This window comes from Agrobacterium sp. GD03872 (genome assembly GCF_029840625.1).
GTDB classification, from domain to species: Bacteria; Pseudomonadota; Alphaproteobacteria; order Rhizobiales; family Rhizobiaceae; genus Agrobacterium; species Agrobacterium fabrum_A.
On record NZ_JAOCCY010000003.1, the window covers coordinates 56485 to 113377 of the forward strand.

Consider the following 56893-nt stretch of genomic DNA (forward strand, 5'->3'; position numbering starts at 1 on the left):
TCGGCCTCACCTGTCTCACCGAACTCGCGGCACTTCAGGACACGGGCAAGCGAGGTGTTTTTATTCTCGCCCTGCTGGTCGCGTTCCAGAGCAACGATGTTGTCGCTGAGCTGCTTGAGCGCACCGGAGCCACGAAGCTGGCTAAGAGTGACGCGACCGCCCTCCTCGTGAGGCTTCCCTTCAGGCTGCTTGAGGTGGACGATTGCGATGATGCCTAGTCCGGTCTCTTCGATCAGAGAACGCAGCTTCGTCATGAGCTTGTCGATATCTCGACGCTCGCCTTCGCCACTGCCTTCAGCCCCCGAGACCACGATTGAGATGTGGTCGAGAACAACGAAGTTGCAGCCGAGAGCCACCCTCAGATACCTGATCTTCGCCAGAAGACTGTCAGCCTCAAGCGAACCAAAGTGGTCGTAGAAGAACATCCGCTGATCAATCACGTCAGCCTTGGATGATGCCCAAGCCTCGGGTGTGATGATCGAGGGGTCTTTCCGAAGGTTACCCAAAGGGACGCTGTTATGGATGGCGATGTAGCCCTGAGCTGTCTTCTTCAGGTTCTCTTCGAGATAGATGTTTCCGATGGTCAGCTCGTGGTCCTGATGAAGACCGTAGGCGACCTCGCGGGCCAGCGTTGATTTACCAACACCAGAACCGGCAGTGAGCAACGTCAGCTCGCCTTCGCGAATGCCGCCGATCATCTCATTGAGTTTCGGGTACCTGATCGAATAGCCGGAAATAGGTTCCTGCATCATGTCGATTGTGATGGCTGAACCATCTACAATACCATCAGGGCGGAAGTCTCGGGCCTGCCAAATGGCGCTGATGATCTCCTCACCTTTCCCCGCCAAGAGCAACTCGTTGGGGTCTTTCATTGTGAGGTGCGCGATCTTGCATTTTCCCGGGGGGAAGAGCGGGGCGCACTCAGCTACGGCGTCTCGCCCTGGCTGATCCATATCGAACATGAGGATGACTTCCTCGAACGAACAAAGCCATTCGAGAACTGCGGTCAAAGCTTTCTTGGCGGATTGCGCACCATTCTGGATGGAAACCACAGGCCACTTGTTGCCCTGCACCTGACTGACCGACATAGCGTCAATCTCGCCTTCGGTGATGATGACCTTGCGACCACCGGCCCGCCAGAGATTCTGCCCGAACAAAAGTGCGGGCTTCATGTTGCCGGTTACCGTGAAGGTCTTATCCTGAAACCGTATCTTCTGAGCGGTGAGGTTTCCTTCAGCATCGTGGTACGGTGCGATGTGGACAAGTTGATCTTTGAAGTGGCCGATTTGGTAGCCAAATTTCCGGCAGGTTTCTTCGGTGATGCCGCGCTTCGAAATGGCGCGGTATTCCCCGCCCGAGATGAGGTCTCGCGACATCTTAGATTTCCTTGAGAGTTGAGGGTCGGAGCCATCTCCCGGCTCGTAATAGTGACAGCCATAGCAATGAGCATGACCGTCCGAGTAGCGGCCAAGGTTGTCCCTTGAACCGCATTTCGGGCATGGCTCCTTACGGACGAAGGAGCTGTCGTTTTCCATGATTACCGATAGTAGAGAGGTAGCCTTTGAAGCTTCCTAATGTGGTCTTCCGCTTCTCCAAGACTGTAGGTCTTGTAGACACGGCCCCAATATTTGATGCCGAGGAATGACCTTCGCTCGTAGACCACGAACCTGCCCCAACCATCGGAAGAGGTATCAATCTTGAAGCGCGGAGGAATGCAGGAGTTGTCCATTTCCATGGTTACTTCTCCACGCATACCGAATAGGTACGGCTCATGCCCATACCGTCCATCGCATTGGCGGCAGACTTAAGGGCTGCCTCACAGGTTGCCTGAGAGGTAAACTCTGCGGTGGTCATAGCGGAGCGGCCATCACTGCCCCAGTACATAATCAGCAGAATGAACGCGACGGTCTTCATTCGGTTACCTTTACGAGGTTGTGGGAAGGGACACAGGAGGTAAACTCGGCGGTCGAGCCTACCCGCTTGATGCGAACCATCTTCGGGGTGAAGCTGTGGATCGTGTAAGGGCCTGAGAGACCGGCGTACCGGCCTCCCACTCCATGAACCACGAGGTCACCGACGCTCAGTTCTTTCTTCATGAAGTCCTTCATGCTGCCACCCGACCGACATTGCGGAGGGAGTATTCAGCGTAGACCTTGCCGTTAAGATCAGTCTTGATGACCGTCTTCACCTTGTGGCCTGCCTTCTTGATTTCCAGAATACGGGCTGCGAGGCGCTCAGCACCGAACAGCGAACGGGCCTTGATCGGGGTAACCGAGTTACCGCTGAGCATGTACTTGACGAGGCGGTCGCACTGGCTGCCCTTCTTGAAGGTGATCGTCTTGGCCTTCGGGGTGGCCGCCTTGACGGCTTCGACAACCGGCTGTTCGAGCAGGGTCATGTCTTCAGCAGAGGTCCAAGCGCCGTGCTGACTCTTCGTCTTCCCGTCGCAAGAATGCCCCCAGTAGGGGCGATCAAGCTCAACGGCGAAGAGGTTGAAAGAGGGCGTTGGTAGTGCCTTGACCGTGCCGACGCCATACGGACTGCTGACTCGATCACCGACCTTGAAGTCAGAGGTGAGGAACTCGTATTTGTATTCGAAACCGAACGCCGTGGTCCAAGGCTTCACGCGATGAGTGAACTTAATCTCTACCCAACCTTCACGGTTCTTCAGGCTGACGACAACGCCTTCGCCTAAGGACGGCTCTTCACGATGGCGAACGCGGTCGCCCACTTTGAAAGTGTTCATGTGTTTCTCTCAGATGTTGAGGACGTAAAAACGAAAAGACCCCCACGGCACGGGGCCATGAGGGTCGCTGGAGGTTTGCTTAAGGGTGGGGTAATCAGCCCGGGAGGCGGATGAGCTGGCCGACTTTAAGCTGCGTCGGGTCAACCAAAGGGTTCGCCTTCTGGAGTTCAGCCGCCGTGTAGCCGAAGCGTTTGGCGAGGCTGAAAAGCGTGGGGTTCGCTGAGGTCACTTCGACGGCGCGGATGATGAGGCCGTCATTGTCGAGCTTGATGGGCGGGGCGGTCTCGGCAAACACGCCAGTCTCGCTGATCCACTTGCGGGTATCGAACGAGGGGCAGTCCTTCTTGACGCCTGCAAAGTCTCGATGTCCCTGAACGGTGACGCCGGGGTACTTCGCCTTCAGCTCCCGAAGCTTGGCTGCGAGGGCCGCGAACTGGGCAGGCGTGAAGTTGTTCTCAGCCTTGCCCTTGGCATCGATACCGCCGACGAGGCAGATACCGATGGAGTTGGAATTGTGGTTCTCTACGTGAGCGCCGACCGTATTCTCGGGCCGACCGATTTCAACGGTGCCATCACGACGAATGACGAAGTGATAGCCGATATCGATCCAGCCCTTTTCGCGGTGCCACTGACGGATTTCTTTCGCGCCAATGTTCATCGTCGAAGTGGTGGCCGAGCAATGCACGACGAGGTAGTTGGTCTGCTTACGCAGCGTGAACATGCTACTCATCGATCCATTCTTGGGGGATGGTTTTGGCCGCGTACTTGAAGCCGTGCTTCAGGCACCAGTCGGCGTAAGTTGTCTTGGAGGTTTTGGAGATGCGGGCGTTGGGGTTCGAGAACACGAACCGGATATCGAGCGAGGGATGCTGAGCCTTGATGAGGATGTGCTTCTGCCTGTCCTCGGTTACAAAGCGTCCCTTCGTCTCAATGTAGATGCCATTCGGCAGCCGGAAATCGGGGGTGTATTTGGCCTTCCGTTCAGGCTTGACGTAAGGGATAACCTCTTGCTCGTAGCGGGGGTCGATGCCCCTCGCCTTAAGCTGATCTGCTACCTTGTCTTCAAGCCCTGAACGGAAGCCTTCTCGAATGCCCACCGCACGCAGTTGAGATGCGCCTGTGCGGTAGGTCATGTATTCCTTAGAACGGGATATCGTCGTCGATGGTCTTGGACGAGTTGTCCTCGCCGCTGTCCTCACCGAACTCACCCGCGTTGTCTTCTGCGGTCGGCTCTTCGTACTCGTAGCCGTCCTCAGCACCGAAGCCGTAGCTCGATGCGGAGCGCTGACCACCAGAGACCAGCTCGATAACCTGCACAGCCTTCAGCTTGAGCTTGAGACCAGCAGCGCCAGTGCCTGGAATGAAGTACGGCTGGCACTCGAACGAAACCTTCGCCTCGGTACCGGACCAGATTTCGGGAACCTTGGTCATCGGCTTACCCTTGGCGTCGAAGATCGCGGGCTTGGCCGACCACTTCGTCTTGTCCTTGCGCTCGCCGCTGGCCGCCATCGCGAACTTGAACTCGATGTAGCCGGTCGGCTGCTCCGTGTCCTGATCGTAGAGCGTGGTGAAGAGATCGTTTTCCGTCACCTTACCGAGCTTCTTGCGGGTCTCGACCTTCAGCTCTTTGAACTTGGCTGCGGCCTCGGCCATCGCCTCCTGATAGTGAGGCATGAGCGATGCGATGAAGCGCTTGGTCTCGGGAGCGTCAGCTTCCAGAACCAGCTTTGTGGAATACTCGCCGTTCGGCTTCGGGTAGTCCTTCGTGCCGTAGTCAACCTTGTCGATCTTCGGGAACTTCAGGGGGCCGCGAGGGGAAATGAGCGACGGGTTCTTCTTGCGTTCTGCCATTTAAAAGTCCTGCTTGGAGAAATGAAAAAGCCCCCTCACCGGCAGGGCAAAGGGGCTTGGGAAACATCCACGAGTGGATGCAATTAGTTAAAGCTTGGCCGTCTTAACCGGGGGCTGAACGACGACCGGACGGCTGGCCTCGAAGGAAGCACGAAGCACATGGAAGGTGCCGCCGTGGTCATTCGCGAGGCGGGTAGCCTCATCATTCGCCGACTTGGCCGAGGTGTGGACACGTGGCTTGGTGCCGGGGAGATAGTTTCCGTTGTCCATCTTGGCGACGATGAAGCGGCCCAGTTCGGTGTTGATCGCCGGTTCAGCGGGGGTCGTGGAGGCAACCGGGGTCACTAACTCCAGTGTGGAAGTACGTGCGTGGGTGCCGGTCTCCTTAAACCACCAGCGATCGGTGCCGTGGGGTCGGTCGAGGGTCACAACAGAGAAGCCGCGAGCGAAGGTGTCGCCGTCCTTGTATCGAACTCGGTCACCGGCTTGGAATGCACGCTGTTCGACCGGCTGAGCCACAAGGTAATCTTCATGGACCTTGATCACATTGTCGAAGACGCCGCCCGTGAAGGTGACATTGTACCAGCCCTTTTCCAGAACCTCTTTGATCGAACCTTTCCGACCGGCCATGCCACGAGCGCCATAACCGACGATGCTCTGATAGGCGACCTTATCACCCACCTTGAACTTGCTCGGCTTCGCGACCTCAAGCGGATAGATTTCGAGAAGCTGATCGCGGAGTTGTTTGGCTTCGCTCGGAGAGATCGTTAGCGACCGCTCGGAGGTGATCAGGTTGACGTAGCTGTCGGAGCTGAGGGTCGCCAGCTCAACACTTCCGTACCTGCCGGAGTTATGGACAGACGGACGTACAGAAACTTTCTTGATGATTTGCGGCATGTTCTTCTCTCAGTTGTTGAGTGCTGATAAGCAGCGAGAAACAAAGCTGGCCGGAGGCTCAGGCTTGATGAGGGGGATGAGTGACCGGCCCCGAGTGAGGTACCGGACGTGCTTGCCAAGTCCCTGACAGGACATACAGCGGACACCAGTGGCGAAGACACCAGTGCCAAACATCTTCCTACCCATGCCATCACAGGTGCGGCAGCGGAGGAAGATAGGGACCGTGTTCGGTCGGTGGTGGTAGATCATGCCCCTCCTTGTGGGCAGTTGCGCTCAGCCTGACGCTCCAGTGAAGGGCGTGGATGTTCAGGCAGAAGGTGGTTGATGGAGTTGCCAAGTTGGACGTAAGGCTTGTCGGAAACCGAGACCTTCACGAACGCCCGCTTGCCGCTGTCAACGTTCAGTGACACCCGATGGATGACGGTCTGATCGAGGCGGTAGAGGTGGTTGACCTTGGCGTGTTCGCGGCGGTCACCGGCTGAGGGCAGAGCGAAGGTTGCCATTCGGTGGAAGACTTGCATCGATTCCTTATGGTCCTCGACCACCTTGAAGGGCCGGTCCGTGATGAAGAACTCAGTCGGGTTACGGTCGGCCCAAATGTAGTTCAGGTCACCTGTAAGGAAGCCATCACTGTGCCAGCCAGGACGATTGCCGGGGGCATCGGGCGTGACATGCAGAACCTTGACCGAAAGGTAGACGTAGCTGTCCTTCCAGCGCTGCCGCCCGTAGGTCTTGATCACGTCCATATAAACGCGGTCGATGACTTCCGTGTAAGGGTCGAGCTGCTTGGGTAACTGTTCGGCCACCGTGCCGGGCATCTTGATTGGCAGGTAAAGCCAGAACATCATCTCGGAAGTGTCGAGCTTCAGTTCGCCCAAGTCCTTCGGGGCTGCGCCGTAAATGGTAGGTGTGAGTTTCGTCATCGGGCTACGTCCTCGAAGATGTAAAGGCCCAACTCCTGCTGCACATGGATTTTGCAGAAGCCGATGTACTTGCCATCGAAGCTGTCAGGGATTGGAGCGCCGGTTTTGAATGCGCGGAACTTGCGGGTTTCATCGGGGGCGCGGGTATCGACCACCGCCCAAAGCCAGAACATGCCGCCCTGATCTTCCATGCGGATGATGTAAGCGCCTTGAGGAAGCTTCATCTCGAACTGTTCGAGGACTGGCATCTGGTATTTGAAGATGACCTTGCCCGTGGGGTTCGCCATCTTGGGACCGCGTGTTGAGGCGTCCCATTGGTCGGCCTGCTGAGGCTCAGGTACAACGACCCAGTTCTCTTTATACGCGGTGATACGATCACCATCATCGTCGATGATCTTGTAGTTACCTTCATCATCATAGCCGACAACCTCATACGGCTTGCCAAAGGTATGCCAAGGCGGGCAGAGATCGCGTTCTTTAAGTGTGACCTTCACGATGATCTCCTCAGTAAGCGAGCTTGAAATGGAAGCGACGAAGGGCAGCTACATCGTAGCCTTCTTCGCGGAGTTCTTGGGCGTGCTGGAAGGAGATGTTCCGTCCCTGATTCCAGAGTTGAATGGCGCGACCGAGCGCGCTCTGAGCCTTGGAGGCATCGGAGTTCGTCATGATATGAGACCTGCTGTTGAGCTATTTGCGGGGAGCGATGCCCACACATTGACGCTGCGAGAGGAGGCCCGCCGAAGGTGAAAGGAGGAAAGCCCTTCGGAGGCTCGCAGCGTCAATGTGTAGGCATCGACGATTGATTTGCTTAAGGGTGGGGTAATTGGCCGGGAGGTCCCGAGGACAGCCCGCGCCGTGATTTGCTTAAGGGTGGGGTAATCCCCCGAAGAGGGACTACCGATGGCGACATTCAATTCACTAGTGGATATTTTTAGGCAAAGAAAAACGGGCTATCGAGAACCTGATTGAGGTCCAAGTTGCCCTTCGGCGGGAGATCGGGGAGCGTGTCCCCTGTCTGAGCTTCGAGTTCCTCCTTGAACCTGCCCAAAACATCCACCTGTGAGTACATCAGGACAAACTCTTCGCGCAGATAGCGGGCCATGCTGGCTGCGTTGCCTGCGTGAGTGCCGTAGCTGTCGTGGATCATCGAGAAAGACCTAATCCCCTCGAAGTGGCACCGCATGATGGTCTTCATGAGATGCGCCGCATCGAGAGAGTGGACCCAGTTCGGGCTAATCCCGGACGCCTGACGGCGGCTGTCGATCTTCCCTACCCCATGTTGATACCGGAGTACGATGCGCTGAGAATTGAAGGTCGTGTCTACCTTCTTCACGGTCGGGACGCGGTAGGCTTGTTGGACGAGGAACCCTACGGGCGTTGTCCAGTTGATCGGAAGACCCTCAGACGAAGCAACCTTCGAAGCTTCCTGAAGCCAGTCCATAGCCTGCCGTGCCTTCACCACGACCTCGCCCACGCTATCCCAGATGAGACCGCCCATATATTGAGCCGCCTTGTAACCGAAGTCGTAAGGCTTGCCCTCCTCGTTGGTGGTGATGAAGGGGTACTCGACGGGGTTCTCCGTGCGCCACGGCTTGATGGTGTCCTCTTCGACCTGAGAGACGAAGCCGAACCGACGAGCGCCATAAGCGAGCGTCATCACGGGGCGCTTGGTCACCTTGCGGTTTACCTTCCCTGCCCATCCTTGTGCGATCAGCGCCACCTCTGCCATATCGCTCGTGACATCACGCTCGACCAGCTCAGCGACCAGATCAGCCACCCGCTGATAGATATCCTGAGGCTTCTCAGCCGGGATAAGGTTCACAGCGGCCCCGCCAATCTCGTCGAGGAGCATTGCGGAGAAGTTCTGGAGGCCATTGCAGGTGCCGTCCATCTGAACCGGCAGGCTGCTCTCGAAGCCGTACCCTTCGCGCTTGAACGCGGCCCACTCAAAGCAGAACGCGAGGAACTGCCATTGCTTGTCGGCGGTGGTCCAGAAGCGGAAGTCGTAGGGGTTCTCTGCACATGCGAGGATTTCAGCCTCGTGATCTCGAACCCACTGAACGCGGTCCTCAAGGCTGACCTTATCGTAGCCGAACATCCCTGCCCCGTGGATCGCCAGCCAATCGGCTGCCTCCTCGTTCAAGATCGGGACAACGTTAGCGAACGTTAGGAGACCACGCTGAATGTCCGAACCCTGAGGGGTCAGATAGAGAGGAAGCGGGTACGCACGGCCACGCCAGTCGAGGGTATGAGGGTAGTAGAACGCCTCCTCATCCTTGAACTTCTCGGCCACCCCAAGGGTACGCAGGAAGGCAGCTCGCTTGCCGCTCATCTCAGCGTTCTTGCGGTGTGTCTCGTGCGTCCTGGCCTTCCACTCCTTGAACTCCTCAAGCTGCTCCTCGGTCATGTCCTCAACAGACATGCGCTCCTTCCCATCAGGCAGCCAGTAAGGCCGCTGAGGAAGTGCCAGCTTGTCGTTCGTCGGCAACTCAGCCACGCCAGCGCCGCTCTCGTAGAGCGTCCGCATCACGTCCAGAACTGGGGTGTTGATCGCCCATGCGGTTTCCTGAAGCGCGTTGATGGCACCATAGACCTCGGTAAGGTCGCGGTTAGCCAGCTCTTCAAGATACTGGTGATTGTGCGTCTTCACCAACCGAAGGCGACGGAAGGCCGTGTAGTAGCCACCGTCGAAGGGCGAGGTCCACGGCTTCGGGGGAACGATAGTCGGCATGAAGATGGGGAACAGATGCTCAAGGCGTCTATTCTCCTCCTCGATCCATTGCATCGTCCGTTCGTTGCCGTCGAGGATTTGGAGGGTACCAAATCGGGAGGACAAGATATCCTTTTTTTCGACCAGCCCAGTTGCCGAGATGAACAAGTCCACCAGCTTCAGACCAACGAGGAGACGGTCCTTCTCAGGCCAGTCTTCAAGTTCGACGCCGAGGAGACGAGCCGGGAATAAGAGGTGAGACCAGCGACGCTTTTCGAGGGTCTCCTGATTTGCCTTCTTGAGGAACTTCTTATGCGCCCGGGGCATCTCCTCTTCGAACTTCCGGCTGTTGAATTCATTCTCCAGCATCGAGCCGATGGCGAGGCACGTTTTCGTAAGGTTCGACTTGCGGGTCAGCTCATCGAGAATGACGCGAGCTGTGATGTTCGCCACCGTGTCAACGTCGAACTTCGAGATGTAGGCGACCGCTGCGTGGCGACGACCGGCTTTCCCGCTCTGCGCTTCAGCGATGAAGGCGTTGATTGCTGCGACGACTTTCTCGTGGGCCTCGATCACCAGACGGTTGACGGACATTACGGAAGTCATGACGCCTTTCTCAGACGCCTTCTCAACAGATTTACGGAACCTCTGAATACCTGAAGTTCTCATTTCCTGTTCGAGTTCAAGCTGACGTTCGAAGAGGGGGTTTTCAAGGATGGTGGTCTCGATGGTCATTTTACGGTCCTCGTCTTTGCGTGGGCCAAAGGTTCCCCATCAGGTTCCCCTTAGAGGGGGCTGTCTGGGGGCTTTGCTTAAGGGTGGGGTAATTGGCTGAGCGCCGGATGAGCGGGCCTCAAACGAGGAAGGCTTTGCCCTCCCCGGCTCGCTGAAAAATGACACACGATGTGGCACGTACAGCCGAGTAATCAGCTGTATAATTCACACGTGAATACATTGAGGAAAAAGAAAAGCCCCAGTGAATGAGGCTTCTCAGTCGAGAATGAGGAGATTTACTTACAGGTGAATAAGACGCTTAGGTTGAACCTAAAACCAATGCGTCTACCAATTCCGCCATACCCGCACGTTGGGCGGCGGTATGTCACAATGTTCAGAAAGGGTCAAGCACGCCTTATCGCCGCCTTTCGTTTCCTCCGGACTTTTCTCATCCCCCGCGCCGGCGGGGAGAGGCAGCCGCGCTCTCCGGCCACTTGCCGCGGACGCCGAGGGCTGGGCCCCCGCGGCCAAACAGAGGCTGTTCCAGGCCGGAAACGGGAAACCGCACAGCATCCGCCCCTCGCCTTGCCGGCCGGCCCTGCCCGATACATCCGCATGGAAGCAGACAGGAAAAGCAGGCAATATTTATGCGGCTACAGTGACATTATATATAGCATCTCCCGCAACCGATATTGGCGGATTGCCCTCGCCCCCCCCGATTCAAGTCCGAGGTTCAAAGCTTCGGCGCTCCGCTCCGTATCCGGCCATCCCTCGCGGATTCGCAATGCCGACATCTATTCGATCACCAAAAGCACACAAATTGGTCACAAATTATGCATGAATCGCCGCAATCGGCTCGTTTTTCCGGCTTGCATTGCAATGCGTGCATAGGTGACATCTTGCTTTGTCTGTTTTTGTTTTGATTAAACCGATTATATTGGTGGCCATACAGAGATCAGTTCAGCCCCGGACCAAAGCCTCCCAAGACTGGCCGCAGAGACTGAACAGCACGAAGAGGAAGATGAAAATGAACATTGCACGCTCGCTCACCAACTGGCGCAAGTATCGTCAGACCGTAACCGAACTCGGCCGCATGACCGACCGCGAACTGAGTGACCTCGGCATTGGCCGTCAGGACATCCGCCGCGTCGCCAAGACCGCCGTCGGCATCTGATTATACGCCCCGCCGCTGATTGCGGCGGATGCGAGACGACCTACCCAAAAAGGCCTGAGGCTCCCGCCTCCGGCCTTTTTTCGTTTTGGGCGGCTCTCCGGGTCGAAGCGGCATTGCCACAACCGCCCGCAGGGTCGGCAGATGAAAAATGCATCGATGGCCGACCATTCACGCAGCGCCCGGATAGCATCCGCTCCCTCCCGACGCGCCTTTTTACACCGGAAAGCCCCTTTAGCGCCGCCAAAGGCTGCGAAACCCGTCAAAACCGCCTGAAACACAGGCATTTCCGCTCATATTTTGCTCAGAAGATATTCAAAGCCGCAAATTTAGCCGACATAGTGCACAAATGCATGGCAGTAGCCTAAATTCTGCACTGCACAACATGGCTTAATGTCTATATATAAACCTCAACAGCCGAGAGCACAGGGAAACGCTGAGCCGGCAGACGAAATCAACAGAGATAGATTGAGGAAACGACCATGAACCCCATCCGCATCGCAAAGAACTGGATCTCCTACCGCCGCACGATCAACGAACTTGGCAGCCTTTCCAACCAGGCTCTGAGCGACATCGGCCTGACCCGTTACGACATCCGTAACGTAGCAGCCCGTTCGTTCCGCTAAGGCGTAAACGATCGTCCCGCTGCCCGACCTCCAGGGCGCGACGATTGAGCGACAGGTAAAAGAAAGCGGCGCCTCTGGCGCCGTTTTTGATTCTCGGGGCACTCGGATCGCTGCAAACATATCAGAGATTCGCCCCTGCCCTGCGTGTCGCCTGCAAAAGCACTTCCCGCAACAGCGCCGCTTGTTTCTTCTCCCCGCCGGGGAGAAGGTGGCCCGAAGGGTCGGATGAGGGGGCAACGCCAGCGATAGACCGCACCCTCGCCCCCTCATCCCGCTGCCGCGACCTTCTCCCCGGCGGGGAGAAGAAACAAGCGGCACCCGCCCGTTCCACATCCCCTCACATCCCCCACCCGCAAAAACATTTGGCTGCCCCGGCCATGCATGCTAGTGCATCCGCAAACAATGCCGCGTCCTTCGGGACCCGTGCGCAACAATCACTCGAAAGACAGCCGCCGGACGGGAGCCTTTGCCCCGCGGCCGCCCATGGACGCCAGCATGCAAGACAAGACCACTTCTCCCATTCACGTCGTGGGCGGCGGACTGGCCGGTTCGGAAGCCGCATGGCAGATCGCTGAAAGCGGTGTGCCCGTCATCCTGCATGAAATGCGCGGCGTGCGCGGCACGGATGCGCATAAGGGCGATACGCTGGCGGAGCTGGTCTGCTCCAACTCCTTCCGCTCCGACGATGCGACGGCCAATGCGGTCGGCGTCATCCATGCGGAAATGCGGCTTGCCGGTTCTCTGATCATGGCCTGCGCCGACAGGCACCAGGTGCCGGCCGGCGGCGCGCTCGCCGTCGATCGTGACGGGTTCTCCGAGGCCGTGACGAAAGAGCTGGAAAGTCACCCGCTGGTGACGATTGTGCGCGAAGAGGTGAACGGCCTGCCGCCGAAGGAATGGGGCAACTCGATCATCGCAACCGGCCCGCTCACCTCGCCGGATCTCGCCGCCGCCATCCAGGCCGAGACGGGTGAGGATGCGCTCGCCTTTTTCGACGCCATCGCCCCCATCGTGCACCGCGACAGCATCAATATGGATATCTGCTGGTATCAGTCGCGTTACGACAAGGTCGGCCCCGGCGGCACGGGCAAGGATTACATCAACTGCCCGCTGAACGAGGAGCAGTACAACGCCTTCATCGACGCGCTGATCGCCGGTGACACGGTGGGTTTCAAGGAGTGGGAAGGCACGCCCTATTTCGATGGCTGCCTGCCGATCGAGATCATGGCCGAGCGCGGCCGCGAGACGCTGCGCCATGGCCCGATGAAGCCGATGGGACTGACCAACGCCCATAACCCCACGGTCAAGGCCTATGCCGTCGTGCAGCTGCGACAGGACAACGCGCTCGGCACGCTCTACAACATGGTCGGTTTCCAGACCAAGCTGAAATACGGTGTGCAGGCGGATGTATTCCGCATGATACCCGGCCTCGAAAATGCGGAATTCGCGCGCCTCGGCGGCCTGCACCGCAACACCTATATCGATTCCCCCATCCTGCTCGACCGCTCGCTGAAGCTGAAATCCCGGCCGGATCTGCGTTTCGCCGGCCAGATCACCGGCTGCGAAGGTTATGTGGAAAGCGCCTCCGTCGGCCTCCTCGCCGGCCGCTTCGCCGCCGCCGAACAGAAGGGCGAGGCCCCGAGCCTGCCGCCGGCCACCACCGCGCTCGGCTCGCTCCTCAACCACATCACCGGCGGCCACCTCTCTTCCGATGATGAGCCGGGCAAACGCTCCTTCCAGCCGATGAACATCAATTTCGGCCTCTTCCCGGAACTGGCGCCGGGCTCCATCGTCAAGCCGGAAGGCGTGAAGCGTTTTCGCGGCAAGGACAAGACGATCATGAAACGCCAGCTGATCGCGGCGCGGGCATTGCGGGATTGTGCGGAATGGCTCGACGTTTCCAAATTCGCGGCTGGAATCTAATTGCGCTGGCGGCGGTATAGTCCGCAACGACCGCCGTTACATCACATTCCATTTCCCAAAATCTGATTTGCCAGTCTGATAGGGATAATGCCTTGAAAAGAACGGGTTGACCGCGGCGACATATTCGAAGCTGATTGTCGTTCCGAACAAAATTGAAAACAGCGGCCGGTAGCTGTAACGGCCTGAAATAACGATGATCGCTTCCTTGGGGCCAAATCTGCCGTCAGTCACGGCCTTTTTCCACGGCACGTCCTCGGCCGAACCAAAGAAATTGTGCGGCTTGAATTGCTCCTTCGGCGCGGTACCGACCAACTCGACGCTTCTCAAGGTGAGATTGAGCTTGTCCATTTCAAGGATGCTGTTTCCGGAAATGATCGCGAATTGGGAAATACCCGTTCTAACCCGTGTCTCGAACTCCGGAAATCTTGCCGACCATCTGGCGGCATTGTCGATCACGGTTACAAAACGATCATAACTGATCCAACCTCGCCCGACTTCGACAACTACCGCCAGAAAGAGGATGAGGAGCGGCGCCAGAAGCGCCATCTCGACAGCCGCAGCGCCGGATCGGCAAGAAAAGAGCCGGGAGACGCGATACGAACCAAGGCCGATCATTCCGTCACCCGTACAGCCGTGACGGCCAGCGAAACGTTCTGCAGCTGACGGATGCCCCCAGACTTGGGCACAAGGAGATGTGTCGTGGGCATGATGAAATCCCAGTTGTAGCCGACCGCGAGTATATATTGGCCAGCAGAACTGCTCGGAGCCTGAAAGCGGTTCACGATCGGAAAGGAAATCGGCGTCGCCGCAATATCCTCATCGGCTATTGGCGCAAGCGTTATCTTCAGAGTTTCAGTATCCGCCGCCCCGATGAAGTTGTCTGCGATCGCACGTCGAAGTGCGTCTGCGGTCACCTGCTCCCGCTGTGTCGACGCCTTACGAAGATAGGCTATGCCCGCATTCGAGGCCGTCGACAGGTAGAGATGATAAAGGAGCAATAGGCCGATTTCCAATATTCCGAAGATCAGAATGAGGAAGACCGGCATCAGTATCGCAACCTCAACAGCTGCCGCGGCCTGCCTGTCACCGACGAAACGCCGATAAAGACCAAGCCGTGACATTTTGAAACGGGGGAACGTTCGACGGTTTGCCTGTCGTTTATCTGCGACGCATTTACCGGCGCTCATCGCCGTACCTTCCGATATATCTCAGCTCGAAGCCGGTGATGATGCCGCCGACGCTGTCGCTCAGTCCCGATGCAGCGATGGTGAGCTTGTAGACGGAATAGGTATCCACAGCGAATGTCTTCTGGTAGTAGCGCCACTTAATGGCCTGATCGATGGCATTTTCCATGCCGGGACCCTGCCGCATGTTGAATACCTCTTTTACGACGCCCAATTGAGGTCGAAGCTGCTGAAGGGTGACGTCGATACCGTTCGTCTGCTCCGCCGTGATCGGCTTTTTGGCATCCGACGGATTTGGAAATTGGCTCTTTCGACCGTTGTACCAGACCGATATCTCATATTGACCGGGATGAAGCTCCACTGTTTTGAATATGGAGCTGTTTGCGTCCTTCCGCTTCTTCCCCCCCTGCGTGACCGTTCCCCAATCGCTGTCCAACTCAATCACATAGCGCGTAGGCAAGGAAGTATTGTTGCCCGTGGAGTAATCGATCAGATCTTTGCGAGTAGCCGCCGCCTTGTTTGAATCTTTAGTGCCGCATGCCTTGTCGTTGGCGGTTTCTTTGTCTTTCTCGATTTGTTGCGCGAATCCGTTCGGGTAACCTTCCCAGTCGTGAATTTTGCGGCAGCAGGGACTGCTCCAGTCCTGCAACTCGATGCCGGGACCTGTTCCACCGTGCCAACCCACCTCGGTATATGGGTAAATACCCCAACAACCGCCGGGTGTAGTCGTCGAAATACCGTTTTTGAGGACGCGCTCGTTATCGAGTGAGGTCTTTTCAAAATCATTATTGACCAGCACTTCTCCGTCATAAGGATAAGGCGGGATACCCTCACACGTGTAGTTCAAACGATACTTAAGTTCATCGAGATCGAACATCTTCGCGAAGGCCAGTTTATAGCCGAACTCGGCGCTGACATCCGTACGCAGCCAATCAATGACGACATCGCGACCGATCACCTTCTGCTTTGTAGACTGGATCATCGCATCGAAAGTCGAGAGCACGGCTTGACGACGATCCGCGTCTTCAGGCGTATCCGTTCGCGTCGGCTTGGTCGAGCGTTCACACGCAAGCGCCATGACACGCTTTGACTGGTTATAATAGGCGAGCGCCCGGCCGCCTTCGAAAAGCAACCCCAGCAGGATGATGAAGACCGGCAGCAGCAGCGCGGTCATGATGGCGAAGGCGCCCATGCGGTCTTTGAGGAGCGACGAAAACAGGCCCCTTTTACATGCTGTCTTTTTTAATCGCCTGCTCATCATCAAAACACCGTCTCATGTCGCTCGTCGCCACGGGAAAGACGCGCTGTGAAAAGCGGCGGACATGGCTTTATGCGACGCTAAAAATACCCGGCTGTCGCCGGTCGCTTGAAAATTGCTCGTTGATCGCCGGCGGGGCCGCTTTTCGGGCAACTTTGCCTGACCACTAAAAATGCAGGGGTCAAATAACACGGAAACCGTAAAGCAAAGCTCAACCGGACATCAAAAATATGAAGCAAATTCATATGCTTAGTTTATCAATAAGTAAATTAGAGGATTGACATCAGAGCATCTGGCCGAGCAATCGAAGCGTGGGATTTGCAGCCACGGCTTTCCCTGAAAACACAAACCGGGCTTTGCCCCTTGTCCCTCCAGCCAAGCTCGGGCAAAACAAGCCCTGTTCAATCACAAGACAATGCCAGGAGATAAGATATGGACGTTCGCGCCGCAGTTGCCATTCAGGCCGGAAAGCCGCTTGAGGTCATGACCGTTCAACTCGAAGGCCCGCGCGCCGGCGAAGTGCTGGTTGAGGTCAAGGCGACCGGCATCTGCCATACGGACGATTTCACCCTGTCGGGCGCCGATCCGGAAGGCCTGTTCCCGGCCATTCTCGGCCATGAGGGCGCGGGCGTCGTCGTCGATGTCGGACCGGGCGTCACCTCGGTCAGGAAGGGCGACCATGTCATTCCGCTCTACACGCCGGAATGCCGCGAATGTTATTCCTGCACCTCGCGCAAGACCAATCTGTGCACCTCCATCCGCACCACCCAGGGTCAGGGCGTGATGCCCGACGGCACCTCGCGCTTCTCGATCGGCAAGGACAAGATCCATCATTATATGGGCTGCTCGACCTTCTCGAACTATACGGTCCTGCCGGAGATCGCGCTCGCCAAGATCAATCCCGACGCACCCTTCGACAAGGTCTGCTACATCGGCTGCGGCGTGACGACCGGCATCGGTGCTGTCATCAACACCGCCAAGGTTGAGATCGGCTCCACCGCAATCGTCTTCGGCCTCGGCGGCATCGGCCTCAACGTGCTGCAGGGCCTGCGCCTTGCCGGCGCGGACATGATCATCGGCGTCGACATCAACCCCGACCGCAAGGCCTGGGGCGAGAAGTTCGGCATGACCCACTTCGTCAACCCGAAGGAAGTCGACGACGACATCGTGCCCTATCTCGTCAACATGACGAAGCGCAACGGCGACCTGATCGGCGGCGCGGACTATACCTTCGACTGCACCGGCAATACGAAGGTCATGCGTCAGGCGCTGGAAGCCTCGCATCGCGGCTGGGGCAAGTCGGTCATCATCGGCGTTGCCGGCGCCGGCCAGGAAATCTCCACGCGCCCCTTCCAGCTCGTCACCGGCCGCAACTGGATGGGCACCGCCTTTGGCGGCGCACGCGGCCGCACGGATGTGCCGAAGATCGTCGACTGGTACATGGAAGGCAAGATCCAGATCGACCCGATGATCACCCATACGATGCCGCTCGAAGACATCAACAAGGGTTTCGACCTGATGCATAAGGGCGAAAGCATTCGCGGCGTCGTGGTCTATTGATCGGATAAACATGGAGGCGGAGGCGCGCATAAGCGGACGCGTCCGCCTTTCATGCAAATGTGATCGCCGCCAACCTCCTGCAGCCATTGCGATTAACGGGACGGTAAATTTATCGGCGTAAGCCAATACTACGCGGTGGAGTTGAATGTCCCTCCCCGGCAGAAACGACGCCAGCCAGCGGAGAGCGACACTGAAAATCGTACCGATCGACAACGGAAACCGCGTCGCCGCTGTTGCCCTTTTGGCGAAAGGTTTCCCGGAAAAGAGCGAGGCCTTCTGGTCTCGCGGTTTGTCGCTCGTCAGCGAACATCACGCGCGGCGCGAACTGGGGCCGATCGGACAATTGCTGATGAAGGGCGACGATGCCGCAGGCGTGCTGCTGACGCTCAGAAGCCGCCTGCCCGGCACGGGCAGGATCGTCGTCAATCTGTCGAGCTGGTATGTCGAGCCCTCCTGTCGCTGGTTCGCACCGCGCATGCTGCAGATGGCCTCATCCAGCGACGACGAAATCTTCACCGATCTCACCCCCTCTCCCGAAGCCTGCAAGCTGAATGAGAGGCTGGGCTTTGCGACGGTGACCGACTGCACGCTTTTTTATCCGCTGCCCTTTGCAGCGCTTCGCCCGGCAAGCGCGCGGCTCCGCCCGCTTGCGGAAATAAACCCGGAAACAATCGCCGCCGACACGCGCGAGATGCTGGAAGACCATGCCCGGCTCGGCTGCATCGTGGCCGTGATGGAGGCGGAGAACCGGCACTACCCGCTGGTCTTCCTGAAAACCACCACCAAAAAACTGCCGTCGGCGCGCCTCATCCATTGCGACGACCGGAAGGTCGCGCAAAGGCACCTATCCGCAATTGCCCGTCACCTTCTTCGCCATGGCCGGCTTGCCCTGACCATGGCTGCACTTGGCGAAGAGCGAGAGATCGGCGGGTTTGCAGCACATAAATCTGCACCAATACAAGTAAAAGGCGCATGGAACCCACGATTTATTAACGAAGCATACTCAGAGTTGGTTTTATTGCCACCGTAGGTATTTTAGTGAACCCTGTGCTAACCGACGGAAGCTTGGCCGTTAAAGACAAGGCGCCAATCCGGACGGTCTTATGGGAAACACGAGGGAAATCGGAGAACAAGCATGATTGCAGCGAAAAAGAACGAAATCGACGTTGCCGATACGATCTATTCCTATCTCTCGAACCGGTTTCCCGCCTATGCCCCCTTTTCCGCCGATACGCTGCTTCTCGAAGGCGGCGTGATCGATTCGCTCGGTTTCCTCGAATTGATGATCTTCCTCGGCGAAGGTTTCGGCATCATGCTCGATGACGAACATTTCACGCCGGAAAATCTCGGCACGCCGGCCGATCTCATCACCTTCGTCCTCAGGGAACGGAGGAAATGACACCCCATTTCCTGCTGCACCACCTTCTTGCCGCCCGCGCGGCGAGCGACGATCAGGCCCTCGTCCACAAGGACCGATCACTGAATTATCGCGAATTCGCGCAGGCGACGGCGAATTGCGCGGCGGCATTGCAGGAAGCCGGAGTGGAGCGGGGAGACCGCGTCGTCATCTATCTGCCGCGCGGCATCGAGGAATGCTGGTCGATCTTCGGCGTGAGCATGGCATCCGGCGTCTTTGTGCCGGTCAATGCGCTGCTGAAAGCGCAGCAGATCCGCCATATCGTCAGGGATTGCGGCGCGAAAATCGTCATCAGCAACGCCGCGATGATGGATGAGCTGAAAGCGGCGCTGGAAGGCCTTCCAGATGTCACGGTGCTGCTGACGGAAGAGATCGAAATCCGTGCCGGCGCACCCGCCCGCCCCTCGGCGGCAATCGGCGAGGACCTGGCCGCCATTCTTTATACTTCCGGCTCCACCGGCTCGCCCAAGGGCGTGATGCTGTCGCACCGCAATCTTCTGGCCGGCGCGCGCATCGTGCGGACCTATCTGGAGATTACCGGAAAAGACCGCATTCTCTCTCTCCTGCCCTTCAGTTTCGATTATGGCCTGAACCAGCTGCTGACGGCGGTGGAACAGGGCGCAACCACTGTTATCTCCACTTTCCGGCTGGGCGACGAGATCGTCCGCGACCTGCGCGACCATGCCATCACGGGTCTCGCCGGCGTGCCGACGATCTGGGCGATCCTCACGAAAGCGGCCCCGTCGCTTGCAAAAACGCCGTTGCCGCATCTGCGCTACATCACCAATTCCGGCGGACGCGTGCCGCAGGAAACCGTAAAAGCGCTGCGCGAGAAGCTGCCGGATACAAAAATCTACCTGATGTACGGCCTCACCGAAGCCTTTCGCTCCACCTTCCTGCCGCCCGATGAAATCGACCGCCGCCCGACCTCCATCGGCAAGGCCATTCCCGAATGCGAAATCTTCATCGTCACCGCCGAGGGACAGAGGGCAAAACCGGGTGAACCCGGCATTCTCGTCCATCGCGGCCCGACCGTCTCGCTGGGTTACTGGAACCGGCCGGAAGACACGGCAAAGGTGCTGCGTCCCCACCCCTTCATTCCGGCGACGCTGGGCGGCGAAACCGTGTGTTATTCCGGCGATCTGGCCGTGGAGGACGAGGATGGTTTCTTCAGCTTCGTTGCCCGCAACGATGCGATGATCAAATCGTCGGGCTATCGCATCAGCCCGACCGAGGTCGAGGAAAGCCTGATGTCGACGGGGCTTTTCCAGCAGGTGGCCGTCATCGGCCTGCCGGACCCGTTTGCCGGCGAAAAGGTCCATGCGGTGGCAACCTCGGCCAATGAGAATATCGATGTTTCTGCCGCGCTGAAGAAGGCTGCCGAAATGCTCGCCCCCTTCATGATCCCCCGCGCCATCGAACTGGTCGAGCGACTGCCGGTAACGGCGAATGGCAAGGTCGATTACCGCGCGCTGGTGCGCGAACGGACGGACAATGGCGCCAACGGATAAACCCCAGAGCCACGGCCCGGCCTTTGCGGCAGGGCAATTCGATATCCACGGAAACGATCTGGTGATCGGCGGACTTCCCGTGCGCGATATCGTCGCCGAAACCGGAACGCCGTGCTTCATCTACGATGCCGGCGCCATGCGCCGCGCCTATCGTGATCTCGAAGCGACGCTCGCCGGTTTTGCCGACATCTATTATTCGGTGAAGGCCAATCCCCTGCCCGCCATCGTCTCGCTTTTCCGGCAGGAAGGCGCCGGTGCGGAAATTGCCTCCGTCGGCGAATATCGCGCCGCCCTCAAGGCGGGTGTCGCACCTGGCAACATCATCTTCGCCGGCCCCGGCAAGGGCATGGCCGAACTGCGCGAAGTGATCGAGGGCGGCATCGGCGAAATCCACATCGAAAGCGCCGAGGAAATCGACCGCATCGAGGCAGTCGGCAGGCCGGTAAAGGCTTCGATCCGCATCAATCCGGTGCCGGATGCGCAGGCGGGCGCCATGCGCATGGGCGGCAAGGCCACGGCCTTCGGTTTCGATGAGGAAGAGCTGGAAAACGTCCTGCCGCTCTTCAGGGATGCCCGCCATATCGATCTCGTCGGCGTCCATATTTACGGCGGCACGCAGATTCTCGATGCCGACATGCTTGTCTCCCAGTGGAGACACGGCATTTCCCTTGCCGCGCGCATGGCCGAGATGCTCGGCAGGCCGCTCGAAACCATCGATCTCGGCGGCGGTCTCGGCATTCCTTATTTCGCAGGCGAAACGCCGCTCGACCTTGAAAAAGTCAGTGCCGCCATTGCCGACCTCAAGGCGCTTGTGAAGGCGCATCCGCTGATAGCTGACGCCCATGTCATCGTCGAACCCGGCCGTTTCCTCGCCGGTCCCGGCGGCCTCTATGTGGCGGAGGTGAATTCGGTAAAGACCTCGCGCGGCACCACCTTCGTGGTGACGGATGGCGGCATGCACCACCATCTCGCCGCCTCGGGCAATCTCGGCCAGATCGTCAAGCGCAACTACCCCATCGTCGCACCTGCCATGATGCAGGCGGAGCATCAGGAGACGGCAACCATCGTCGGCCCGCTCTGCACGCCGCTCGATACGCTCGCCCGCAATGCGGCGCTGCCGAAACTCAAGGCCGGCGATCTCCTCGCCATCCTGCAATCGGGCGCCTATGGCGCCAGCGCCAGCCCTGCGGGTTTTCTCAGCCATGCAGCGGCGAAGGAAGTGCTGGTGGAGGATGGCGTGTTTGAGGTGATCGGGCGCTGAGGGCGCGAAAGCCGGAGTCCATTTTTCTACGGATACACATCTGGTTGCTTACGTCATAGCTTCCTCCCCCCTCATTCCTGTGCTTGTCACAGGAATCCAGTCGACGCACGTCCGTGCGGCGGGGAAAGTCTTTTCAGCCCAAGGACTTGGGCTGGCTGGATTCCTGTGACAAGCACAGGAATGAGGGAGGCGAGTATTGCGGCCGACAAGTGACAAGACCGACGTTAAGAATGCATACGCCAACGGTCAGGGCCTTCCCGATCATCCCCGCAACAACCTGTCCCCCACCGCGAATTTCGATTTCAGCAGACACTCATCATATTCCGCCTCGGCAACGGAATCGAACACGATACCGCCGCCGACATTGAAGACGGCGCGGCCGTCGTCAAACAGGCTGAGCGTGCGGATCGCCACGGAGAACCGCATGTCGCCATTGGGAGACATGAAGCCGATTGCGCCGCAATAGGCGTCGCGCGGCGTCGCTTCCAGCTCTCGCAGAATTTTCATCGCCCACATTTTCGGTGCGCCGGTAACGGAGCCGCAGGGAAACAGCGCGGCGAAGATGTCTTCCACCGCTATGTCAGGCAGAAGCTTGGCCCTGACGTGGCTGACCATCTGGTGCACGGTCGGATAGGTCTCGATATCGAACAGCCGTGGCACATGAAGGCTGCCGACCTCGGCGATGCGGGAAATATCGTTGCGCAGCAGATCGACGATCATGCGGTTTTCGGCCAGCGTCTTTTCGTCCGCCAGCATCGCCGCGATGATCGCCCTGTCCTCCTCCGCATCCGCCCCGCGCGGCGTCGTTCCCTTCATCGGATGGGTTTCGATGAAACCTTCCCCGTCAACCGAGAAGAACAGTTCCGGTGAGCGCGACAGGATGACCGGGCCGCCGAGATCGACCAGCGCACCATATTTCACCGGCTGCCGTTCGATCAGCGACCAGAAGGCGGTGAGCGGATCGCCGCTCCAGCGGGCATGGACCGGCATGGTCAGATTGCCCTGGTAACAGTCGCCGCGACGCAGATGGTCATGCAGCCGGTCGAAACGCCGGCAATAGTCTTGAAGGGTCCATGCGGGCACGGGATCGGACAGAAACGTATCCGCATCCGGCAGATTTGCCGGGCGCGCAAACCGCCCCTCATCCGGCTGCGGGCCGGAAAAGACGCCGAAATTGAGAAACGGCACGTTGCGAGGCTCGTCCGCGAAAGGCGCAAGCTTCGGCTCGAACAGGAAACCCGCCTCGTAGGACATATAGCCGGCGAGGTACTTCCCGGCCCGGCGCAGCTCTTCCAAGCGCTTGAGCGCAGCAAAAAACGACGCCGGCTCATCCGCGACGATGATCTCTTCCGGCTCGGTGAAGGCTGTCACCGTGCCGGTCGAATCATCCCGGAAAAGAACGTAAGGCGCGTGTGCCAAGGAAAGCGTCCGAAACAGGAGAAAGGGTCGGGAAGGATCAGACCGGGTCTATATCGCCCCGCGCCCACATCTCAATGGTTTCCGCGTAAAAATCGGCGAAACGGCCTTCCTCGATCGACTTGCGAATACCCTGCATCAGCTCCTGGTAATAGGCAAGATTGTGCCAGGAGAGCAGCATGCCGCCCAGCGCCTCGTTGGCGCGGGTGAGATGATGCAGATAGGCGCGGGAATAGTCGCGTGAGGCCGGGCAGTTGGACTGCTCGTCCAGCGGGCGCATATCCTCGGCATGGCGAGCATTGCGGATATTGACCTTGCCGCGACGGGTAAAGGCAAGCCCGTGGCGGCCGGAACGGGTCGGCATCACGCAGTCGAACATGTCGATGCCGCGCGCCACCGATTTCAGGATATCGTCAGGCGTGCCGACGCCCATCAGGTAACGCGGCTTTTCGGTGGGCAGCACCGGCAGGGTGATATCGAGCATGCCGAGCATCACATCCTGCGGCTCGCCGACGGCAAGGCCGCCGACCGCATAACCCTTGAGATCAAGCTGCTTGAGGCCCTCTGCAGAGCGGATACGCAGGTCCGGCTGGTCGCCGCCCTGCACGATGCCGAACATGGCCTTGCCGGGCTGTTCGCCGAAGGCGACGCGGCAGCGTTCCGCCCAGCGCAGCGACATTTCCATGGCGCGCTCGATTTCCTTGCGCTCGGCCGGCAGCGCGATGCATTCATCAAGCTGCATCTGGATATCGGAATCGAGCATGCCCTGAATTTCGATGGAACGTTCCGGCGACATGTGGTGCAGCGAGCCGTCCACATGGCTCTTGAAGGTCACGCCCTTCTCGTCCAGCTTGCGCAGGCCGGACAGCGACATGACCTGGAAGCCGCCGCTGTCGGTGAGGATCGGATGCGGCCAGCGGATCAGCTCATGCAGACCGCCCAGACGAGCGACGCGTTCCGGGCCGGGCCGCAGCATCAGGTGATAGGTATTGCCGAGAATGATATCGGCGCCCAGCTCGCGCACCTGATCGAGATACATGGCCTTGACGGTGCCGACGGTGCCGACCGGCATGAAGGCGGGCGTGCGGATGACGCCGCGCGGCATGGCGACTTCGCCGAGGCGCGCGCCGCCGCTCGTGGCTTTCAGGGTGAAGGTGAATTTGTCGTGCATCAGTTTTTCCGGAACAACAGGCTGGAATCGCCATAGGAATAGAAGCGGTATCCGGTTTCGATGGCGTGCCTGTAAGCGTCACGCATCGTTTCGAGACCGCAGAAAGCCGAAACGAGCATGAACAGCGTCGATTTCGGCAGGTGGAAATTGGTCATCAGAATATCGACCGCGCGGAAACGGTATCCGGGCGTGATGAAGATGCCGGTGGCGTCGGACCATGGGTGGATAACGCCGTTATCGTCGGCCGCGCTTTCAATCAGGCGCAGCGATGTGGTGCCGACACAGACGATGCGCCCGCCGCGCGCCTTGACGGCGTTGAGCCTTGTCGCGGTTTCCTGCGACACATGGCCGATCTCGAAATGCATCTTGTGGTCGTCGGTATCGTCGGACTTCACCGGAAGGAAGGTGCCTGCCCCAACGTGAAGTGTTACGAAATGCCGCTCGATACCTACCTTATCAAGCGCTTCGAACAGATCGGGCGTGAAATGCAGCCCGGCCGTGGGGGCAGCGACAGCGCCCTTTTCGCGGGCATAGATGGTCTGGTAATCGGTCTGGTCCTGCGCATCTTCCGGGCGTTTCGCGGCAATATAGGGCGGCAGGGGAATATGGCCGACCGACGCAATCGCCTCGTCCAGAACAGGGCCGGAGACGTCGAACAGCAGCGTGATCTCACCCTCCTCACCCTTCTCCTCGACGGTGGCTTCCAGATGGGCAAGGCCGCAGGCATTGTCGCGCTCATAACCGAACCGGATGCGGTCGCCCTGCTTGATGCGCTTGCCGGGACGCGCGAAAGCCTTCCAGCGGGATTGGTCGGCACGCATGTGCAGCGTGGCCGAAACCGCCGTCTCCGGCGCGCCTTCGCGCAGCCGCACGCCTTCCAGCTGGGCAGGGATGACACGGGTGTCGTTGAAGACAAGCGCATCGCCGGGCCGCAGCAAGGACGGCAGGTTAAAGACGCGATGGTCCTCCATGCGGTTTTCATTCGGATCGACAACGAGCAGGCGCGCGCTGTCGCGCGGGTTCGCCGGGCGCAGGGCGATATTCTCCTCGGGCAGATCGAAATCGAACAGGTCTACACGCATGAAAGGGGCTCTCGAAAATATCAAAACCCGCCTCGCAGCAAACTGCCGGCGGGTCGTTGTTGGTGAAGGGGCTCCCTCGCACTCGGCGTCATCCTCGGGCTTGACCCGAGGATCCATCACCCGGCGACGTCGTGGATCCTCGGGTCAAGCCCGAGGATGACGTCGAGTGCGAGGAACACTCCATCAGCAAAACATCCGCCCGCCTTGCAGTTCAGCAAGGCGGGAGAAACTCTTTAACCTTAAGCCGCAGAAGCGAGCTTGATGGAAACGATCGAATCGGGATCCTTCACCGGCTCGCCGCGCTTGACCTTGTCGATGGCTTCCATGCCTTCGATGACCTGGCCCCAGACGGTGTACTGCTTGTTGAGCCACGGCGAATCCGTGAAGCAGATGAAGAACTGCGAGTTGGCGGAGTTCGGGTTCTGCGAACGGGCCATGGAGCAGGTGCCGCGCACGTGCGGAATGGCGGAGAACTCGGCCTTGAGGTCCGGCTTGTCGGAGCCGCCCATGCCGGCGCGGGCCGGGTTGAAGCTTTCCGCACCCTTCTTGCCGAATTTCACGTCGCCCGTCTGGGCCATGAAGTCTTCGATGACGCGGTGGAAAACGACGCCATCGTAAGCGCCTTCCGATACGAGTTCCTTGATGCGGGCAACGTGGCCCGGAGCAACTTCCGGCAGCAGCTGGATCACGACCTTGCCGGTCGTGGTTTCCATGATGATGGTGTTTTCCGGATCCTTGATCTCGGCCATGACTATTCTCCTCTGTTCGGGCTCTATTGCCCTACCTTACTTCTTGCCGACGGTGACCTTGATCATCCGGTCGGGGTTGGAAACTTCGCCGTTGCCGCCGGCGCCGCGCTTGATCTTGTCCACGGCTTCCATGCCGGACACGACCTTGCCGACCACGGTATATTGGCCGTTCAGGAACGGGCCGTCGGCAAACATGATGAAGAACTGCGAATTGGCGGAATTCGGGTCCTGCGAGCGGGCCATGCCGACCACGCCGCGCGTGAAGGGAACCTTGGAGAATTCGGCCGGGATGTCAGGCAGGTCGGAACCGCCGGTGCCGGCGCGCTGGGCGCTGAAACCCTTCTCCATGTTGCCATACTGCACGTCGCCGGTCTGCGCCATGAAACCGTCGATGACGCGGTGGAAGGCGACGTTGTCATAAGCGCCCTTCTTGGCCAGCGCCTCGATCTGCGCCACGTGCTTCGGCGCGACATCCGGCGCCAGCTCGATGACAACGGGACCGTCCTTCAGCTGGATGGTCAGAAGTTCGGCGGCGGAAGCGATGGTGCTGGCGGCAAGCGCGCCGGCAAACATGACGCCGGCAAAGGCAAATCGAGCGAGTTTCATCGGATTGGCTCCAAATGTGAGGCTGAAGTCAGCGCTTCAGCTTGGCGTTGAGGGCTTCAAGCACGGCTTTCGGCACGAAGGCGTCGACATTGCCGCCCATGGCGGCGATCTGCCGGACCAATGTGGCTGTAATGGGTCGCGACGAGGTGCCGGCGGGCAGGAACACGGTCTGGATATCGGGCGCCATCTGGCGGTTCATGCCGGCCATCTGCATTTCATAATCGAGATCGGTGCCGTCGCGCAGGCCGCGCAGCAGAAGACGTGCGCCGTGCTGGCGGGCGGCGTCGACGACCAGATTGTCGAAGGAGACGACCTCCATGCGCGCCGCCTCGCCCGGCAGCTGCTCGGCAAGCGCCTGCTTTATCAGCGCCGCCCGCTCCTCGAAGCTGAACAGCGGCGCCTTGCCGGGGTGGATACCGACGGCGACGATGACTTTCGACGCCACATTCAGCGCCTGGATAAGCACATCAAGATGTCCGTTGGTCATCGGATCGAATGATCCTGGATAAAAGGCAATCGTCATATCGCTCTCAGATGGTGGGCGCGCTTCGATGCTGGGTACCATGTGCCCGCCTTTTGTCATGGAGAGCCACGCGGCGCAAGACTTTATAACCGGAGGACACAGGCGCGGCGATGGCGTGAACCCCGGATGAATGGGCCGTTCAGGGCGGTTTCAGAGCTATTTTGTTTAAATGCACAGCATCGGGAAACCGAAACGCCCCTCACCCGTTAAGCATCCGGAGAATTGAAAATGCTGGCCTTCATGATCGTCCTTTCGATCATCGCATCATTCGCTGCCGAGTATCTTTTTCTCGAATGACGGCCTTAGCCAGTTTCCTGAACGCCAGATGAACGAGCCATTCAAGGAAGTTTCACCGGGGCGATGCTAATCGATTTTTACGATTGACGCGGAACATCATCGGACGTGGCGCGTTAACAAGAAACCAAAGGAACAGACAGATGTTTGTAAGAGAAAAACAGTCTACTTCGGCGAAAATCAGCGTCATCAGCACCGCCTGGACAGTACTGGTTATCGCAATGGTAGCAACGACGTTTAGTCTTTATGAGCAGAAGCCTGAAACCCAGGGACCGGACTACCCGCAGCTGACCGCCCGTTACCAGTATATGAATTATTACTGAGTAGCGGGGAGAATTTCCTCGAAACTCCCGGAGACGATATCATGTTCACATTTCTGACGATGCTTCTGGCCCTGATCAGCGTCATGTTCGTGATGTCAATGATCTCCGTCGTCACCGAGATGCGGCGGGAAGACGAGGAGTTCAAGGATATGATCCGGCGCGACCGCGCCTTCTGAGCGCGCAAGACCGGCTTCACGGCCGTCTCAAAAACGATTCTTCGCAACCGCCTGGCCGCTCCGGGCGGTTTTATTTTGCGCCTCGCAGGGGCGATGCGGCGAAGATGACGGCGAAAAAACCGCGTCCCAATCACATAAGCGTTTTCAAAACCCCGTTTTTCCAAGGCAAATTCCCTTCAATTTCCGTTTGGATTGATTTAAGGAACCCCGATACGTTGCGGGCCGGACAACCGGCGACCGCGACGACGTTCCTGTGAGGTTTGCATAACGATGCTCGATTCCCTGAGAAATGCTTCTCGAACCATGGCAGCCAAGCTGCTGCTTCTCCTGCTTGTTGTTTCGTTCGGCGTCTGGGGCGTCTCCGCATCGCTTGTCACCGCCAATTCCCACGCCGTCATGACGGTGGGCGACCAGACGGTCAGCCCGGAGGAATTCCGCCTCGCCTATCAGCGCCAGATTTCCGATCTCAGCCGCCAGTTCGGCACAAGGCTGACGACCGAACAGGCCAAGGCCTTCGGCATCGACCGCCAGGTCTTCAGCCAGCTTGCGGCAGGCGCCGCCCTCGATGAGCTGGCTTCCAAGATGAATCTCGGCCTTTCGGAAGACCGCCTTGCCAATCTCATCGCCGAGGACCCGGCCTTCAAGTCGGTCAACGGCCAGTTCGACCGCAACCTGTTCAGCGAGCGCCTGCGCAATTCCGGCTTCCGCGAGGACGACTATATCAAGGAACGCAGCAAGGTTGCCGTCAGAAGCCAGATCGTCGAAGCCGTGTCGGATGGTTTTGCCGCACCGCAGGTGCTGGTGGATGCGCTGAAGCAATATCGCAACGAGCAGCGCGCGGTCGATTACGTCATTCTCTCCAATGCCGTCATCCCGCCGGTCATGGCGCCGGGCGACGACGTGCTCACGCCGTGGTTCGAGACCAACAAGACGAAATATCGCGCACCGGAATTCCGCAAGTTCACCTATGTGAAGCTCGAACCAGCAGACATTGCCGAGCCGGCATCGGTGACCGACGCGCAGATCGCCGATTATTATGAAAGCCACAAGGACAGCTTCCGCACCGCCGGCCGCCGCACGGTTGAACAGCTGACCTTCCCGGAAAAGGAAATGGCCGCCGCCGCCTCCGAGCAAATCCGCCTCGGCAACACCACCTATGACCAGGTGGTGAAGGATCAGGGCAAGACCGCCTCCGACGTCACGCTTGGCGAATTCACCAGGGATACCATCCCCGACCAGTCGATCGCCGATGCCGCCTTCGCCATCCAGAAGGATGGCGGCGTGTCGCCGGCGGTCGAAGGCTCCTTCGGCCCGGTCATCCTGCGCGTCACCGGCATCAAGCCGGAAACCACCCGCACGCTGGACGAGGCCAAGGAAGATATCCGCAAGGATCTCGCCACCGCCGCCGCCGCGGAAGAAATCACCAATGTGCACGACCGTTACGAAGATCTGCGTGCCGGCGGCTCCTCGCTTGCCGATGCGGCGCAGCAGCTGAACCTGAAACCCGTCACCATCGCCGCCATCGACGCCGCCGGCCTCGATGAAAAGGGTGACGCCGTACAGGGTCTGCCCTCGCCGCAGCTGGCGCAGGAAGTCTTCAAGACCGAACCCGGCACCGAAGCCCTGCCGATCAATCTCGGCCGCGAAGGTTACATCTGGTTCGATGTCGACCAGATCATCGCCGCCCGCGACCGCACGCTTGCCGAAGTCCGCGACGATGTCGTGGCCGACTGGACGGCGGAGCAGCAGCGCACCGCGCTTGCCGCCAAGGCCGACGAGCTGAAGGCCCGTGTTGAAAAGGGCGAGACCCTTGAGGCCGTGGCCGGCGAACTGAGCCTTGCCGTCGAGCAGAAATCCGGCCTGCGCCGCACCAGCGAGGACGCGATTTTTGGCCGCCAGACAATCGCCGCCGTCTTCTCCGGCGCTGAAGGCGTGGTTGGCACGGCGGCGGACGCAGAGGGTTCCAGCCGCATTCTCTTCAAGGTCACCTCCGTTGACACCGATGCGCCTGCCGACGCGCTCGCCAATGACGACCAGCAGTTCAACGCCATCGCCCGCGCGGCCGGCGACGATATGCTGGACCAGATGGTCAACCGCCTGCAGAATGACTATGGTGTCACCATCAACCAGGCCCTCGCCGATCAGGCGATGGTCGGCTTCTGACCGGGGGGCGGAAACCATGGCCGAACTGAAGCCGCTGATCGCCAAGGTCGCAAATGGAGAAAGCCTGAACCGTGAGGAATCGCGAACGGCTTTCGACATTCTGATGTCGGGCGAAGCCACGCCGTCGCAGATCGGCGGTTTCCTGATGGCGCTGCGCGTGCGCGGGGAAACGGTGGACGAGATCGTCGGCGCCGTCTCCTCCATGCGTTCCCGCATGCTGCCCGTTTCGGCCCCCGCCAATGCCATCGATATCGTCGGCACCGGCGGTGACGGCATCGGCACCTACAACATCTCGACGCTGGCCTCGATCATCGTCGCCGGCACGGGCCTGCCGGTCGCCAAGCATGGCAACCGGGCGCTGAGCTCCAAATCCGGCACGGCGGACGCCTTGTCCGCGCTCGGCGTGAAGCTGGATATCGGTCCCGATCTCATCGCCCGCTGCATCGCGGAGGCGGGTCTCGGCTTCATGTTCGCGCAGATGCACCATTCCGCCATGCGCCATGTCGGCCCGAGCCGGGTCGAACTCGGCACAAGGACGATCTTCAACCTGCTCGGCCCGCTCTCCAACCCGGCCGGCGCCAAACGGCAGCTGCTCGGCGTCTTTTCGCCACGCTGGCTGGTGCCGCTTGCCGAAGTGCTGCGCGATCTCGGTTCGGAAAGCATCTGGGTCGTGCATGGCGACGGCATGGATGAAGTCACCACCACCGGCGTCACCCATGTGGCGGCGCTGGAAGGCGGCAAGATCCGCACCTTCGATCTGACCCCGAAAGATTTCGGCGTCGACGTTGCTGTAATGGCCGACCTCAAGGGTGGCGACGGCATTGCCAATGCTGCGGCCTTGCGCGACGTCCTGTCGGGCAAGCGCAATGCCTATCGTGACGTGTCGCTCTGCAACGCGGCTGCGGCGCTCGTCATCGCCGGCAAGGCGGAAACGCTGGGTCAGGCCATGACCATAGCGAGCGAGGCGCTCGACAGCGGCAAGGCCGCCGCCGCGCTCGACCGTCTGGTCGCCGTATCCAACGAAGCCGACCCCGGGCAGGCCGACCATTAAAGGAATGAGAGCGAGATCATGAGCGACATTCTGAAAAAGATCGAAATTTACAAGCGCGAGGAAATCGCCGCCGCCAAGGCGAAGGTCTCGCTGGCCGATCTCAAGGCGATGGCCGCAGGCCAGAGCGCGCCGCGCGGTTTCTACAGGGCGCTTCGGGCAAAACAGGCCGAGGGCAAGTTCGGCCTGATCGCCGAAATCAAGAAGGCAAGCCCCTCCAAGGGCCTGATCCGCCCCGATTTCGACCCGCCGGCGCTGGCAGCCGCCTATGAGGCCGGCGGCGCCGCCTGTCTGTCCGTGCTGACGGATAGCCCAAGCTTTCAGGGCGCGCCGGAATTCCTGACCGCCGCCCGCAATGCCTGCGCCCTGCCGGCGCTGCGCAAGGATTTCATGTTCGACACCTATCAGGTGCACGAGGCCCGCGCCTGGGGCGCGGACTGCATTCTCCTCATCATGGCATCACTCTCCGACGACGAGGCAAAACGCCTTGAAGACGAGGCTTTCGCGCTCGGCATGGACGTGCTGGTCGAGGTGCATGATGCGGAAGAAACCGAACGGGCGCTGAAGCTCGCCTCGCCGCTTCTCGGCATCAACAACCGCAACCTGCGCACCTTCGAAGTCAGCCTCGAAACCAGCGAGAAGCTGGCTGGTCTCGTACCCGCCGACAAGCTGCTGGTCGGCGAAAGCGGCATCTTCACCCATGAGGATTGTAAGCGTCTCGAAAAAAGCGGCATCAGCACCTTCCTCGTCGGCGAAAGCCTGATGCGCAAGGACGATGTGGCGGCGGCCACCAAAGCCCTTCTGACAGGCCGGTCCGGCATTCTGGCAGCGGAATAATATCCCGATGAGCGACGGCCAGAAGCTCACCCATATCGACGCCTCCGGCGAGGCGCACATGGTCGATGTCGGCGACAAGGCCGAGACCGTCCGTGTGGCCGTCGCCGAAGGCTTCGTCAAGATGAAGCCGGAAACGCTGGCGCTCATCCGCGACGGCAACGCCAAAAAGGGCGATGTCATCGGTACAGCCCGGCTGGCCGGCATCATGGCCGCCAAGCAGACGGCCAATCTCATCCCGCTCTGCCACCCGCTGATGCTGACCAAGGTCGCGGTGGACATTACCGAAGACGCCGCCCTGCCCGGTCTGAGGGTCGAGGCGATGGTGAAACTGTCGGGCAAGACCGGTGTGGAAATGGAAGCGCTGACCGCCGTTTCCATCGCCTGCCTGACGATCTATGACATGGCCAAGGCCGCCGACAAGGCGATGGAAATCGTCAATATCCGCCTGCTGGAAAAGAGCGGCGGCAAATCCGGCGATTTTCGCCGGCAGGAGAGCTGAATGAAACCGCTGCTGCCCGTAGATGATGCCACAAGGCGCCTTCTGGAAGCGGCGGCTCCGGTAACGGAAAGCGAGATGCTGCCGCTTGCCGAATGTGATGGCCGGGTTCTTGCAGCCGACCTGACCGCACGCCTCACCCAGCCCCCCTTCGATGCCTCGGCCATGGACGGCTATGCGCTGCGCAGCGCCGATGCGCCCGATATCGGCTCGATCTTCACCGTCATCGGCCAGGCGGCGGCCGGCCACGCTTTTCCCGGCGCCGTCGGCGAAGGCGAAGCCGTGCGCATCTTCACCGGCGCGCCCGTGCCGCAGGGTGCAGATGCGATTCTCATTCAGGAAGACGCCGAGGTGCTGGAGGGCGGAAAAATCCGCACCACCTTCGCTGTCGCCGCCGGGCGACACATTCGCCCGCGCGGGCAGGATTTCGCCGAGGGAGAAACGGTTCTGCAAGCCGGTCGGGAACTCTGTTTTGCCGACCTGACACTCGCCGCAGCCATGAACCACGCGGCACTTTCCGTCTACCGCAGGCCGCGGATCGCCATCCTTGCCACCGGTGACGAATTGCTGCCGCCGGGAAGCACGCCGCAGCCGGCCCAGATCATCGCCTCCAACACGTTCGGCGTCGCAGCCCTTGCCCGGCAGGCGGGTGCGGAGGTTGTCGATCTCGGCATCATTGCCGATGACGAGAGGCTCATCCGCGCCGCCATCGGCAGGGCCGTTGCCTCAAGGGTGGATGTGCTGGTGACGCTCGGCGGTGCCTCCGTCGGCGACCACGACCTCGTGCAGGCGGCCTTGAAGGCGGAAGGCATGCAGCTCGATTTCTGGCGCATCGCCATGCGTCCGGGAAAACCGCTGATGGTCGGCGCCATCGGCAACATGCAGGTTCTCGGCCTGCCCGGCAACCCGGTGGCCAGCCTCGTCTGCAGCCTGCTGTTCCTGGAGCCGCTGATCCGCCGGATCGCCCGCCGCGCGCCGCTGCAGCGCGCCGCCACCGCCCGCACCGCCGCGCCGCTGAAGGAGAACGACCATCGGCAGGACTATCTGCGCGCCCGATTCAGCACGGATGCAAACGGCGCGCTGGTGGCGGAAGCCTATGCGAAACAGGATTCATCGATGATGAAGATATTGGCCCATTCCGATGGGCTGATCGTGCGTCCGCCGCACGCGCCCGAGGTCGAGGCCGGGACGGAATGCCCGGTCATCAGGCTGAAATCCTGATTGTGCAGGCGGCGGCGGAGCCCGCGACCGGCAGCGTGAGCCCCCGCGACACCTGCCGAAAACTGCCCCGCCATTAGAGAACTGCACCGCGCCTCCCGCGCGGCGTCAAAATTTCAAATAAAACTGTAACATTCCTGTATCCTGATACGAATGGCAAAAAAAACCGCTGGCCGGCGGAGTGTCGATCAATTCAAAAGCCGTCATCTCTTCCTGCCGGGGGAATATCTCCACGCATTGTTGTGCCAAAATAAATCACACGAATCCCGTTATTGGGATTGACAGAATAAATGTGATGCTGTCACCAAGACGAACAGTAGAGAGAAAATTTTCCGGAATTCTTCAAAATGAAAATTACTTATAATTATCAATTAAATAAGATAAAAAACGGAGAAAATGAAGTTTTCGGGAACAAAAATTAGTTTCCCATAAATTAAGCTTTCCAAAACGAGCTTCATAATAATAATCATAGTCGATAAGCAGACTCACTGGAGTTTCTTGATGAACACGGCATCCACGCCCAAAACCACGGGACCCGACATTGCCGGGCAGATTGCCTACGCCATGCGGAGCATGGGTGTTTCGCCGATCCCGCGTAACTACAGCCTTTTTTACGAAGCCTATATCGGCTCCAACCCGGCGCTGACGAAAGATCTGGCGGCGCTTGGAAACCGCGTCACCCAGGAGGACCTGGACGAACTGTCCCTGCGTTACGGAGAAGGCAATCCTTCACGGTCGATCGACGACGCGCATGAGAAGCTGCGGCGCGAACTGGAGGGCCTGCTGGGAACCCTGAGGCGCGAACAATCCTCCATCGAGAACTACAACAGGATTCTCGGCGAGACCCGCCAGCGCATCGACGACAAGAACGCCGCCAGCAGCAACATTCTGCGGAACGCCATCGCCCTGCTGGCCGAAGCCACCGGCACGAAAATCATCGACGGCGAAAAGGCCTTCAACGACGTCAACCGCCATGCCGAGGAAATGCACCAGGTGCGCCTCGAGCTCGACGAATACAAGCGCATCGCCAATACCGATTCGCTGACGCGTCTTGCCAACCGGCGCGCCTTCGACGACCGGCTGGCTTCGATTTATGACAGCTCCATCGGCCTGCAATATACCACGCTCGTCCTGCTCGATATCGATCACTTCAAGCGGATCAACGACACGTTCGGCCATCCGGTCGGCGACAAGATTCTCGCCACCGTCGCCTCGGTCATCCGCGCCAATGTCCGCAAGGATGGTTTTGTCGCCCGAAGCGGCGGCGAGGAATTCGCCATCATTCTCGATGGCAACACACCGGAAGAGGTGATGGTGATGTGCGAGCGCATCCGCCTGTCGCTGGAAAGCACGCCCTTCCGCAATTCGAGATCGGGCGCCGACTACGGTACTGTGACGATTTCCCTCGGCTTCGCTTCCGCCGCACAGGCCAGCAATCCGAGCGAGCTTTACGGCCATGCCGATACCGCGCTCTACCATGCCAAGGAAACCGGCCGGAACCGCTCCGTCTATTACGAGGACGGCATGCAGAAGAACTATACCGGCAAGAACTGGCTGATCTATCGGGCGTGAGGAGCGACACTGGTAGGTAGCATCGAATGCAGCGCCCTCTCGCCCTCATTCCTGTGCTTGTCACAGGAATGAGGGCGGTTTGATATAAGCGGCGCACGCCCTGTTAAGTGCGCAACCTGTTACCGCGGCAAATGACGCCTCACCACATGGTCTTCGCCGCCCGCGCCGCCCATTCCCGGTCATAGGTCTCCTGATCGAATTCAGCCTTGGCCGCCTTGAGCAGAAGACCGGGTGTCGGAAGCGAGGCCGGGTCGATGAAATGATCGGGGTTCCACAGTTCCGAGCGCATCAGCGCCCGGGCGCACTGGAAATAAACCTCGTCAATCGTCACCACGATGACGGTGCGCGGGTGTTTGCCGTCCATCTCGAAGCTTTCGAGCAGATCGGGGTCGACGGAGACGACGGCGCGGCCATTGATGCGCATCGTCGTATTCGAGCCGGGGATCAGGAACATCAGCGCCACACGCGGATCGCGCACGATGTTCAGAAGCGAATCGACGCGGTTATTGCCGCGCCAGTCCGGCAGCAGCACCGTCCTGTCATCCGCCACCCTGACCACGCCGCCCTTGTCGCCGCGCGGCGAACAGTCCATGCCTTCCGGCCCGACCGTCGCCAGCGCCAGAAAGGGCGAGGCCTCGATCATCAGCCTGTATTCAACCGTCAGCGTGGCTGTCACCTTGGCGATCGACGCCTCGCTGGTGCCGTCATAGATGGCCTTCAATTCCTCAATCGTGCGGATGGTCGTCATATCCGTTCCTATCCCTCAAAATCACCCTTCGACACCGCCGGGCGCTATCCCTGTTCCTCTGCTGCTTCCGCCTTTTCGCGCTCGGCCCGCTCGCGCGCGGTGCGGGCGGCGACAAGATCGGCCGGCTGGGCGTTGCCGCGGATCAGTGAACGGCCGGCATAGATGCCGCCGACGACTTCCATGGCGAAACGTTCCTCGTCGCGGTCGCGGAATTCCTCCACCAGGCGCGCGGCGTCTTCCCGCTCCTCGCCCATGGCGCCCAGCACTTCCTCGCTGAAATTCAGCGCCGATTCCAGCGTCTCGCGGATCTGGTAGTCGACACCGGCCTTCAGCAGATCGATGGCATGGCCACGATCGTAAGCACGGGCAAGGACCGGAACCAGCGGGAATTCGTGCTTGACGATCTCCGCGATCCTGACCGCCGCCTCCTTGTCGTCGACGCAGATCAGCACGGCGCGCGCCGTGCTGGCGCCGGCGGCATGCAGGATTTCCGCCCGCGAACCATCGCCATAATAGACCTTGAAGCCGAATTCCGCCGCATCGCGCACGAACTCGGCATCCTTGTCGATCAGCGACAGTGTGTAGCCCCGCGCCAGAAGCGGCTGGCTGACGATCTGGCCGAAACGCCCGAAGCCGATCAGGAGAATGCTGCCCTCGACATTCTCGGGCACGTCGAGATCGTCGGTATTGGGCACCGCCGCCGGCACCAGCCGGTCATGCAGAATGACCATCAGCGGCGTCAGCACCATGGAGATGATGATGGTCGCCGTCAGGATGGCGTTCGCCTGCCGGTCGAGAATGCCGGCGCTGACGGCGGCCGAATAGAGCACGAAGGCGAATTCGCCGCCCTGCGCCATCAGCACCGCCCGCTCCAGGCTTTCGCGCCGCGTGGTGCCGAGCGCCCGCGCCACGCCATAGATCAGGAAGGCCTTGAGCAGCATGTAGCCAGCAACGCTGATGACCACGAGCTGCCAGTTGGAGGCGATGACGGCAAGATCGATCGCCATGCCGACGCCAAGGAAGAACAGGCCGAGCAGAATGCCGCGAAACGGCTCGATATCCGCTTCCAGCTGATGGCGGAAGGAGGATTCCGACAAAAGCACGCCGGCAAGGAAAGCGCCCATGGCCATGGAAAGGCCGCTGACCTGCATCAGAAGCGCCGAACCGAGCACCACCAGCAGCGCCGCGGCCGTCATCACCTCCCGCGCGCCGGAAGCCGCCAGCAGGCGGAAGAACGGGTTGAGAAGATAACGCCCGGCGAGGATGAGCGCACCGACGGCGGCAAGCGCGATGCCGACCGAGACCCAGCGCTCCGACGCCGTCACATGTTCGCCGCCCGAACCGAGGAAGGCGACAAGCGCCAGCAGCGGCACGATGGCGAGGTCCTCGAACAGCAGGATGGCGATGATGCGCTGGCCTTTCAGGCTCGACATGCTGTTGCGCTCCTGCAGCATCTGCATGACGATCGCCGTCGAGGTCAGCACGAAACCGGTGCCGGCGACGAAGGACATGATGACCGGAAAGCCGAGGCTGACGCCCACCAGCGTCAGGCCCGCCATGCACACCAGCACCTGCAGCGCACCCAGCCCGAAAATATCCTGCCGCATCGACCACAGCCGCGACGGCTGCATCTCAAGGCCTATGATGAACAGGAACATCACCACGCCGAGTTCGGCGATGTGGAGAATGGCCTGCGAATCGGAAAAAAAGCCGAGACCGTAAGGCCCGACCACAAGGCCGGCGGCCAGATAACCCAGCACCGAGCCGAGGCCGATGCGCTTGAAGATCGGCGCGGCGACAACGCCTGCCGCCAGCAATACGACCACCTGGGCCAGATCATTCCCGTTCGCTTCGACAGCCACACGCCACCCCGCTGAAAATCGATAAAACGAGGGTGTTCCCTCCCTCACTTCCTAGCGCATCGGCGTCAAAAGCGAAAACGATTTTACTGAGGGACGGTGCGCAGATTCAACGGGTTATTTGTCCCTTAGGCATGCGGGCTTCAGATGCGGCTATCCTCCTCCCCTCGCTCCTGTGCTTGTCACAGGAATGAGGGTGGGGAGCGCCCGCAGGCCTTGCGTCCGTCTACCGGTATCGCGGTTCCCTGCTCAGGCCCTTTTCGGCGAGCTGCCGCTCATAATCCGCAAACAGCGCATCCCCGGTCTCGCCCAGTTCCTTCAGATATTTCCAGGTGTAGATGCCGCTATCGTGGCCGTCGTCGAAGAGGATGCGGACAGCATAATTGCCTGTCGCGACCAGGTCGCGCATGGCGACATCGCGTTTGCCGGGCACCGTCACCTTTTGCCCCGGCCCATGGCCCTGCACCTCGGCCGAGGGCGAAAGCACGCGCAGCATCTCGGCTTGAAGGCGGTAAACGCTTCCGTCATCGAAGGAAACGGTCAATTCGCGCCGGTCTTTCGACACAAGCAGCTCGGTCGGCCAGGCATCACTCATTTTTCACTTCCGCACGCTCGTCATATGCGTCAGAATTACGGACTTGCCTCACGATAGGCAAGCCACTACATCAACCGTAGAGCACACATTCGGCATGTGTTCCCGGCGCAAGGCGCATTGAGGATGGAGACGTGAACAGTTTCCCCGGTTCGCTTGAAAAGGCGAAAACCCTGATGGAAAACCGCACACCGATGGTGGACCCTTTCGGCCGCGCCATCACCTATCTGCGCGTCTCCGTCACCGACCGCTGCGATTTCCGCTGCACCTATTGCATGTCCGAGCACATGACCTTCCTGCCGAAGAAGGACCTTCTGACACTGGAAGAACTCGACCGGCTCTGTTCCGTCTTCATAACGCGCGGCGTGCGCAAGCTGAGGCTGACCGGCGGCGAGCCGCTGGTGCGCAAGAACATCATGTCGCTGGTGAGGAATCTCGGCCGGCATGTGCGCACGGGCGCGCTCGACGAATTGACGCTGACCACCAACGGCTCGCAGCTTGCGAAATTCGCCGCAGAACTGGCCGATTGCGGCGTGCGCCGCATCAATGTCTCGCTCGATACGCTCGACCGCGACAAATTCCGCAATATCACCCGCTGGGGCGATATCGACCGGGTGATGGAAGGGCTGGACGCCGCCCAGGCCGCGGGCATCAAGGTCAAGCTCAATGCGGTGGCGCTGAAGGATTTCAACGACGCCGAGATTGCCGATCTCATCCGTTTCGCCCATGGGCGCGGCATGGACCTGACAGTCATCGAAACCATGCCGATGGGCGAGATCGAGGAAGACCGCACCGACCGCTACCTGCCGCTTTCGAAACTGCGCGCCGATCTGGAAAAGAGCTTCACGCTCATCGATAACGACTACCAGACCGGCGGCCCCGCCCGTTACGTGACGGTGAAGGAAACCGGCGGCCGGCTCGGCTTCATCACGCCGATGACCCACAATTTCTGTGAAAGCTGCAACCGCGTCCGCCTCACCTGCACCGGCACGCTTTATATGTGCCTGGGCCAGGATGACGCCGCCGACCTGCGCACCGCGCTGCGCGCCTCCGACAGCGACGCCTATCTTGCCAGCGCCATCGACGACGCCATTCTGCGCAAGCCGAAAGGGCATGATTTCATCATCGACCGCACCCACAAACGCCCCGCTGTCGCCCGCCATATGAGCGTGACCGGCGGCTGAGGGACGACAGCCCCTCTTTCTCGTCCACCCACCCATATAAACGGTTGAAATGCCGGCTGCGCCGTGCCACGTCTCTTTGCATGGAGGAATGCGTGGTTGCGCCGGAACGGCGGCTCCAGATCGCCCCGGGACGGGCGGAGTAAACCGCGCATGGTCTGGGATATTTGGGAATGGCATTGACGGACAATACGCGCGGCGCGCTTTTCATGGCGCTCGCAATGGCAAGCTTCACGGCCAACGACGCGCTGACGAAATCCGTCACCCCTTACATCAACACCGGCCAGATCATGTTCGTCCGCGGCATCATGACCGTGGTTCTGATCTATATCGCCGCACGCCATTTCGGCGCGCTCCGGCCGCTGAAAACCCTGCTGCGGCCCATCATCATCCTGCGCTGTCTCTGCGAGGTGACAGCCGCCGTTCTTTATCTGACGGCGCTCGGCCTCATCGAGTTTTCCAACGCCTCCGCCATATTGCAGTCCCTGCCGCTGGTGGTGACGCTGGGGGCAGCCCTTTTCCTGCGCGAGCCCGTGGGCTGGCGGCGCTGGGCGGCCATCATCACCGGTTTCATCGGCGTGCTGATCATCATCCGGCCCGGCCCCGAAGGCTTCACGCCGGGCGCGCTGCTGGTCGTCGCATCGCTCGCCGTCACCGCCGCGCGCGATCTGCTGACGCGGAAAATGTATGCGGATGTGCCCTCGCTCGCCATCACCGTCATCACCGCCTTCGTCAACATGGCCGTGGGCGGGCTGTTGATCGTGCCCTTCGGCGGCTGGCAGCCGATGAATTTCATGATCCTCTCGCATCTCGCCGGTTCCGCCGTCCTGGTGCTGGTGGGTTATCAGGCGATCATTCTTGCGATGAGATCGGGTGAAATCTCCTTCGTCGCGCCGTTCCGTTACACCAGCCTGCTCTGGGGGTTCATGATCGGCGTGTTCTTCTTCAACGAGAAAATCGACGGCTACACCATCGCAGGCGCCATGATCGTCATCGGTTCGGGCCTTTATACCTTCTATCGCGAAAGCCTGCGCAAGCGTTCGCAGATGGCCAAGCGCTCGGCTGCGACACCCACCGCCGCGACCACGGTGCGGCCGGCTTCCGTTACGAAAGCTGCCGTTACGGAAGAGGCGGGAGAATGAGATGAACAGCGGCCGCTTTCTCGACCGGACCACCCCGCCCCACATCATCACGCTTGTTGTCATCGCCGGTGTCGCGGCGCTGTGCATGAACGTGTTCCTACCCTCGCTCGCCGCCATGGCGGTTTATTTCGAGACCGACTATGCGGTGATGCAATTTGCCGTATCCGGCTATCTCGCCGCCACCGCCTGCCTGCAGCTCATCATCGGCCCGCTCTCCGATCTCTTCGGCCGTCGCCCGGTCATGCTTGCCAGCATTGCGATGATGATTGCCGCCACGCTGGTCTGCATGCTGGCGCCCAACATCACCGTCTTCATGATCGGGCGTGTGGCGCAGGCGGCCGTCGTCTCCGGTTTCGTGCTGGCCCGCGCCATCGTGCGCGACATGGTGCCGATGGAACAGGCCGCTTCGATGATCGGTTATGTGACCATGGGCATGTCGGTCGTGCCGATGGTCGGTCCCACGGTGGGGGGCCTGCTGAACGACCTGTCCGGCTGGCAGTCCAGCTTTGCGCTTCTGGCCGTGCTCGGCGTCGGCATATTGCTGCTCGCCTGGTTCGATCTCGGTGAAACCAACAGGAGCAAATCGGCGAGCTTTTCGCAGCAGTTCCACGCCTGGCCGGAGCTTCTGCGGTCGCCGCTCTTCTGGGGATATGCGCTGACCTCTACCTTCTCGTCGGGCATGTTCTTTTCCTTCCTTGGCGGTGCGCCCTTTGTCGGCAGCGTGCTTTATGGGCTTGCGCCGGCCATGCTCGGCCTGCAGTTCTTCTTCATGGCCAGCTGTTACATGCTCGGCAACTTCATCTCCGGCCGTTACGCCAGCCAAATCGGCATTACCCGCATGATGCTCTCGGGCAATGTCATCGCCATTGTCGGCATCGTCACGGCCATCGTGCTGATTTCCGCCGGTGCGGAAAGCGCCTATGCGTTTTTCGTGCCGCTTTCCCTGATCGGCGTCGGAAACGGCGTGACTTTGCCGAGCGCCAATGCCGGTATGGTCAGCGTCCAGCCGCATCTGGCCGGTTCCGCCTCAGGCCTCGGCGGCGCGATGACCATCGGTGGCGGCGCAGCACTTTCGGTGCTCGCCTCCTCGGTCCTGTCAAAGGAAGACGGGACCTGGCCGCTTCTTCTGGTGATGCTGGCGACCGGCCTTGTCGCCCTGCTCACCACCTATGTCGTAAGGCTGCAGGAACAGCGGCAATGAGCGCTCCTCCCCGTCAAATACCCGGCCTCGTGCTCGCCGGCGGCCTGTCGCGGCGCATGGGCAGCAACAAGGCGATGGTGACGCTGGGAGATGCGCCCCTGCTGTCCCACGTCATCCGCCGCATCGCGCCGCAGGTCTCGGATGTCACCATCAACGCCGCCAATGGCTGGGCGGAGAGTTTCGGCCTGCCGCTGCTGCCGGATACGCTGAACGGCCATGCCGGACCGCTCGCCGGCATTCTCGCCGGCATGCGGCATTTCCGCAATCGCGACGCCGCCGGCAGCCACTTCCTGACGGCGCCCGCCGACAGCCCGTTCTTCCCTGACGATCTGGCGGCCCGGCTGTGCGAACACGTATCGGACAATGCGATCGTCATCGCCGCCTCCAGCGGCCAGCTTCACCCCGTCTTCGCGCTGTGGCCGGTGGCGCTGGCCGACGATCTCGAGGATTGGCTGAAGAACGATGCAAACCGCCGCATCCGCGCCTATCTTGCCCGCCATGTCACCATCGGCGTCGCATTCCCGCCGCTCGAAACGGCAAAGGGCAGCCTCGATCCGTTCTTCAACATCAACACGCCGGATGAACTGGCGCTGGCGCGCAGCTATCTGGAACATTTACAATAAAGATGCATAGCGGTCTTATCATCGGGACAATGCGCTGGAACAAAGAGATGGAGCCTGGAACCATGGCGACGCAAAAGGTCTTCGGCATTGCCGGCTGGAAGAACTCGGGCAAGACCGGCCTTGCCGTCAGCATCGTCACCGAGCTGACGGCGCGCGGCTACCGCGTCTCCACCATCAAGCACGCCCATCATGATTTCGACATCGACAAGGTCGGCGCCGACAGCTGGCGTCACCGCCAGGCCGGCGCGCAGGAGGTCACCATCGTTTCCGGCACCCGTTTCGCCATCATGCATGAATTGCGCGGCGAACCGGAACCCTCCTTCGAGGATATTCTCGCCCGCCTCGCCCCCTGCGATCTGGTCTTGATCGAGGGCTACAAATACGAACCCGTGCCGAAGATCGAAGCACGCCGACTGGAAGCCGCCAAGACCGAACCGCTCGCGCCGCTCGATCCACATATTGTGGCCATTGCCGCCGATCATGCGGTGGCCGAGACGACGCTTCCCGTCTTCGATCTCAACGATACGGGCGCCATTGTCGATTTCATCGAGAGGACGGTTGGACTGGTGAGGCCTTAGTCGGCCCGGTCCCAAACCGTTTCCCGGCAATGGCGATGGTGAGTTCATGTTCTCGCGATCGATCACGCCCCGATACAAGACGCGGATCACAACCGGAGCGAAAATTCCGGGCTGGAAATCCCTGCTTGTCGCGTCAACTGAAACAGAAAAACGAAACCATGGGCGAATGTCTTGCGAATGACACGTTAGGGTAGCATATTTCCCGAAAAGGGGAGATGACCATGGGGAAGATCGTTTCTGCGCGTGCCTATGCCAATAACGAAGTTGCCTACCTCGCCTGGGATATCGACGGCAAGATTGAGGGTTGCCTCGGCTTCGAGGTTGTCCGCGTCTATCTTCAGGCCGATGGCGGCATCGCCCTTCGCGACGATGGTGAGGAGGATCGGGTCACCTGCGCAGCCTGGGTCGCCTTCAAAGGCCAGCGCAACCCCCATTGGCTCCCGCAAACCACCTCCGTCTGGCCGGTCCAGAAATTGTCGTGGCGCGATCTCACGCTCCGCAAACGCCGCAACAAGGCGGCGCTCCGCCCTTCCGAGGTTTTCGTCCGCTACGAAATCCGGCCGCTCGGCGATCTTCAGCCAGGAATGGAACCCGCGCAGGACCCCACGCCCGCCGATGTCGACGTGGTCAAGCGCGACCCGGATGGAAAACCGGTTCTCGACGCACAGAACAAGCCGGTGAAGACCAGAACAAAGGCTTATGAAGGCTCACCCCGGCCGCTCGGTTATCTCGGTCCGGCGGTCGCCACCAATGCCATCCATGTCACCCGCCGGTTAGGCCCGTTCCAGTCCACCTTCACCAACGGCGTTCTGGCGGCGCAGTGGCTGCGCAATGTCATCTGGGAAGACGGCGTCAAGAAGCCGAACGAGTTGATGGAGATGATCTCCGATCCCAAAAACGGCATTCGAAAATATCTCGCCGGCGATGTTCTTCCGATGCTGCGTGAACTGTTCGAGCGGCCGGGCTCCTTCCTGCTGGCTCTCTATGAACTCGACGACCCCGAACTCGTCGAACTGCTTTTAACGAACAGCGACCGCATCCGCGTCATCCTGTCAAATACCGGCCTGGTGGAGGGCGCGTGGGATGTCAGGAACGCCCATGCGCGCCAGGCGCTGATCGACGCCGGCGTCGATATCCAGCATCGCATGTTCAACAACTCCACCCATATCGGTCACAATAAGTTCGTGGTTCATCTCAAAGAAGACGGCACGCCCCAGTCGGTCTTCACCGGCAGCACCAACTGGACGCCGACCGGCCTTGCGGGACAAACGAACAACGCCGTCCTTGTCGAGGATAAAGCCGTCGCCGAGGGGTTTGCCGATTACTGGCGCCGGATGCTGGAGGATGTTCTCCCGCTCCCCGAGGAATTCGATGACGGCATGCCCGACAACCAGCAGGCCGCACCCTTCCGGTCATCGAACGAGACGCCGGCCCGCTTCACGCTCGCCAACGGCGCAAGGCTCGATGTCTGGTTCTCGCCCAATATGAAGGCGCGCCGCAAGGGCGCGGCGATCCCGCCCGATCTACAGGACATATACCGCCTCATGCGCAGGGCCGAAGACGCGATCCTGTTTCTGGCCTTCTATCCCGGCCAGCGCGGCAAGGACTCCATCGTCGGCGAAGCCATCGACATCGGCCGGAGGGACCAGAAGCTCATCGTCAGCGGCGCCGTATCGAGCGCCCAGGCCATGCCGAACTATATTCCCGCCCGGAAGAATGACCCGGACGATCCCGATGATGACGAGGAAGCGGTATCCCCGCATGTCTTCTCGGAAGCCAATGTTTCCATCGTGCGGGCCTCGCGTCTGGACGATCGGGACCTGCTGGCCGATTTCGGCGGCGAAGAACTCACCGCCAAGGGCGGCATCGGCGCAATCATCCACGACAAGGTGGTCGTCATCGATCCGCTGTCGGATGACTGCGCGGTCATTTTCGGCAGTCACAATCTCGGTTTCAAGGCATCCTATTCGAACGACGAGAATCTGTTGATCGTGCGCGGCGACAAGGCTCTTGCCGCAGCCTATGCGGTGCACATCCTCGATGTCTACGATCACTACCGTTTCAGGGCGATCGAGGCGGAACTCAAGCGACAGGGCCGGAAGGGATGGTCGGGATTTCTGGCCACGGACGACACGTGGCTCGACCCATATGCCGACGAGGCGAAGGGCGCGCTCATGCGGTACTTCGCGCGAGGGTAACGCAACGGCCGGACTGATATCATCGAACAGGAGACTTGAATGGATATCTATCAGCAGATTTGGGATGCCGATCAGGCGGGCAATGGCATAAAGCCCATCCTGGATGGGACGCCGGGCGATGCCGATCATGGCTATGTGTCCGTCGTATCGTCATCAGCCGGAGGGCAGGACATCAAGCTGCTGTCCAGCGTCGTGATCCCGCCGCGGAAAATGCTGACCTATGAGCGGGTGACGCGGCTCTTCGACAATTATGCCCTGGATGAGCAGGATCCCGAGCTCGAAACCCCGGAAGAACGTCAGGAGGTTCACGACCTTCTCGACGCGGTGGTCGATACGCCGCCGATGCAGGTCGCCCGCGCTTATGTGAGCGAGGCAACAGGCACGACCGTCTCCAGGGATCGCTGGTACGCGGTCCTCCTCGAACAATGGTTCCGGACATTCGCCCAGGGCGGCGATCCCGCCCTCACCGGGTTCGAGCATATCTTCGTCGGCGAACAGGAAGGACCGAAGGTTCAGGGTTACCACTTCTGGTACAAGTACCATCTCGACGACGGGCTTGCCGGCACCATCGACAGGAACCGGTTTCCCGGGTTCAAGGATGACCGCATCGTCTATCTGCGCGGCATGTATGACAATGGCCAGGAACGATTTCCAGAATCGGTGACCATCTCCTATCGCTGGGACGCGCCGGATTATGAGCGTGGCGCGCTGCGCCCCCTGACCAAGCCGAAGGGCGGATTTTTTGTCGGTTGCAGCGTCGAAGGCCTGATGGCGATCGGCACGGTTCGCGCGCATCTCGGCGCCCGCGCGCCGAAGGAGGCCGTCATCAATGGTGCGCGATATGATCTGAAGCTGTTCCGCAGCGCCGATGACCAGCATATCCGCACCTTCTATCCGGTCTTTCTCGGCCCGGCCGGAAGCGAGCCGCAAGAGGTTCCGGTTCTCGGGCAACGGGGACAGCCCGAGCCGATCACCGGCGGACCAATGCGAATTCTCGCTGCGCTGGTCAATCCCGTCGGTGAGGATCCCGGCCAGGAGACTGTCACCCTCATCAACAGCGGCACCGAGACCGTCTCGCTCGAAGGCTGGTTCCTGGTCGACAAGATGAAAAACCGCTTCGCCGTCGGCAACGTGTCGCTGGCCGGAGGCATGGCGACTACGGTGCTGCTGCCGAAAGGCTCCATTCAGCTCTCGAACAAGGGCGGCGAGATCCGGCTGGTCAACCGCGATGGCCACACGGCGCATCTCGTCAGCTATTCGAAGGCGCAGGCCCGCACGGAGGGGCAGACGATCATATTCTGAGCCCGGTTTGGCCTGGTCGTCCGGGGTGGTTGACGGCAGGCCACGCCCCTTCAAAAATGAAAAGGACCAAAAATGAAAAAGCCGGGCTCATCACCCGGCTTTGTCATTCCTTGAGACGCAATACCTATTCAAGGAAACTGGAGGGGTTCACCGGCGTCGCATCCTTGCGGACTTCGAAGTGAACCTGCGGACGCTTGGCGCTGCCGGTCATGCCCGAGGTGGCGATGGTCTGGCCGCGCTGCACCTTCTGGCCGCGCTGCACATCGAGATTGGCGGCGTTGCCGTAAACGGTGACCTTGCCGTCATCATGACGGACGAGAACCGTGTTGCCGAGCTGCTTCAGGCCATTGCCGGCATAGATGACCACGCCGTTTTCGGCGGCCTTGATCGGCGTACCTTCCGGAACGGAGATATTGATACCGTCATTGCGGCTGCCATCGACATTGTCACCGAAGCTGTTGATGACAGCGCCGCGGACCGGCCAGCGATATTTGCCGATACCCGTGGATTCCGGAGCAACGGAGGCCATGTCAGCCTTCTTCTCGATGTCGCCGACACTTGCGGTAGCCGGCGCGGCAGGCGCCGCTGCGGCGGTGGCGGCAGCGGGAGCCTTGTAGGGCTCAGGCTTGACGGAGGCGGTTTCGACCGGCTTGGCGGCAACCGTTTCCTTGGCGGGAACGGAGGCAGTCTTGATGCCATCGGTGACGGCGCCCGGCATGGCAAGCGTCTGGCCGATACGAATGCTTTCGTTGGTCAGACCGTTTGCAGCCTTCAGGGCGGCAACCGACACACCGTTTTCGCGAGCGATCTTCGCCAGGCTGTCGCCCGGCTGAACCTTGTAACCGCCGCTCGGCGGCAGCGGCTTGCCGCCGGGAGGCGTCAGCTTGCCGGCTTCGGAGGAAACCTTGTCACGAATGGCGGCCTGCGACGGCAACACGGCCACGTTCCCCTCGGGGCCACGCAGCGGGGTCGGCTGGTCGCCATTGCGGTTCAGCGCGATATTGCCGGCTGCGTCCTTGGCGGCGTTGCGGACCTGACCGAATTTCGGAATGAGGATCGACTGGCCGGCCTGCGCCGAGGATGCGGTCTTCAGGCCGTTGACGCGCAGCAGTTCCTTTTCCGGAACGCCGTAACGGTTGGAGAGCGTCGCGATGCTTTCACCGGGACGCAGGGTCACGGAAGACGCGCCATCGGTGTGCCAGCCGTTCCTGTCGGGCCGTACGGTTGCGGTGGTCAGATTGTCGGTGACGGGAGCGGCAGCCTGCTGGGCGGGCGCTGCAAGAGACGGCTGGGCCTGTCGCTGGGCGGACGGGAAAGGCTGGGCCATGGCTTCGTTGCGGGTCGAGGGATCGCGGCTGGCAACGGCTGTCGGGGCAGACAGCTCGGAACGCTGCACCGGCGAGGCCGAAGCGCGGGCCGTGGAGGGCTGAACGCCGCCATAACCACCCGATTGCGGATAGGAATTGCCCGCCATATTCTGGTTGGCGTAACCGCCCTGCGGCGCGGCAGAGGCGTAACCGCCATTCATGTCGCCTTGCGGAACCGGGGCCTGCCCGTAAGCACCGCCGCCCTGCCGGGCTGGAATTGACGCCGTGGTCATCTGGTCCGGTCCACTGGAAAAGAGGCCGCTGAACCGCGATGCATCCGAGCTACAGCCCGTTGCGACGCTTGCCAGCAATGCCGCTGCGAACATTTTTGCGACTGATTTTCCGATTTTAGACGAATGTCTCATACGCATGACTCGATCTACACTGACGCCAACCCGCCGCATCGAAACCGATCCGGCACAAATTTCACTTCTTGCAAGGCCCATTTCCCGAGGTGGGGAAAACCATGCGTCGATGTTTATGATTAAAGCGCGTTAGTGTTACCACGCCGTTAAAACGTTAAGCCGCTCAGTGCTTTTTTGACACTTCGATAACCATGACGAAAACCGGATGCGTCATGCTGGGACAATAATGATATTGAAAATCAGTTAGTTGCGACAATTCAGAATATTAGAAGGCAAAAATGAACTGCCTTCAAAATTTTCATTTCGTCACAAATGCCGGGCAATATGGGTGCTGAGCGGCAGGTAGGGAGCCTCGAACAGCTCTTCCTTCTCGAAGCGGCTGCCGGTCTTGGAGAAACGCGTCATCACACAACGCTCGTCTTCAAGAATGATCGGCGCGATCATCATGCCGCCCGAAACGATCTGCTCGGCGAAGAAGCGCGGCATGGTGGTAAAGGCAGCGGTGGAGATGATGCGGTCAAAGGTGCCCTCACCTACCAGTCCGTTGCTGCCATCCGCCTGGCGGATGACAACATTGCGGATGGAAAGATCGTCGAGACAGTTCTGCGCCTGCTGCACCAGCGTCTTGTAACGCTCCAGCGAAAAGACGCGCTCCACCCGGCGCGCGATGATCGCCGTCATGAAACCGCTGCCCGTGCCGATTTCCAGCACGCGCTGGCCGGGCTTCAACTGCAGCCGGGCAAGGATTTTCACCGCCATGTCGGCGCCCTCCATGAAGGCGCCGCAGTCGATCGGGATCGTACGGCTGGAATAGGCGTCGGCCGCAAATTGCGGCGGCACGAATTTGGAACGCGGCGTCTGCTCGACCGCCGTCAGAAGGTCGAGATCGGAAATCCCCTCGCCCCTTAAGCGGAGAACCAGAGCGGCAAAACCTTCCTTTTCGACCATGGCAGATTTCAATCGGCGACTCCGAATCCAAGCGCTTGCGCAACCCGATCCTTTACCGAGTAGTCCGTCAGGTCAAGCTTGAGCGGCGTGACCGAGATTTTGCCATGCTTCAGGGCATGGATATCGGTGCCTTCGCGGAAGGTGCCGAGACGCTCGCCGAAGCGCAGCCAGTAATAGGGAAAACCGCGGCCATCCTGACGCTCTTCCACCGTCAGACCGAAATCGAGCTTGCCCTGCCCGGTGACAGACACGCCCTGCACATCGCTCGGTGCGCAATTGGGGAAATTGAGGTTGAGGAAGGTGCCATCAGGCAGGTCGACATTCATCAGCTTGCGCAGAAGATCGGGCGCATAGGTCTCGGCGACTTCCCAGGGCACGACCCGGCCTTCGGCGTGGCTGAAGGCCTGGCTGAGCGCGAAGGACCGCACACCCTGCAGCGTGCCTTCGATGGCGCCGGCAATGGTGCCGGAATAGGTCACGTCATCGGCCATGTTGGCGCCGGCATTGACGCCTGACAGCACCAGATCCGGCTTTTCCGGCAGGACTTCGCGAATGCCCATGATGACGCAGTCTGTCGGCGTGCCGCGCAGCGCGAAATGTTTGTCGGAAACTTTTCGCAGACGCAGCGGTTCGGACAGCGTCAGCGAATGGGCAAGCCCGCTCTGGTCGGTTTCCGGCGCAACAATCCAGACATCGTCCGACAATGTGCGAGCGATACGCTCCAGCACGGCCAGACCCTCGGCGTGAATACCGTCGTCATTCGTCAGCAAAATCCGCATGTTCATCTCTCCGCTGCCGTGTCCCTGCTTGATGACACTATGATTTCTCTCAGAGAATCTTCCCGCTATCGTCATTCCGGCCTTGAGCCGGAATTCAGTCGACGCGCGTCGGCGCGGCGAGAAGAGTCTTTTCAGCCCAAGGATTTGGGCTGGCTGGGTTCCGGCTCAGGGCCGGAATGACGGAGGCGTCTTCAGGAGCCTGACAATCAGGCCGCCTTCTCGATGCGCGTCAGACCGCCCATATAGGGCAGCAGCACGTCTGGAATTGTGACGGAACCGTCCTCGTTCAGATAATTTTCGAGAATGGCGATCAGGCAGCGGCCGACAGCCGTGCCGGAGCCGTTCAGCGTGTGCACGAACTTCGTCGCCTTGTCATCCTTGCCGCGATAACGCGCATTCATGCGCCGCGCCTGGAAATCGCCGCAGACCGAGCAGGAGGAGATTTCGCGATAGGTGTTCTGGCCCGGCAGCCAGACTTCCAGATCGTAAGTCTTGCGCGCGCCAAAACCCATGTCGCCGGTGCAGAGCGTCAAGGTGCGGAAATGCAGGCCGAGACGCTTCAGCACTTCCTCGGCGCAGGCCGTCATGCGCTCATGCTCTTCAACGGCACTTTCCGCATCGGTGATGGAGACGAGTTCGCACTTCCAGAACTGGTGCTGGCGCAGCATGCCGCGCGTGTCGCGACCGGCCGAGCCCGCTTCCGAACGGAAGGACGGTGTGAGCGCGGTGAAACGCAGCGGCAGCTTTTCCTGCTCGAGAATTTCGCCTGAGACGAGGTTGGTCAACGTCACTTCCGCCGTCGGGATCAGCCAGCGGCCATCGGTGGTCTTGAACAGGTCCTCGGCAAATTTCGGCAATTGTCCGGTACCGAACATCGCCTCGTCACGCACCATCAGCGGCGAGGATACTTCGGTGTAACCGTGTTCGGAAGTGTGCAGGTCGATCATGAACTGGCCGAGCGCCCGCTCCAGACGCGCCAGCTGGCTGGTCAGCACGGTGAAGCGCGAACCCGAAAGCTTCGCGGCGCGTTCGAAATCCATGTAACCGAGCGCTTCGCCGATCTCGAAATGCTCCTTGGCCTCATGGTTCCAGCCGGGCTTCTGGCCAACCACGCGGGTGACCACATTGTCGTGTTCATCGCTGCCGTCGGGCACATCGTCGAAGGGCATGTTCGGCAGGCGCGACAGGGCGTCGTTGAGCTCGGCGGTAACCTGGCGGTCCTCCTCCTCGGCGCGCGGCATGTTTTCCTTGATGTCGGCGACTTCGGCCTTCAGTTTCTCCGCAAGCTCCGTGTTCTTCTGCGCCATGGCGGCGCCGATTTCCTTGGAGGCGGCATTGCGCCGGGACTGCATGTCCTGGAGGGACTGGATAACGGAGCGGCGCTTTTCATCGAGGGCGATCAGGCCCGCGGCGGCGGGCTCGACGCCACGCCGTGCGAGAGCCGCATCGAAGGCTTCGGGGTTTTCGCGTATCCATTTAATGTCGTGCATCGTCGTTCCAGACCGTTGTTGCATCACCCGTGTTTTACAGCAAAACGCCGGGCATGAACCCGGCGCGAGGAGATTTGTCGAGCGGCAGGACCTTCAGAAGAATCAGGTCTCCTCCAGCTCCGTGCTTTTGGATTCCGCCGCACGTTTCCTCTCCACGAGTCGAGCCATGTAGATGGAAATCTCGTAGAGAATGATCGCAGGCAGCGCAAGACCGATCTGGGACATGGGATCGGGCGGCGTCAGCACGGCGGCGACCACGAAGGCGAGGACGATCGCAAACTTGCGCTTTTCCCTGAGCCAGTCGCTGGTCAACAGCCCGACGCGCGCCAGAAGCGTGGTGACGACGGGCAGCTGGAACACCAGGCCGAAGGACAGCACCAGCGTCATGATCAGGCTGAGATATTCCGACACCTTCGGCATCAGCGAAATCGCCACCTCGCCATCCTCGGGCAATTGCTGCATGGCGAGGAAGAACCACATGACCATGGGCGTGAAGAAGAAATAGACGAGCGCCGCGCCGATGAGGAAAAGGATCGGCGAAGCGATGAGGAACGGCAGGAAGGCCGCCCGTTCGTTCTTGTAAAGACCGGGCGCCACAAATTTATAGAGCTGCGAGGCGACCACCGGAAACGAGATCACCATCGCGCCGAACATCGCAACCTTGATCTGCGTGAAGAAGAATTCCTGCGGCGCGGTATAGATCAGCGACGACTTCGTGACATCGAGGCCCGCCCAGAGAACCGCCCATTTGTAAGGAATGACGAGCAGGTTGAACAGATGCTTGGCAACGGCGAAACAGGCGATGAAGGCGACGAAAAACGCGCCGAGCGCCCAGATCAGCCGCGTGCGCAACTCCATGAGGTGCTCGATAAGCGGCTGCGGCTTATCCTCGATATCCCCGCTCATGCTTCATCCTTTTTGGGCTTTGCGGCCTTGGTTTTTGCCGTTTTCGCCGGCTTGGTCTCGGCCACGACCGCCTTGTCTACGGCAGACTTTCTGACGGTCGCCTTTTTGGCGACGGCCTTCAAGGTGGGATTGGAAACAGCGGGCTTCGAAACGGCGGGCTCACTGGTTTTCGCGGCCGGAGCGGTTTCGGGCGTTGCCGCCGCGGCCTTGCTGCGGGCGGCGCGTTTGGGCTTGGCGGCAACCGCTTCGGCCTCCACGGTCGCAATCGATTTCGCCCGCGCGCGCTTCGGCTTCTCCTCCGCAGCGACGGCTGCGGCAACCGGCGCGGCGGATGCGGTAACAGCAGGCGGCGCATCCGGCAGCTTCATCTCCGGCTCGGGCACGCTGACCAGCGGCGCAACCGGCTCGCCTGTGGCAGGCGCGGGCGTGGAAGACAGGCCGTCCGGCGGGGTCGTCGCCTTCTGCAGATCGGACTTGATCTCGTTGCCGAGCTGGCGGAGCGGGTTCATCGCATCGCGCAGCGAATTGGTCGGGTTGAGATTGCGGACATCGGAGATGGTCTGGCGAACATCGTCCATGTCGGCCTCTTTGAGAGCCTCATCGAACTGGGTGCGGAAATCCCCCGCCATCTTGCGAAGCCCCGCCATCGTCTTGCCGAAGGCGCGAATCATGGGCGGCAAGTCTTTCGGCCCGACGACCACGATCAACACGACCGCAATCACCAGAAGCTCGCTCCAGCCGATATCTAACATCAATATGCTCCCGAGACCCTAGCGCATCGGCCCGAAAATCGGAATCGATTTTCGACAGGAACGATGCGCAACATACAAGTGGTAGAGCGTCCTTTGTGCATCCGAAAGGACGCACCGCGCTCTAGCGCCAGTCTCACACCAAGCGGCGACAGGCCGCTTACTTGATCTCGTCAGCCTTGTGGTCGACGGTCTTCGCGTTGGCATCGGCCGGCGGCGGCGTCTGGTCTTCGTCAGCCATGCCCTTCTTGAAGCTCTTGATGCCCTTTGCGACATCGCCCATCAATTCCGGGATCTTGCCGCGTCCGAAGAGGACGAGAACGATCACCAGCACGATGAGCCAATGCCACACACTAAAAGAACCCATAACTGAAACTCCTGAATTTCGCTTTCAGACGATGTAAGATGTTTGAAAGGCTTTTTCAAACAACAAATCGTCGCTTCAACAGCGCGTGCGCATAAAGTTTTCGTGGCCTTGCCCGCATGCCGGCGATATCAATCGTCACCATCGCCGCCGCCGGGCGCAAGCAGGCCCAGCTCTTCGAGATCAAGCTGCGTGATCGGGTCTTCATCCTCGCGCAACTCGTCGCTCATCATCGGCAGAGGAACGCCGAAATTGGAAGGAATACGGCCCGAAAGCAGCCCCGCACCCTTCAGTTCCTCAAGGCCCGGCAGATCGCGCAATTCCTCAAGGCCGAAATGGTCGAGAAACTCCACCGTGGTGCCGATCGTCACCGGCCTGCCGGGTGTGCGCCTGCGGCCACGGAACCGGACCCAGCCCGCCTCCATCAGCACATCGAGCGTGCCGCGCGAGGTCTGCACGCCGCGGATTTCCTCGATTTCGGCGCGTGTCACCGGCTGATGATAGGCGATAATCGCCAAAACTTCCAGCGCCGCGCGCGACAGCTTCTTCGGCTCCTTTTCCTCGGCGCGGATGACAAAGGAAAGATCGCCGGCGGTGCGGAAGACCCATTGCCCGCCCACCTGCACGAGATTGACGCCGCGCTCCGCATAAAGAACCTTAAGACGCTGCAGAATGGCGACGACATCCATGCCGCGCGGCAGGCGCTCGGCGATGAAACCCACGGAAACCGGTTCGGACGAGGCAAAGACCAGGGCCTCGGCGATCCGCTCGGCCTCCTTCAGCTGGCGCTCGGAAAATACCGTCGGTTCGGGCGCTGCGCCATAGGTCACGATGGTGGCTTCGGCGATCTCATCGTTGTCAATCATTATCGGTCCTTTCGGCATTCGCCGCACGGTCGTCTCGTCCACCCTTGCGCATATAAATCGGCTGGAAAGCGCCCTCCTGCCGGATTTGCAGCGAGCCCTCGCGCACCAGCTCCAGCGAAGCGGCAAAGGCGCTGGCAATCGCCGTCACCCGCATGGCGGGATCGGGCACATATTGCAGCAGATATTGATCAAGCACGGTCCATTCCCCGACATCGCCGAGGAGATGGGTCAAAAGCTCACGCGCCTCGACAAGCGACCAGACCTGGCGTTTTTCAATCGTGACCTGGGTAATCGCCTGCCGCTGCCGCAGATTGGCATAGGCGCTGAGGAGATCGTAAAGGTTCGCCTCATAGGCCGAGCGGTTGATGTGCGGAATATGCTCCGGCGCGCCACGGGCAAAAACATCGCGGCCGAGCTGGGCGCGGTTGACGAGGCGTTCCGCCGCCTCGCGCATCGCTTCCAGGCGTTTCAGCCGGAAGGCCAGCGTCGCGGCCATTTCCTCGCCCGAGGGACCGTCATCCTTCGATTGCTGCGGAATGAGCAGCTTGGATTTGAGAAAGGCGAGCCACGCTGCCATGACGAGATAATCGGCGGCAAGCTCGATGCGCACGCGCCGCGCGCTTTCCACGAATTGCAGATATTGTTCGGCCAGCGCCAGCACCGAAATGCGCGACAGATCGACCTTCTGCGTGCGGGCAAGATGCAGCAGCAGATCGAGCGGGCCTTCGAAACCCGCGACATCGATGACCAGCCCGGCCTCGCCCGTCAGCCGCTCCGGCGTCACATCCTGCCAGAACTTGTCCATCGGTGTTGAATTGCGAGACTTGTCTGCGGCCATTGTTCCATCCGCCGGGCGTCCGGCCTGTCGTCCCGAGTAACGGGCCGCCGCCCGACTGTCAGGAAACGGCCCACATGGCGTTGAATTCGGCTCTCAGTTCCGCTTCGTCGGAAGGGTCCGCAATGGGGAAACCCGCTTCCACGGCCCGCACCCGCTCCAGCGAACGGCCGGAAAGAACGGGAACCTCCTTCACGACCTGAAGCATTTCACCCATCACCCCGTTGCAATGCAAGACTATATCGCAGCCACCAGCAACAATATTCGCAGCTCTTTCACCGAGCGTGCCCTTCAGCGCATTCATGGAACTGTCGTCGGACATCAGCAGGCCGTCAAAGCCGATCCGGCCGCGAATGATTTCCTCGATCACCTTCGTCGAAGTCGTCGCCGGCCGTTCGCGGTCGACGGCGTTGAACACCAAATGCGCGCTCATCGCCATCAATTCGCGGTTCAGCGCCCGGAACGGCACAAAATCATGGGTGTCCAGCTCATCGAGCGGCACATCGACGACCGGCAGTTCATGATGCGAATCCACCATGCCGCGGCCATGGCCCGGCATATGCTTCATGACAGGCAGCATGCCGCCCGCCTTCAGCCCGTCGGCCGCCGCCTGCCCCATCTCGGCCACCATGGTCGGGGTGTATCCATAGGCGCGGTTGCCGATGACATTGCTGGCGCCTTCCACCGGCACGTCGAGCACCGGCAGGCAATCGACGTTGATGCCGAATTTCATGAGGTCGAAGGCGTGCAGGCGCGACATCAGCCAGGCGGCGCGCAGACCCGCCCCCCGGTCGCGCTCATAGATTTCGCCGAGAATGCGGGCGTTCGGATAGGCCTGCAGGATCGGCGGCTTGATACGCTGCACGCGCCCGCCCTCCTGGTCGATCAGAACCGGCGCGTCTGGCCGACCAACGGCGTCACGCATGGCGGCGACGAGATCGGTGATCTGCTGCGGCTCGCCAATATTGCGCCCGAACAGGATGAAGCCCCAGGGCTGCTCATCACGGTAAAGGGCAATCTCGTCGGCAGTCAGCGAAAGCCCGCTGCATCCGAGGATCATCGCTTTGCAATCGGTCATGGTGTCACGCTCTCAGGGAAAATAGGGGTAAGGGTAAGGAGACTGCGCCATCGGGACCGCGAAAATCGTCCGACAACCTTTCCGTCGTCATCCTCGGGCTTGACCCGAGGATCCATCGCTCCAGGTTGTGGATCCTCGGGTTAGGCCCGAGGATGGCGCAGAGTGTGATCGAAGGTCCAAATACTATAAGGGCTGCCTCGTGCGGCAGCCCCAATCTTTCCGCGCCGTATCGGCCGCTATCAGCGCGCCACGAGGCAGCTGCCGCCGGCCGAGCGGAACTTTTCGCACAGCGCCAC

58 protein-coding genes (2 of these 58 running past the window's edge) are annotated in these 56893 nt (G+C 60.4%); 24 read left to right on the top strand and 34 right to left on the bottom strand.

Going from position 1 to position 56893, the window contains the following annotated elements:
• The 11 genes from N5D22_RS07775 to N5D22_RS07825 all read right to left on the bottom strand — a co-directional run.
• Positions 1-1376, bottom strand: partial view of a DnaB-like helicase C-terminal domain-containing protein gene (locus N5D22_RS07775; RefSeq protein WP_279658749.1) — the 5' portion only. The gene continues 112 nt to the left of window position 1, outside the view; the window shows 1376 of its 1488 coding nt (coding positions 1-1376); its start codon is at positions 1374-1376; its stop codon lies off the left edge, out of view.
• A 361-nt stretch (positions 1377-1737) separates the two neighbouring features.
• A complete protein-coding gene (locus N5D22_RS07780) occupies positions 1738-1914 on the bottom strand; it encodes a hypothetical protein (RefSeq protein WP_279658748.1) in 177 nt (58 codons plus the stop codon).
• Positions 1915-2104: 190 nt separating this feature from the next.
• Complete coding sequence (locus N5D22_RS07785; protein WP_279658747.1) at positions 2105-2746, bottom strand: helix-turn-helix domain-containing protein; 642 nt, start codon at positions 2744-2746, stop codon at positions 2105-2107.
• A 94-nt stretch (positions 2747-2840) separates the two neighbouring features.
• Positions 2841-3476, bottom strand: coding sequence for an N-acetylmuramoyl-L-alanine amidase (locus N5D22_RS07790; protein ID WP_139102980.1), 636 nt, complete (start codon positions 3474-3476; stop codon positions 2841-2843).
• A complete protein-coding gene (locus N5D22_RS07795) occupies positions 3469-3879 on the bottom strand; it encodes an endodeoxyribonuclease (protein WP_279658746.1) in 411 nt (136 codons plus the stop codon). Before N5D22_RS07795 ends, N5D22_RS07790 begins: the two co-directional genes overlap by 8 nt.
• A gap of 7 nt (positions 3880-3886) precedes the next feature.
• Complete coding sequence (locus N5D22_RS07800) at positions 3887-4597, bottom strand: ssDNA-binding protein (protein ID WP_065656086.1); 711 nt, start codon at positions 4595-4597, stop codon at positions 3887-3889.
• 87 nt (positions 4598-4684) lie between these two features.
• Positions 4685-5494 (bottom strand): hypothetical protein, encoded by an 810-nt coding sequence (locus tag N5D22_RS07805; RefSeq protein ID WP_279658745.1) that lies wholly within the window; start codon positions 5492-5494, stop codon positions 4685-4687.
• 245 nt (positions 5495-5739) lie between these two features.
• Complete coding sequence (locus tag N5D22_RS07810; protein ID WP_279658744.1) at positions 5740-6417, bottom strand: hypothetical protein; 678 nt, start codon at positions 6415-6417, stop codon at positions 5740-5742.
• Positions 6414-6911, bottom strand: a complete 498-nt coding sequence (locus N5D22_RS07815) for a hypothetical protein (RefSeq protein WP_279658743.1) — start codon at positions 6909-6911, stop codon at positions 6414-6416. Before N5D22_RS07815 ends, N5D22_RS07810 begins: the two co-directional genes overlap by 4 nt.
• Positions 6912-6921: 10 nt before the next feature.
• Entirely contained in the window at positions 6922-7083 is a 162-nt protein-coding gene (locus N5D22_RS07820) for a hypothetical protein (RefSeq protein ID WP_158006748.1), read from the bottom strand.
• A gap of 265 nt (positions 7084-7348) precedes the next feature.
• Complete coding sequence (locus tag N5D22_RS07825) at positions 7349-9862, bottom strand: DNA-directed RNA polymerase (protein ID WP_279658742.1); 2514 nt, start codon at positions 9860-9862, stop codon at positions 7349-7351.
• Between the two features lie 1006 nt (positions 9863-10868).
• Between N5D22_RS07825 and N5D22_RS07830 the strand changes: the two genes are divergently transcribed.
• The 3 genes from N5D22_RS07830 (at position 10869) to trmFO (ending at position 13561) form a co-directional block, all read left to right on the top strand.
• Entirely contained in the window at positions 10869-11015 is a 147-nt protein-coding gene (locus N5D22_RS07830; RefSeq protein WP_269827621.1) for a DUF1127 domain-containing protein, read from the top strand.
• A gap of 479 nt (positions 11016-11494) precedes the next feature.
• A complete protein-coding gene (locus tag N5D22_RS07835) occupies positions 11495-11638 on the top strand; it encodes a DUF1127 domain-containing protein (RefSeq protein WP_003495735.1) in 144 nt (47 codons plus the stop codon).
• 483 nt (positions 11639-12121) lie between these two features.
• Positions 12122-13561 (top strand): methylenetetrahydrofolate--tRNA-(uracil(54)-C(5))-methyltransferase (FADH(2)-oxidizing) TrmFO, encoded by a 1440-nt coding sequence (gene trmFO / locus N5D22_RS07840; RefSeq protein ID WP_279657306.1) that lies wholly within the window; start codon positions 12122-12124, stop codon positions 13559-13561.
• Between the two features lie 36 nt (positions 13562-13597).
• Here trmFO and N5D22_RS07845 read toward each other — a convergent pair whose 3' ends face one another.
• The 3 genes from N5D22_RS07845 to N5D22_RS07855 are packed head-to-tail and all read right to left on the bottom strand — an operon-like array spanning position 13598 to position 15937.
• Positions 13598-14176: a TadE/TadG family type IV pilus assembly protein gene (locus N5D22_RS07845; RefSeq protein ID WP_279657305.1), complete on the bottom strand. Its 579-nt coding sequence runs from the start codon at positions 14174-14176 to the stop codon at positions 13598-13600.
• Complete coding sequence (locus tag N5D22_RS07850) at positions 14173-14748, bottom strand: TadE/TadG family type IV pilus assembly protein (RefSeq protein WP_279657304.1); 576 nt, start codon at positions 14746-14748, stop codon at positions 14173-14175. Before N5D22_RS07850 ends, N5D22_RS07845 begins: the two co-directional genes overlap by 4 nt.
• Positions 14735-15937 carry a pilus assembly protein gene (locus N5D22_RS07855; RefSeq protein ID WP_279657303.1) on the bottom strand — a complete coding sequence of 401 codons (1203 nt, stop codon included), beginning with the start codon at positions 15935-15937 and terminating at the stop codon, positions 14735-14737. Before N5D22_RS07855 ends, N5D22_RS07850 begins: the two co-directional genes overlap by 14 nt.
• A 498-nt stretch (positions 15938-16435) precedes the next feature.
• Between N5D22_RS07855 and N5D22_RS07860 the strand changes: the two genes are divergently transcribed.
• The 5 genes from N5D22_RS07860 (at position 16436) to N5D22_RS07880 (ending at position 21752) form a co-directional block, all read left to right on the top strand.
• On the top strand, positions 16436-17563 hold the full coding sequence (locus N5D22_RS07860) for an S-(hydroxymethyl)glutathione dehydrogenase/class III alcohol dehydrogenase (RefSeq protein ID WP_279657302.1): 1128 nt from the start codon (positions 16436-16438) through the stop codon (positions 17561-17563).
• A 289-nt stretch (positions 17564-17852) separates the two neighbouring features.
• Complete coding sequence (locus N5D22_RS07865; protein ID WP_347881156.1) at positions 17853-18593, top strand: hypothetical protein; 741 nt, start codon at positions 17853-17855, stop codon at positions 18591-18593.
• Positions 18594-18698: 105 nt separating this feature from the next.
• Positions 18699-18962 (top strand): acyl carrier protein, encoded by a 264-nt coding sequence (locus tag N5D22_RS07870; protein ID WP_279657300.1) that lies wholly within the window; start codon positions 18699-18701, stop codon positions 18960-18962.
• Entirely contained in the window at positions 18959-20491 is a 1533-nt protein-coding gene (locus N5D22_RS07875; RefSeq protein ID WP_279657299.1) for an AMP-binding protein, read from the top strand. The genes N5D22_RS07870 and N5D22_RS07875 overlap by 4 nt, the downstream gene beginning before the upstream one ends.
• Positions 20475-21752 carry a type III PLP-dependent enzyme gene (locus tag N5D22_RS07880; RefSeq protein ID WP_279657298.1) on the top strand — a complete coding sequence of 426 codons (1278 nt, stop codon included), beginning with the start codon at positions 20475-20477 and terminating at the stop codon, positions 21750-21752. Before N5D22_RS07875 ends, N5D22_RS07880 begins: the two co-directional genes overlap by 17 nt.
• Before the next feature lie 261 nt (positions 21753-22013).
• On the opposite strand, the gene N5D22_RS07885 is transcribed toward N5D22_RS07880, so the two are convergent.
• The 6 genes from N5D22_RS07885 to coaD form a co-directional block, all read right to left on the bottom strand.
• Positions 22014-23171 (bottom strand): aminodeoxychorismate synthase component I, encoded by a 1158-nt coding sequence (locus N5D22_RS07885; protein WP_279657297.1) that lies wholly within the window; start codon positions 23169-23171, stop codon positions 22014-22016.
• 37 nt (positions 23172-23208) lie between these two features.
• A complete protein-coding gene (tgt, locus tag N5D22_RS07890) occupies positions 23209-24339 on the bottom strand; it encodes a tRNA guanosine(34) transglycosylase Tgt (RefSeq protein WP_269341215.1) in 1131 nt (376 codons plus the stop codon).
• Entirely contained in the window at positions 24339-25421 is a 1083-nt protein-coding gene (gene queA, locus N5D22_RS07895; RefSeq protein ID WP_279657293.1) for a tRNA preQ1(34) S-adenosylmethionine ribosyltransferase-isomerase QueA, read from the bottom strand. Before queA ends, tgt begins: the two co-directional genes overlap by 1 nt.
• A 239-nt stretch (positions 25422-25660) precedes the next feature.
• Complete coding sequence (locus N5D22_RS07900) at positions 25661-26170, bottom strand: peptidylprolyl isomerase (RefSeq protein ID WP_020810245.1); 510 nt, start codon at positions 26168-26170, stop codon at positions 25661-25663.
• 36 nt (positions 26171-26206) lie between these two features.
• Positions 26207-26776, bottom strand: coding sequence for a peptidylprolyl isomerase (locus tag N5D22_RS07905; protein WP_279657290.1), 570 nt, complete (start codon positions 26774-26776; stop codon positions 26207-26209).
• A 28-nt stretch (positions 26777-26804) separates the two neighbouring features.
• Positions 26805-27299 (bottom strand): pantetheine-phosphate adenylyltransferase, encoded by a 495-nt coding sequence (coaD, locus tag N5D22_RS07910; RefSeq protein WP_279657289.1) that lies wholly within the window; start codon positions 27297-27299, stop codon positions 26805-26807.
• Between the two features lie 437 nt (positions 27300-27736).
• Here coaD and N5D22_RS07915 point away from each other — a divergent pair, with 437 nt between their 5' ends.
• From N5D22_RS07915 to N5D22_RS07950, 8 genes are all read left to right on the top strand, one after another.
• Complete coding sequence (locus N5D22_RS07915; protein WP_003503030.1) at positions 27737-27916, top strand: hypothetical protein; 180 nt, start codon at positions 27737-27739, stop codon at positions 27914-27916.
• A 41-nt stretch (positions 27917-27957) separates the two neighbouring features.
• Positions 27958-28092 (top strand): hypothetical protein, encoded by a 135-nt coding sequence (locus N5D22_RS07920; RefSeq protein ID WP_279657287.1) that lies wholly within the window; start codon positions 27958-27960, stop codon positions 28090-28092.
• Positions 28093-28362: 270 nt separating this feature from the next.
• Positions 28363-30255: a SurA N-terminal domain-containing protein gene (locus N5D22_RS07925; protein WP_279657286.1), complete on the top strand. Its 1893-nt coding sequence runs from the start codon at positions 28363-28365 to the stop codon at positions 30253-30255.
• A 16-nt stretch (positions 30256-30271) separates the two neighbouring features.
• Complete coding sequence (gene trpD / locus N5D22_RS07930) at positions 30272-31306, top strand: anthranilate phosphoribosyltransferase (RefSeq protein ID WP_279657285.1); 1035 nt, start codon at positions 30272-30274, stop codon at positions 31304-31306.
• An 18-nt stretch (positions 31307-31324) separates the two neighbouring features.
• Complete coding sequence (gene trpC / locus N5D22_RS07935) at positions 31325-32140, top strand: indole-3-glycerol phosphate synthase TrpC (RefSeq protein ID WP_279657284.1); 816 nt, start codon at positions 31325-31327, stop codon at positions 32138-32140.
• Between the two features lie 7 nt (positions 32141-32147).
• Positions 32148-32639 (top strand): cyclic pyranopterin monophosphate synthase MoaC, encoded by a 492-nt coding sequence (gene moaC / locus N5D22_RS07940; protein ID WP_279657283.1) that lies wholly within the window; start codon positions 32148-32150, stop codon positions 32637-32639.
• Positions 32640-33857, top strand: a complete 1218-nt coding sequence (gene glp, locus N5D22_RS07945) for a gephyrin-like molybdotransferase Glp (protein ID WP_279657281.1) — start codon at positions 32640-32642, stop codon at positions 33855-33857.
• A gap of 498 nt (positions 33858-34355) precedes the next feature.
• The gene (locus tag N5D22_RS07950; RefSeq protein ID WP_279657280.1) at positions 34356-35426 is read left to right on the top strand and encodes a GGDEF domain-containing protein; all 1071 of its coding nucleotides are present in this window, start codon (positions 34356-34358) and stop codon (positions 35424-35426) included.
• A 139-nt stretch (positions 35427-35565) separates the two neighbouring features.
• Here the strand turns inward: N5D22_RS07950 and N5D22_RS07955 are convergent, their stop codons facing one another.
• From N5D22_RS07955 to N5D22_RS07965, 3 genes are all read right to left on the bottom strand, one after another.
• Positions 35566-36174 (bottom strand): pyridoxamine 5'-phosphate oxidase family protein, encoded by a 609-nt coding sequence (locus N5D22_RS07955; RefSeq protein ID WP_279657279.1) that lies wholly within the window; start codon positions 36172-36174, stop codon positions 35566-35568.
• Positions 36175-36218: 44 nt separating this feature from the next.
• Positions 36219-38036: a monovalent cation:proton antiporter-2 (CPA2) family protein gene (locus N5D22_RS07960; RefSeq protein WP_279657278.1), complete on the bottom strand. Its 1818-nt coding sequence runs from the start codon at positions 38034-38036 to the stop codon at positions 36219-36221.
• A 223-nt stretch (positions 38037-38259) separates the two neighbouring features.
• Positions 38260-38628 (bottom strand): DUF971 domain-containing protein, encoded by a 369-nt coding sequence (locus N5D22_RS07965; RefSeq protein WP_279657276.1) that lies wholly within the window; start codon positions 38626-38628, stop codon positions 38260-38262.
• Between the two features lie 173 nt (positions 38629-38801).
• Between N5D22_RS07965 and moaA the strand changes: the two genes are divergently transcribed.
• The 7 genes from moaA (at position 38802) to N5D22_RS08000 (ending at position 46850) form a co-directional block, all read left to right on the top strand.
• Positions 38802-39809, top strand: a complete 1008-nt coding sequence (gene moaA / locus N5D22_RS07970) for a GTP 3',8-cyclase MoaA (RefSeq protein WP_279657312.1) — start codon at positions 38802-38804, stop codon at positions 39807-39809.
• Between the two features lie 170 nt (positions 39810-39979).
• Entirely contained in the window at positions 39980-40948 is a 969-nt protein-coding gene (locus N5D22_RS07975; RefSeq protein ID WP_279657275.1) for a DMT family transporter, read from the top strand.
• A gap of 1 nt (position 40949) precedes the next feature.
• Positions 40950-42149: a multidrug effflux MFS transporter gene (locus N5D22_RS07980; RefSeq protein ID WP_279657274.1), complete on the top strand. Its 1200-nt coding sequence runs from the start codon at positions 40950-40952 to the stop codon at positions 42147-42149.
• Entirely contained in the window at positions 42146-42772 is a 627-nt protein-coding gene (mobA, locus tag N5D22_RS07985; protein WP_279657273.1) for a molybdenum cofactor guanylyltransferase MobA, read from the top strand. Before N5D22_RS07980 ends, mobA begins: the two co-directional genes overlap by 4 nt.
• Before the next feature lie 62 nt (positions 42773-42834).
• Positions 42835-43350: a molybdopterin-guanine dinucleotide biosynthesis protein B gene (gene mobB / locus N5D22_RS07990; RefSeq protein WP_279657272.1), complete on the top strand. Its 516-nt coding sequence runs from the start codon at positions 42835-42837 to the stop codon at positions 43348-43350.
• 221 nt (positions 43351-43571) lie between these two features.
• On the top strand, positions 43572-45548 hold the full coding sequence (locus N5D22_RS07995) for a phospholipase D-like domain-containing protein (protein ID WP_279657271.1): 1977 nt from the start codon (positions 43572-43574) through the stop codon (positions 45546-45548).
• A gap of 39 nt (positions 45549-45587) precedes the next feature.
• The gene (locus tag N5D22_RS08000) at positions 45588-46850 is read left to right on the top strand and encodes a hypothetical protein (RefSeq protein ID WP_279657270.1); all 1263 of its coding nucleotides are present in this window, start codon (positions 45588-45590) and stop codon (positions 46848-46850) included.
• A 124-nt stretch (positions 46851-46974) separates the two neighbouring features.
• Here N5D22_RS08000 and N5D22_RS08005 read toward each other — a convergent pair whose 3' ends face one another.
• Entirely contained in the window at positions 46975-48543 is a 1569-nt protein-coding gene (locus N5D22_RS08005; protein WP_279657269.1) for a LysM peptidoglycan-binding domain-containing M23 family metallopeptidase, read from the bottom strand.
• Here N5D22_RS08005 and N5D22_RS08010 point away from each other — a divergent pair.
• The gene (locus tag N5D22_RS08010; protein ID WP_279657314.1) at positions 48443-48715 is read left to right on the top strand and encodes a hypothetical protein; all 273 of its coding nucleotides are present in this window, start codon (positions 48443-48445) and stop codon (positions 48713-48715) included. The genes N5D22_RS08005 and N5D22_RS08010 overlap by 101 nt on opposite strands.
• Positions 48716-48888: 173 nt before the next feature.
• On the opposite strand, the gene N5D22_RS08015 is transcribed toward N5D22_RS08010, so the two are convergent.
• From N5D22_RS08015 to N5D22_RS08060, 10 genes are all read right to left on the bottom strand, one after another.
• The gene (locus N5D22_RS08015; RefSeq protein ID WP_279657268.1) at positions 48889-49542 is read right to left on the bottom strand and encodes a protein-L-isoaspartate(D-aspartate) O-methyltransferase; all 654 of its coding nucleotides are present in this window, start codon (positions 49540-49542) and stop codon (positions 48889-48891) included.
• A complete protein-coding gene (gene surE / locus N5D22_RS08020) occupies positions 49539-50309 on the bottom strand; it encodes a 5'/3'-nucleotidase SurE (RefSeq protein ID WP_279657267.1) in 771 nt (256 codons plus the stop codon). The genes N5D22_RS08015 and surE overlap by 4 nt, the downstream gene beginning before the upstream one ends.
• Positions 50310-50515: 206 nt before the next feature.
• Positions 50516-51799, bottom strand: coding sequence for a serine--tRNA ligase (serS, locus tag N5D22_RS08025; RefSeq protein ID WP_279657266.1), 1284 nt, complete (start codon positions 51797-51799; stop codon positions 50516-50518).
• Between the two features lie 102 nt (positions 51800-51901).
• Positions 51902-52705 (bottom strand): twin-arginine translocase subunit TatC, encoded by an 804-nt coding sequence (gene tatC / locus N5D22_RS08030; protein ID WP_003522727.1) that lies wholly within the window; start codon positions 52703-52705, stop codon positions 51902-51904.
• Positions 52702-53457 carry a Sec-independent protein translocase protein TatB gene (gene tatB, locus N5D22_RS08035; RefSeq protein WP_279657265.1) on the bottom strand — a complete coding sequence of 252 codons (756 nt, stop codon included), beginning with the start codon at positions 53455-53457 and terminating at the stop codon, positions 52702-52704. Before tatB ends, tatC begins: the two co-directional genes overlap by 4 nt.
• A gap of 157 nt (positions 53458-53614) precedes the next feature.
• Positions 53615-53821: a twin-arginine translocase TatA/TatE family subunit gene (locus tag N5D22_RS08040; protein WP_046798332.1), complete on the bottom strand. Its 207-nt coding sequence runs from the start codon at positions 53819-53821 to the stop codon at positions 53615-53617.
• Between the two features lie 128 nt (positions 53822-53949).
• Entirely contained in the window at positions 53950-54684 is a 735-nt protein-coding gene (scpB, locus tag N5D22_RS08045; protein WP_279657264.1) for an SMC-Scp complex subunit ScpB, read from the bottom strand.
• Positions 54677-55522, bottom strand: coding sequence for a ScpA family protein (locus tag N5D22_RS08050; RefSeq protein WP_279657263.1), 846 nt, complete (start codon positions 55520-55522; stop codon positions 54677-54679). Before N5D22_RS08050 ends, scpB begins: the two co-directional genes overlap by 8 nt.
• 58 nt (positions 55523-55580) lie before the next feature.
• A complete protein-coding gene (nagZ, locus tag N5D22_RS08055) occupies positions 55581-56597 on the bottom strand; it encodes a beta-N-acetylhexosaminidase (RefSeq protein WP_279657262.1) in 1017 nt (338 codons plus the stop codon).
• A 239-nt stretch (positions 56598-56836) separates the two neighbouring features.
• A protein-coding gene (locus N5D22_RS08060; RefSeq protein WP_279657261.1) for an SPOR domain-containing protein crosses the window boundary here: on the bottom strand, positions 56837-56893 show its 3' portion. Its footprint extends 2970 nt past the window's final position; the window shows 57 of its 3027 coding nt (coding positions 2971-3027); its start codon lies off the right edge, out of view — the gene reads right to left on this strand; its stop codon occupies positions 56837-56839.

Coding starts and splice junctions, on each gene's coding strand:
- N5D22_RS07835 (WP_003495735.1), top strand. CDS start 11,495: ATGAACCCCATCCGCATCGCAAAGAACTGGATCTCCTACCGCCGCACG.
- N5D22_RS07880 (WP_279657298.1), top strand. CDS start 20,475: ATGGCGCCAACGGATAAACCCCAGAGCCACGGCCCGGCCTTTGCGGCA.
- N5D22_RS07855 (WP_279657303.1), bottom strand. CDS start 15,937: ATGGGCGCCTTCGCCATCATGACCGCGCTGCTGCTGCCGGTCTTCATC.
- N5D22_RS07805 (WP_279658745.1), bottom strand. CDS start 5,494: ATGCCGCAAATCATCAAGAAAGTTTCTGTACGTCCGTCTGTCCATAAC.
- N5D22_RS08050 (WP_279657263.1), bottom strand. CDS start 55,522: ATGGCCGCAGACAAGTCTCGCAATTCAACACCGATGGACAAGTTCTGG.
- N5D22_RS07830 (WP_269827621.1), top strand. CDS start 10,869: ATGAACATTGCACGCTCGCTCACCAACTGGCGCAAGTATCGTCAGACC.
- N5D22_RS07785 (WP_279658747.1), bottom strand. CDS start 2,746: ATGAACACTTTCAAAGTGGGCGACCGCGTTCGCCATCGTGAAGAGCCG.
- trmFO (WP_279657306.1), top strand. CDS start 12,122: ATGGACGCCAGCATGCAAGACAAGACCACTTCTCCCATTCACGTCGTG.
- N5D22_RS07915 (WP_003503030.1), top strand. CDS start 27,737: ATGTTTGTAAGAGAAAAACAGTCTACTTCGGCGAAAATCAGCGTCATC.
- N5D22_RS07780 (WP_279658748.1), bottom strand. CDS start 1,914: ATGAAGACCGTCGCGTTCATTCTGCTGATTATGTACTGGGGCAGTGAT.
- trpC (WP_279657284.1), top strand. CDS start 31,325: ATGAGCGACATTCTGAAAAAGATCGAAATTTACAAGCGCGAGGAAATC.
- N5D22_RS07820 (WP_158006748.1), bottom strand. CDS start 7,083: ATGACGAACTCCGATGCCTCCAAGGCTCAGAGCGCGCTCGGTCGCGCC.
- N5D22_RS07795 (WP_279658746.1), bottom strand. CDS start 3,879: ATGACCTACCGCACAGGCGCATCTCAACTGCGTGCGGTGGGCATTCGA.
- mobA (WP_279657273.1), top strand. CDS start 42,146: ATGAGCGCTCCTCCCCGTCAAATACCCGGCCTCGTGCTCGCCGGCGGC.
- moaC (WP_279657283.1), top strand. CDS start 32,148: ATGAGCGACGGCCAGAAGCTCACCCATATCGACGCCTCCGGCGAGGCG.
- N5D22_RS07980 (WP_279657274.1), top strand. CDS start 40,950: ATGAACAGCGGCCGCTTTCTCGACCGGACCACCCCGCCCCACATCATC.
- coaD (WP_279657289.1), bottom strand. CDS start 27,299: ATGACGATTGCCTTTTATCCAGGATCATTCGATCCGATGACCAACGGA.
- glp (WP_279657281.1), top strand. CDS start 32,640: ATGAAACCGCTGCTGCCCGTAGATGATGCCACAAGGCGCCTTCTGGAA.
- N5D22_RS07925 (WP_279657286.1), top strand. CDS start 28,363: ATGCTCGATTCCCTGAGAAATGCTTCTCGAACCATGGCAGCCAAGCTG.
- tatB (WP_279657265.1), bottom strand. CDS start 53,457: ATGTTAGATATCGGCTGGAGCGAGCTTCTGGTGATTGCGGTCGTGTTG.
- N5D22_RS07825 (WP_279658742.1), bottom strand. CDS start 9,862: ATGACCATCGAGACCACCATCCTTGAAAACCCCCTCTTCGAACGTCAG.
- N5D22_RS07870 (WP_279657300.1), top strand. CDS start 18,699: ATGATTGCAGCGAAAAAGAACGAAATCGACGTTGCCGATACGATCTAT.
- N5D22_RS07800 (WP_065656086.1), bottom strand. CDS start 4,597: ATGGCAGAACGCAAGAAGAACCCGTCGCTCATTTCCCCTCGCGGCCCC.
- tgt (WP_269341215.1), bottom strand. CDS start 24,339: ATGCACGACAAATTCACCTTCACCCTGAAAGCCACGAGCGGCGGCGCG.
- N5D22_RS08040 (WP_046798332.1), bottom strand. CDS start 53,821: ATGGGTTCTTTTAGTGTGTGGCATTGGCTCATCGTGCTGGTGATCGTT.
- N5D22_RS07955 (WP_279657279.1), bottom strand. CDS start 36,174: ATGACGACCATCCGCACGATTGAGGAATTGAAGGCCATCTATGACGGC.
- N5D22_RS07790 (WP_139102980.1), bottom strand. CDS start 3,476: ATGAGTAGCATGTTCACGCTGCGTAAGCAGACCAACTACCTCGTCGTG.
- moaA (WP_279657312.1), top strand. CDS start 38,802: ATGGAAAACCGCACACCGATGGTGGACCCTTTCGGCCGCGCCATCACC.
- N5D22_RS07850 (WP_279657304.1), bottom strand. CDS start 14,748: ATGAGCGCCGGTAAATGCGTCGCAGATAAACGACAGGCAAACCGTCGA.
- N5D22_RS08005 (WP_279657269.1), bottom strand. CDS start 48,543: ATGTTCGCAGCGGCATTGCTGGCAAGCGTCGCAACGGGCTGTAGCTCG.
- N5D22_RS07810 (WP_279658744.1), bottom strand. CDS start 6,417: ATGACGAAACTCACACCTACCATTTACGGCGCAGCCCCGAAGGACTTG.
- serS (WP_279657266.1), bottom strand. CDS start 51,799: ATGCACGACATTAAATGGATACGCGAAAACCCCGAAGCCTTCGATGCG.
- queA (WP_279657293.1), bottom strand. CDS start 25,421: ATGCGTGTAGACCTGTTCGATTTCGATCTGCCCGAGGAGAATATCGCC.
- N5D22_RS07900 (WP_020810245.1), bottom strand. CDS start 26,170: ATGGCCGAGATCAAGGATCCGGAAAACACCATCATCATGGAAACCACG.
- nagZ (WP_279657262.1), bottom strand. CDS start 56,597: ATGACCGATTGCAAAGCGATGATCCTCGGATGCAGCGGGCTTTCGCTG.
- N5D22_RS08000 (WP_279657270.1), top strand. CDS start 45,588: ATGGATATCTATCAGCAGATTTGGGATGCCGATCAGGCGGGCAATGGC.
- tatC (WP_003522727.1), bottom strand. CDS start 52,705: ATGAGCGGGGATATCGAGGATAAGCCGCAGCCGCTTATCGAGCACCTC.
- N5D22_RS07875 (WP_279657299.1), top strand. CDS start 18,959: ATGACACCCCATTTCCTGCTGCACCACCTTCTTGCCGCCCGCGCGGCG.
- N5D22_RS07845 (WP_279657305.1), bottom strand. CDS start 14,176: ATGATCGGCCTTGGTTCGTATCGCGTCTCCCGGCTCTTTTCTTGCCGA.
- mobB (WP_279657272.1), top strand. CDS start 42,835: ATGGCGACGCAAAAGGTCTTCGGCATTGCCGGCTGGAAGAACTCGGGC.
- N5D22_RS07905 (WP_279657290.1), bottom strand. CDS start 26,776: ATGAAACTCGCTCGATTTGCCTTTGCCGGCGTCATGTTTGCCGGCGCG.
- N5D22_RS07975 (WP_279657275.1), top strand. CDS start 39,980: ATGGCATTGACGGACAATACGCGCGGCGCGCTTTTCATGGCGCTCGCA.
- scpB (WP_279657264.1), bottom strand. CDS start 54,684: ATGATTGACAACGATGAGATCGCCGAAGCCACCATCGTGACCTATGGC.
- N5D22_RS07965 (WP_279657276.1), bottom strand. CDS start 38,628: ATGAGTGATGCCTGGCCGACCGAGCTGCTTGTGTCGAAAGACCGGCGC.
- N5D22_RS07860 (WP_279657302.1), top strand. CDS start 16,436: ATGGACGTTCGCGCCGCAGTTGCCATTCAGGCCGGAAAGCCGCTTGAG.
- N5D22_RS07950 (WP_279657280.1), top strand. CDS start 34,356: ATGAACACGGCATCCACGCCCAAAACCACGGGACCCGACATTGCCGGG.
- N5D22_RS07995 (WP_279657271.1), top strand. CDS start 43,572: ATGGGGAAGATCGTTTCTGCGCGTGCCTATGCCAATAACGAAGTTGCC.
- surE (WP_279657267.1), bottom strand. CDS start 50,309: ATGCGGATTTTGCTGACGAATGACGACGGTATTCACGCCGAGGGTCTG.
- N5D22_RS07920 (WP_279657287.1), top strand. CDS start 27,958: ATGTTCACATTTCTGACGATGCTTCTGGCCCTGATCAGCGTCATGTTC.
- trpD (WP_279657285.1), top strand. CDS start 30,272: ATGGCCGAACTGAAGCCGCTGATCGCCAAGGTCGCAAATGGAGAAAGC.